Source organism: Lentibacillus cibarius, from assembly GCF_005887555.1.
GTDB classification, from domain to species: domain Bacteria; phylum Bacillota; class Bacilli; order Bacillales; family Amphibacillaceae; genus Lentibacillus; species Lentibacillus cibarius.
The window spans coordinates 1,095,754-1,153,424 of record NZ_VCIA01000001.1; the positions used below are offsets into that span (position 1 = coordinate 1,095,754).

A 57,671-nucleotide genomic window follows, 5' to 3' on the forward strand; every position below is an offset into this window, starting at 1 on the left:
TGTATATAGGGGAGTTCGCATACTAGTTTCATCTCCTCTTCTTGTTCAATTGCTTCCCGAATTTCATCTTCTAACCCGGGGTGACTCACACAACAAATGGTTCGCATCATGATTACCGCCTCTGTAACAATTTTTATTATGTTGCTATTTTCCTTTTCCACCAAGCACAATCTATAGCTATTGTTATGTCAGGCGGATAAAATCCTAGTCTCCTACGTTAGTATATGCCGTAAATATTGGACGGTTCCTTTCCGATTTTTGGTGTTCAATTTATGATAAATAGAACTTATGTAATTTTTTACCGTCCCCTCGCCAAGGTACAACTCTTGAGCGATTGTCTTATTCGTATCACCACTTAGTAGCATATTTGCGATGGTTAATTCCCGTTTTGTCAGACTAATTCCTCGATTTTCCAAGCGTTTCCTCAGAATTTGCTCCTTATCGAGCGTCAATTCCCGGACATATGTAACAAGAATCCTTGCTGCCTCGCCCGACAGCACGTACTGACCATTAGCAGCATCCCGTATCGATCGCGTCAGGTTGTCCGGATTCAAATCTTTTAACAAAAACCCATCCGCCCCGACATTGATTCCGCGGATAATCAGTTCGTCATCTGCAAAAGAAGTCAGCATTACTACACTGATTGATGGATAAAGTTCTTTTATGTGAACAGTTGTCTTGATCCCGTCCTTTCCGGGCATGTGAATATCCATCAGAACGACATCTGGTATTTCATTTTCAAGCATCGCAATGGAATCCTCTCCATTATCCGCCATCCCAATCACACGAATGTCATTTGTACCTCTAATTAAAGCTTCCAATCCTTCACGAAATAACCGCTGATCATCTACAAGCATCACCTTTATCAAAGAACCAGCCCCCATCAATCTAAGAAATTACGAGACGTGGGGACAGGTCCTTGTCCCGCTAACCGCTCATCTATGGTAACCATTTCCAAGTTGTGAACTATCCGAAATCCCGTTTACACGATCCTAATCGACTACTATTCATTTTGCACATTATATCAAATGAATTAATGACAATTATCTTAAAATTATCGTTTAAATATATGCCCAGACAAAAGCCCCTATTTTGTCATTATAGCAGGCATGGTCATGTACATGTAACCGCTCCAAAGTCATTAAATAGTCACAAAAAATACCAGAAAGTCATATATGGATCATTTTACAAAACTAGGGCGCTGGACCAGTGAACCTGTCCCCTTGGGCCGCTACATGCGGCCGGAGCGGATGATGGTGATGACCATGAGAATGAACATGAGTGTTGCGATGACGGCGCCGATTTCGATGATAGGAAGTTTCCATATGACCGTGCTTTGGTCGGTGATGGCGGATCCGATAATCAGGCCTGCCATCAGAATGCTGAACGCGAGCATGATAATACTAAACGACAATCGGTTGCTGATTTTATCAAATCGGTCAAGAAACCTTTCCGCTTGTTTCACATTAATATCAAGTCCGACTCTGCCTCGCTGGAGCGTCGACATAACGTCTTTTAAATCTTTAGGCAAACCGGAGAGGATTTCAACGTTTTCCACGATTTCATTCATCGATTTCCGTAAAATCCGACGAGGGCTATACCGTCGTTTCAGTAGCTTTCTCGCATAAGGTTCCGCCGCTTTCATGATGCTGAATTCGGGATCAAGCCTGCCAATCACCCCTTCCAGCGTCAAAATAGTTTTGCTCACCATCGCCATTTCGGATGGGATGTCAATAGCATGATGATACGCCACCTGGAAGATTTCGATAATAACTTTCCCGAGGCTCATGTCCTTAAGCATGAGATTGGCATAACGTTCATGCAGTGCACCTAAATCACGCTGAAACGCATTTATGTCCGTTTTTTCATCAATCAGATCCATTTTGGCAAACGTCCTGATCAGCGCTTGCGTATCACCATTATGTAAGTTATAAATGATGGATGAAATATGATAAGTCATCCCCTCACTTAACCGTCCCACTTCACCGAAATCCAGAAAGGCTATCGTGTTCTTTGGTAAAATATACACATTTCCCGAATGCGGATCAGCATGGAAAAATCCTTCGTCAAGAATCTGCGTCAGCATCGCATCTGACAGCCGTTTTGCCAGCAGCTTCCGATCATAGCCTTCCGCATCAAGTGTCTCAATATCAGAAATCTTAATTCCACTGATAGGTTCCATCGTCAGCACTTTTTGTGTTGTGAAATCCCAATAAATCGCCGGAACGCGAACACCTATCTTATTTTGAAACTGATTGGCGATTCGCTCGCCACTGTGTCCTTCTATCAAATAATCCAGTTCATTACGTAGAGAAAATGATAATTCCTGAATGATTGCCTGAATTCGATATCGTTTCGCCCATTCGGTGCGTTCCTCCAGCAAGTTCCCGATCCTGACCAGTATTTCCATATCTGTTTCCACAATCGGTTTCAAACCGGGGCGCTGAACTTTTATTACCACATCTTCTCCGGTAAAAAGCTTTGCAGCATGCACCTGACCAATCGACGCCGTGGCAAGCGGTTCTGGTTCCACATGAACAAAAAGATGCTCCAGTTCATCGTCCAGCTCCGATTCGATCGTCTGCCGCACATGATCAAAAGGCAGCACCGTCACATGGTCCTGCAGCTTCTCCAGCTCAGTAATGATTTCCCGCGGAAGGACGTCATGCCGTGTGCTGGCAACCTGCCCAAGCTTAATAAATGTTGGCCCAAGATCCTGCAGCGTATAGCGCAATCTCCTTCCAATATTTTGCAGATTTACATTTGCATCCGTGGACTCATCCTTTTTCGATAAATCCCGATCCGTAATACCAATTCGATAAAGAACATAACCAAACCCATAACGAATAAATGTATTAACAATCTCCTGATAACGCTTCGTATGCCTGAATTGCCTCTCAAACAGCACTCAATCAGCTCCCACGGGGACAGGTTCATTGTCCCAGTTATAAATTCGTACTAGTATCTTATTTTAGCATAGTAAATGTCACGCCACCATGCTACCATTTCCTTTTCTGTTGGCTCACACATTTTGCCCGGGCCGCGCGAGTTTCCTGCTTTTCGCGTGAGTTTCGGCCCGAGCCGCGCGAACACGAAAAAGGAGCTCTTATTACAAGCCCCTCTTCACTCCCGATTATTATCCATAACTAGCATCTCAATCAGGATACTTTGTTTTTAGCATTAATCGCATTGGATTCATGTACATGTTTGAATACGTTTACAATAAAGATAACAACAGCGATGGTGACCATGGTTCCGCCGCCAAATACGAGGGTTTTTGTAAGGGCGCCCCAGCCGGGAAACGGACCTGGACGAACTTGAATCATAAACATACTCAAGAGCAAAATCGGCAATCCGATGTTATACAGCCAGAAATGCCATATGCCGAGCTTACTGTTTGCTGCTTTGGGATAAAGTGTATAAACGACCCCTATAATTCCAATGGATGCCCAGCCGGCCAAGTTGATGTGCGCATGTGCTGCTGCCCACTGAAGTTGAATCGTCGATGACATGAACATACCAACAGCAATGCCGAGAATAAAATAAATCACGGCAATTTTAATCCACTTTGCTCCCATTTTTAGCCCCCTATGGTAATTATTACTGAAAATTCCAATACTTTTGATTTATGTAAAATGTACCATATTATGGAGCTTTGGTCAATGTGTTGACTTTAGAAGACGTGACAACCAATAAGAACAAAGCTATAATTGATAAAGAAATGTAAGGGGGGATCCCGTGCGACATAACGACGATGTTATGGCAGATATTGTACTGGACATTGTCCGATTAGCTAACCTACTTGAACGATTAGGCGGTCAATACGCAAAAAACGGAGGACTTTCTAGCGTGTATCAGTATATGCTGCTGGCTATGCTGTCATTCCACGAAAGTCTATCCATGCGGGAGCTTCGGGAAAATACGTTGGTAACGAAACAGGCGATTACGGGGTTAGTGGAGCGAATGAAAAAGACAGGTCACATTGACACATATACCGACCCTAATGACCGAAGAGTAACACGTGTTTATATTACTGCATTGGGGAAACAGACACTGGAAGATATACGTCCGTATCGCAAGGCAGGCAATCGGGAAGCATTTTCCGTTTTGAACGAAGAGGAAATGACACAGCTCGCCACCATCCTACCCAAATTGATTGACCATCTTAAATGAGGAGCAAGGCCTCCTTGATCATCTGACCTTAATTGAGTGTCTGGACGAGCGGGCCAACGTTTTCTATGATGGTCAAGAATGGCTTTCGACCTATTCCGTGGAGTTCATGCAGAAAAAAAGAATGTTGCCAATGCCGGTCTGATTACAACACGAAAAATACGGACTTCCAGTACCCGCTGAAAAATCCGCATCTTAACAAACCGCTATTAGACTAGCAATGATACTCGTGAAAAGCTATGTGTACTAGCACCGACAACGAAACACTAATCCAGCAACCCGACCATGCGCAACCCGTGCCAAAGACCGTCATCATTGACATGCTTGGTAACTGTGCCGGCTGCATTTTTCACAATATCAGGTGCATTGCCCATTGCGACGCTGTTTTTTACCGATTGAAGCATGGCCATGTCGTTCAACCCATCACCAAATGCATATACATCATCAGGCGACATCTGCAAATGCTGAACCAAATGATTAATCCCCGCTGCTTTAGACCCACCGGCAGGAATGACATCTACAGAATAATCATGCCAGCGAATAAACTCCAAATGCCCGAATGTACGCATGTAGTCCGCTTCACTTCCATCCTCGCAAAACAACAGCGCTTGATACACGTCACCAACCCGATAAAATGCAGGATCATACATTACCTTCTGCTCAACCTTCAGCGAACGAATTGCCTTCTGAATATATGGATGGTGCGATGTATTGGAGAACCAATTATCATGCCCGAGATAAATTAACGGATGATTTCCCGCCGTAGCATGATGTTCCAATTCGTCAAGTACAGCAGTGTGTAACGGATTTTTGTATACCACATCATCATGATGGACCACATACTGACCATTGAGGCTGACATACGAATCCACTTCCAGCTCCTGTTGCAGTTTTCTGAACGTGAACGGCGCACGGCCTGTCGCAAAAGCCACAGTATGACCCGCTTGTTGCAGATTTGCAACCGCTAGCTTCGCCGAATCCGGCACCTGCTTCTCTTCATTAAAAAGCGTCCCATCAATATCTAGGCAAATTAACTTTTTTGTCATAACCATCCTCACTTTTACAAAAGTACTGTTTCCTATTTTAGCATATTTGCCAGATTGCGGGGCAGGAAGTTGTTTCGCACGTGAGCTTTGGGAGCGGGGTTGATTCGGTTTAAGTTCGATCAAATCACCGCAAAATTCCGGCCAGGTTTAAGAGGCATGATGTTCATTCCTCATCCTCATCATAATCCTCATAAGATACTCGCCTAGTTGTTTCCGCTGATGGGCGCTTCTGCTGCGTGCTGTCTATACGGCCACTATAGGCATCATCCAGCGGCGTATAGCTATCCCCGCCGGAAACCTTTTTCCCGCGTATCATTTTGAAAAGTGTCAGGAAAACAACAAAAATGATTAAACCTATGAAAATATATGCCATAAACACACCTCCGTTCAAGAAAAAGGATAAAAGGGAATTAGAAATATCAACTAATAACGTCCTTTACTTTTTGCATGATTTCCCGGTCAAAGCCATTGGAAAATTGCCCCTCAATCCGAACAGCTTTCCCGAAATGATACTGCTCGGCAGCTACTTGTTGGTGGACATCTGCAATCGTCGCGGCGCGCAGTCCTCCTCCCGGCATGATGCTTGGTCCGTTCATGCTGCTTGCCAATTGCACTAGCTTCTGAAGTTCGGCAGCTCCTTCAAGACAGTCCTTTTTACCACCGGACGTAAGAATCCGTTTCACATTCGCCGAATAAGCTGTCAAAGTATGGTACCCATCTTTTAATGATGGTACTTCATCAAAAGCCTTATGGAAAGTTATATCAAGCTGTGGGTATCTTTCTGTAAGATCATTCAACAAGGTCTCCTGAACGGTTCCATCGCGATGTAATGCACCAAAAACAATCCGGTTCCCGCCTAATTCCAGTAACGCCTCAATGTCCCCTCGTATAACTTCCATATCATTCTCGGAATAATAAAAATGGAAGCTATGTGGACGAATCATCACTTGAACAGGAATGGATACACTTGCCATCACTTGCTTCATCGTACCATAGCTAGGTGTCAATCCCCCCTCCGCAATAGCGGAAACTAACTCCAGCCGATCGGCACCTAACTCCTCTGCTTGTTTAGCATCCTTAGCATTTTCAACAATCACTTCCAATGTCATATACATCACCAACCTCTTTTAATTAGCGAGACGTGAGGACAGGCTTGGCAGCACCTCAATTTTTCTGTCATAATCTGTTCGTCTCTGTAAGCTATAAGTTTAACATTAGTGAAGATTCCAGTTCAATTTGGATTGTTAAAGTGGCACTCATTCAGGGGCCGGCGCGCAGGAAAATTTACAGACACACAGACAGGAAACATCTCTATAAACGATGGGATAAAGAAAGCTGCGATAGCGATTCAAAAGCGATTTTCTTTTCCAAGAGCGTTGTTATCGGCTAGGTTGTTTATTTCACGTATTTGAATCATCCATGTTTAGAGGTGGGGGTACTGCAGCGCATTCATACGTGATAAACTTAATCTAATTCGTATTACGCGTTGGGAGGAGATCTTATGGAAAACCGCAACTGGTCTACACCCGAGGACTTGGAGAATCTACTTTGTGAGCTGGTAAGCTGGAACAGTGAAACCTTTTCAGAAGGGGAAAAAAGCTTTCCAGAAAAAGCATACCGCAAGTTGCGTACGCTTCATTATTTTCAGGAATACCCTGAGCTGATTAGTCTGCATCAAGCTGACCTGGATCGAGCCTATTTGACCGCACTATACAAAAGTGACGACACCGTGCAAACCGTCGTCTTAATTAGCCATTTTGATACTGTACAGACAGAAGAGTATGGAGAGCTGCAGCCGCTAGCCTTCTATCCGGAGAAATTAACCGAAGCACTGCAAGCATATAAAGGTATTCTTGATTCAGATGCCGTCTGTGATCTAGAATCCGGCGACTACCTGTTCGGGCGAGGTACAATGGATATGAAAATGGGTCTCGCCATGCATATGGCACTTTTGGAAAAAGCGAGCTCCGAACAATGGCCTATCAATCTGCTTTTGGTAACCGTACCTGATGAAGAAGTGAACTCTTCCGGCATGCGCAGCGCTGTCGGGACACTAGCGGATTTACAAAAAACGCATGCACTTGATTACCAATTATTTTTAAATAGCGAGCCATCCTTTACACAAACACCCGGCGATACGAATCACTATATTTACGCCGGGACAATGGGAAAAATCATGCCCGCCGCCCTATTTTATGGAAAGGAATCCCATGTTGGCGAGCCGCTAAAAGGTATGACCGCCAACTATATCGCGTCCTTCTTCACCCAACGGATGGAGTGGAACCCGCGCTTTCAGGAAGAACATCTTGGCGAACGGACACCATTGCCTGTATCTTTACAACAGCGTGATTTGAAACAATATTACTCAACACAAACCCCTGCGAGCGCCCAGGCATTATATAACGTCTTTCTGCTACAACGATCTGCCGGCGACATCATGGACTTGTTCGAACAAATAGCAAACGAGGCCGCCGAAGCCTGCAATACCGCGTATCAGCAAGTCTGCGAGCATGAGCAGGTAGAAGGCCTTGGTGAGGTGCGTGTGTGGCGGTACGAACAGTTGGAAACTTACGCGCGCCAGCATTACGGGGATGCCTATGTGGAAAATATCCGAGCCGAGGTTAGTGCGGATGCGACATTGGATGAGCGCGACAAATCGTTTCAAATTGCCGAGGAGCTCATGATTGGCTGCCAAGAACTCGCCCCGGCAATTGTTCTTTTGTTCGCACCACCTTTTTATCCGGCCGTTAATACATCGGAAGCAACCGTGACAAAGAAAGGAATCCAACTGCTGGAGGACATAGGTAAACAACACGGCATCGACTTAAAAGCAATCCATTATTTTAATGGCATCTGTGATCTCAGCTATGTCAGCTATCAGGGCACAGATGATGGCTGGGTCAGCTATGAAAACAATACACCCGTCTGGGGAACGGATTACCTCATTCCATTTGACAAAATGAAACAGCTGCAAGCCCCCGTGCTGAACGTTGGCCCATTTGGCAAAGACCCGCACCAACTGACTGAACGCCTGCACAAACAAAGTGCATTCCACCATACACCCGCCATGATCGAACAGCTGATTAAAGAGTTGTTTTGATTGGTGTAAAGGGGGCAGGCCGCGCGACTTTCGGCTTGGGTCGCGCGAGTTTCCTGATTTTCGCGCGACTTTCGGCTTGGGCCGCGCGACTGTATTAGAACTGTGGAGGGCTTCAACAAGATTTTTTAGCCACTTTAGCATATGGCACCGGAAGTGGTTAAAATGAATTGATTTTCGGCAGCGGCCGAAAATCGTCTACTAAACGTACTAATGAACTAAGGTGCATGGCGCTTGAGTTGCCTTGCTGTTCGATTTATCTGTCTCCATCCCCTGCCAACATCCTTTGTCACTATTTCCCGGGAAATGACAAATTAACGCTACTTTTATTTCCTTCCACAACCAATATCACGTCGAGTTTTTCCAACGTTCGCAAATACGTCACATATTTTCAATTAAAATTCGTGCACAAGACTATAACCTTTTCTGTATTAATGGTAAAATAGCAGGGAAAGATAATGTTGCCACGTAAACATGATACATATTTTACCTTAATCAGAAAAAGGTAAATTTATCACGATAAAGGAGTGGATTTTTCATGCAACAGAGTCAACTTGAAAAAATGAAAAATGGAAATGGATTTATTGCTGCACTGGATCAGAGTGGCGGGAGTACGCCAAAGGCTCTGGCCCTATACGGCGTTTCTGAGGATCAGTATACAACCAACGATGAAATGTTTGACTTGGTACACGAAATGCGGACGCGGATTATTACATCCCCAGCTTTCGATTCCGACCGTATCATCGGGGCCATTTTGTTTGAGCAGACAATGGACCGTGAAATTGAAGGCATGTATACGGGAGATTATTTGGCCGAGAAGAAAGGTGTCGTACCATTCCTAAAAGTCGATAAAGGGCTTGCTGATGAATCAAACGGCGTGCAGCTAATGAAGCCTATTGACGACCTGGACGACAAACTTAAACGGGCAAATGAGCGTCATATCTTTGGAACGAAAATGCGCTCCGTCATTAAAGAAGCGAACCCGGAAGGTATTAAAGCCGTGGTTGACCAGCAGTTTGAAATCGGCAAACAAATTATTGCTGCCGGTCTTGTTCCAATCATCGAACCGGAAGTTGACATTAATAGCCCGGAAAAAGAAAAATGCGAAGAGCTTTTGAAGGCAGAAATTCGCAGCCATCTTGATCAACTTGGACAAGATGATCAAGTAATGCTGAAGTTGTCTATTCCTACTGTTGCCAACTTGTACAAAGAATTGATTGAGCATCCAAATGTTGTACGTGTTGTCGCCCTATCCGGTGGGTATTCCAGGGATGAAGCGAACGAAAAATTGAAAGAAAATAACGGTCTAATCGCTAGCTTCTCCCGGGCACTGACACAGGATCTAAACGTCAACCAAACGGAAGAAGAATTTAACAAGGCACTCGGAGACGCTGTTGATTCCATTTATCAGGCTTCGATTAAGTAATCGACTTTTAGATAAAGTGTTACGGATACGCGAAACAAACTATTATGCTACATGAACAGTCTTTACTAAACAACCCCCAGGAGTGAAATAATTCTTCCGGGGGTTGTTTGTTTTATTCGTCAAGTAATCCCGAACAAAGGCGAAAGCGCCCTTGCAGGCTAAGAACGCGACGTCCTGTGCGGGCGCCGGCACTAGTACGTCCTGTACGTCGGAGCCGGACGTGACTTAACCTTGCAAGTAAAAGTTATATCGATAAATTTTATAGTTTCTTATCTTTCAAAAAAAGCAGCAACCAGGCTAAACAGTTGACAGTTATTTCGGTTTTGTTGTTTTCTAAATATAAGTATTAGTCAACGCTTCTCCGATAACTACTAGCAAGCACGCAAATCATTTTACTTAAAGTCATTTATAACGGAACTCAATTGGGGCTTTTAACTAAACTGTTATCTGAAATCTTCGCCTTTTGTTAAGAAGGCTGTCCCTCGCCCGGCACCGGCATATTTTGATTGGAGGATGATGAGGATGAGAAGAATCTTCATGAATGGACGGATTCACACGTTTGATCACGCTAAACCCTTTGTAGAATCTGTTGTTGTTGAAAATGGGCGGTTTATTGATATGGGCTCGAGCAAGGAGATGCTACTGCAATGGGAAAGTCCGGATAGTGAAACCATTAATCTAGAAGGGAAGGCAGTAACACCGGGATTGGTCGACAGCCACCTGCACCTTTCAGGAGTCGCACACAATTTTCTGCAATTAGACTTGACTGGCATAACAACAAAACAGGAAATGCTGAAGAAGATTTACGCACATGCCCAAACACTACATCGAGGCGAGTGGTTAGTTGGAGGAGGCTGGGATGAGAACCTTTTTACGGATGGAGGCATTCCAACGATTGAGGAATTAAATCGTACCTGTCCGCATCATCCTTTATTTCTTTCGCGAATATGCACACATGCTTCCCTCGTCAACAGCAAGGCATTGGAGAGATGCAATTACCACCCCTCCATGTCCGTTCCTGAAGGCGGGACGATTGTACATGATGAACAAACAAACCAACCAACTGGGCTATTGCTTGAATCCGCATCCGATCTGGTTAAAAAATATATCCCGGACCATACGTATGACGAACTGAAGCAGGCGTTGCATAAAACGATCAAATTGGCATTATCCAAGGGGCTGACCAGTGTACATACGAATGATCCACGTTTTTTAGGAGGTCTCCATCAGACATATCAGCTTTATGATGAATTACTTAATGGTGAACAGCTGGGACTTCGATGCAATCTATTAATTGATCATGATTTTTTGAATGACCTCCGGGAAAGTGGTATGTATGCCGGGTATGGAAACGACACATTACAAATCGGTGCCGTCAAACTTTTCGCTGATGGTGCATTGGGTAGAAGAACTGCCTTATTGTCAGCGCCATATAGCGATGCTCCAGATGAATATGGGGAAGCGATGTTTGATCAATCGACACTTTTGAAGATCGTTCAGGACGCACGAGCACTTTCTATGCCCATTGCTGTACATACTATTGGTGATCAGGCATTGGAAAACATGCTTGATATTCTCGATAACGTTCCCCTGTTGCTTACCGGGACCGCATGATTCATGTGCAAATTTTACGGAAGAACCTATTACAGCGATTGGGGCATCCTAATCGTATTGCTGATATCCAGCCACGATTTGTGCCCAGCGACTTCCCTTGGGTGAAAGAGAGATTAGGAGAAAAACGCTGCGAACTTGCATATGCTTGGAAAACGATGCAAGAGTCAAATGTTATCTGTGCCGGTGGATCTGATGCTCCGGTTGAACCAATCGATCCACTACTTGGGATTCATACTGCAGTTACCAGAAAATCGCCTGATGAAAAGCACGATGGCTGGAATAAACAAGAAAAGCTAACTATGCCCGAAGCCTTCCGATTGTTTACCGAAATGGGCGCCTATCCAACCAACGAAGAAAAAGTAAAAGGAACCATTTCTCGGGGAAAATTCGCTGATATGACCGTCTATTCTCGTGATCCATTCAACATGGAACATCCCGATGAATTACTGAACACGGAAATTGAAATGACTATCATTGCAGGTGAGATAAAGTGACCTTCAAGGACGTCGCACGATCTTAGCCTGCCCCCTCCCTTATTGATTGAGGTTTTACTGTATCTCTTTCCCGTCTACGTAAAGCGAGGGCAGCCACAACCCGGTGGCACGTCCACTGAACCAGGGAGCCTGCCCCTATAAAAAACCCCACTCCCGGCCTTTAACGCGCCGGGGGTGGGGTTTTTCAGTTTAGGATTTATCTTCTTGTTTGTTTTCGGCTTTTTCTTGCCCTTCTTCTTGCTGTTCTTCCACTTTTTCTTGATTTCCATCTTCATTTTCTAGTTTTTCTTTATCAGCGTTTGCATCTTCTTGTTTATCTTCGTTTTCCTCAAAGTTTTTTCCATACTGATAGTCGCTAGGGTCAACTGGTTCCCAATCCTCATAAGGTTCATAGAATCGCAGTAAGTCACCGTTTAGCACTTCATCATTCAGACTCAATTCATAGTGGACTTGATTCTTCAATTCCTTCATTTCTTCCGTCGGTTCTTCAATGACTTCACCCGTCTTGTTATCATAAAAGGTTCCCTTAACGTAGCTGTATTCCTTTGTCATAAAATCACCGTCTCGGAATGGCACAAAGTCCTCATGCTCATCAGAAAAAATATCTGTACCAAATTGGATATAGTCATTGGCATTAATTCCCAACAAGTGCAGCAATGTTGGCATAACGTCAACTTGACCGGTAAATTCGTGGTTTATACCTTGGCTCTCAACACCCGGTACACGAATCATAAATGGAACCCGTTGCAAGTTTGCATTTTTCAGTGGTGTTATTTTCTCACCCGTAATTTCACGCATTGCCCGGTTGTGATTTTGCGAGATACCATAGTGATCCCCATAAATCATAATAACCGAGTCTTTATATAATCCTTTTTCCTTTAGATCCTGGAAAAATTGCTCAAGCGATTCATCCAAATAGCGGGCTGTTTGGAAATAACGATCGACCGTTCCATCACCAGTATCTGCAGGTTCTATGGTTTCATCGCCTTCATCCAATAAAAATTTATAATGGTGTGTCAATGTCAACAAGTGCGCGTAAAATGGTTCATCTTGCTTTTGCAGCTCCTCCAGCATCGGCATGGATTGCTTGAAAAATGGTTTATCTTTCAACCCATAGTTAATGACTTTTTCCTCACTCATATCATAATAGCTGGAATCATAAAACTTATCCACACCAAGATACTTGTAAATCTGATTCCGATTCCAGAACGACCTATCATCACCGTGGAATACAGCACTTGTATAGTCTTGCTTCTGGTCCAAAATAGCAGGTAGTGCCTGATACGTATTCGTACCCTTTGTAACGAAAGCGGCACCCTGCGGCAATCCATACAGAGAATTATCCAATAAAAACTCCGCGTCAGCCGTTTTTCCTTGGCCTGTTTGATGGAAGAAGTTATCAAAATACGTAAAGTTCTTGCTCTTATCATGAACAAGTGAATTCAAAAACGGTGTAACCTCTTCCCCATGCAATTTATAATCAATCAAAAAGGACTGAAATGATTCCAAGTGTATTTTGATGATATTTTTACCTTCCGCTTTTCCGAAATATTCCGCGTTCGGTTCAGCATATTTCTTATTCGTGTAGTTTTCTACTTCATTAATATCATCACTTGAGGCCAGCGAACGTTTGGCACTAGCCTTCACCGTTTGCATCGTATTAAAGACAGCGAAGTTAGGCGCACCTAGGTATTTAACAATATAGTTATTGTCAAAGACCCGCTCCAAAAGCTGTGGTCGGTCCATTTCCGCCAATCCCAGGTTAACCGTGAACACAATTACGCCGGAAGCCAATACTGCGAAAGGCTTCTTTAAATTCAAACGTGCAGGAGACCAATCCGCTTTCCGTTTAACAAACAAGACAGCAAGGACAAGGAGATCCAGCACATAAAGAAGATCATGCCACTCGGCCAGTCCAAGAAAACTTTTACCGATAGTTCCGGCATTATCCGTCTGCATTAGCGTCTGAACAGTAATAAAGTTACCATAATCACGATAGAAGATGATGTTAGCGTACATAAAAAATGTTAACAGTGAATCTATAATCAGTAGCGTAATGCCAAATCGTTTTCCTTTAAAAAACAACGCAAAACCAAGCATAACTAATCCCGAACTCAATGGATTTATAAACAATAAAATGTGTTGCATCGTATTACTGATGCCCAAATTAAACTCTGAAATATATATGATATACGACTTCAACCAAAACAGGACTAACGCAAGCATAAAAAATCCCATCTTGGCAGACGTTAATTTATTAATCTGGCTCATTTTCTTCACCTCAGGTATATAATATGATTCATCTATTTATCATGCCTTTTTTTTACTCTTCATCGTTAGCTGTGTAAATCTTCTCGCTATCAAGCAATGAAACTATTTATGAAGTAACAAAGATCAAATCTTATTGTACACCTAATTTGTGAATCTGTTAAGACCTAATTTTTTAATACAGTGAGAACACTGCAACAAGCGCCTTGTCCCAGTTCAAACTCCACATAAATAAGACGACAGCACTACTTGAATCGTTGCAGATGATTACATGATCAAAAAGCCAGAATGGTATCATCTTGGATCACCGTTCTGGCTTTAAATTCATGAAGAAAGAAATATGTAAAACGAACCTTTATATTTATCCTGACGGCACGGAATAGCTGAACGCATGCAACAATAAAAAATTATCTATTCCAACCATGACGCTAGTAAGCTCATTGTGCCTTTCCTGCCGTTTAATTAAAAAATATTCGGCTTTTGCTCCTCTTTATTTTTGTTGATAACATACAACTTACCTTGGCTATCCATCTGTGCTAATAGAACGTCTTTTGCATCGCTAATGGAAAATGGCATCAGGCGTTCCATCAACCATTCTTTGTCTTTTTGCAGAAATGTAAGATTCTCATCACTGATTTCACCATCAATAATCAGCGGGAAACTTAAAGAAATGGGGGTTGGCTGGATGGCCATGTCATTTGGCTGCAATGGCCTTGCTTGAGGCGCCGGAACTACAGAAAGCTTTCCATTAGGCTCAATAATGGCGTACTTCACATCTGCAATATTTTGATATCCTTTCAACCTTAGTTCAGATAGTAATAATGGGATATTCATGTTGGACTGTTTTAATTCCTTTTCCTGAATATTACCATTTGAAACAACAATCGTCGGTCTTGAGTCCATATTATAAAATCGTGTTTTAAGCGATAAAGCACCAAGTAAGATTATAATGATAACAATAACGGCTGCTCCCACAGAAGCCTTAGATGGAATTTTATAGACTAATGGTTCAGCTGTCACCGTCGTCAGTAACATGATTCCCGCAAAGTCATAACTAGTCATATTGGCAATGGACTTTTTTCCAATGAGTCGTACCCCCGTCCAGGTTACAAACAGCATAATGATACAACGAACGATATAGGCGATAGCATCCATGGTAAACCTCCTTAAGGACCGGGAACAATTTTATTTAAGTTTTTCCAGAAACCTTTTGCAGTTTTTGCGTTGGTAAGAATGGTTGGTAAGTCTTTTGCTTCACTTCCTGCCACTAGGGATTCCACAGATTCGTCAAAAAGCGAATGCTCTGATTCCGCGTAATTGATATTGATCAACAGGTCATACTTTTTCCAATCCTTTTGAACCTCTTTGGCGACCAAATGTGCTTGCTCCCATTCACCTTTTTTCGCATAGTTCTCCACTCGATCAATTTTCTCATTAAGGTTCATGTCTTTCAGAGCCATTTCCTTGATCCCAAAGTAACCTACAAAAAACATAAGTACGATTGCTACTAACGTAATAGTGATGGCCCTATTTTTCATACCATTGACCCCCAAAAGCAAGATTTGCATCTAGTATGGTCAAAAATAGTGGGAGTTTATTCCTCATCACACCTGAGATGGAATTTTGTCGGGAAAGTTTGTCTACGGGGGTTCTTTTTAAAATGATTTTTTAACTTTGGTATGTCATTCATAGAATTAGACAGTATTTGTATAGTACACCTTTGATATCGTTTAATTACGTTATCAACATGCAAGATTCGGGCATATATTAAATAAAATCGCTTTCATTGGGTGTATAGCGGTTGTCATAAGGAGGGTCATGATGCATATTAATTCTTATTGGGCTCATTCCAGAAATGAACAGAAACAAAGAAACATTTTACATGGGGAAAAGCACACCGATGTTGCCATAGTTGGAGGCGGATTTACCGGTTTATCCACCGCCTATCATTTGCAAGAACTGGGATATCACACGACGGTACTCGAGCAGAATAATGTTGGATGGGGAGCAAGCGGGCGAAATGGTAGTTTAATGCTCGTCGGCTATAAAAAGAGTCTTGTAGACATCGCTAAAAAGTTCGGGATAGATACAGCACAGGAGATGCTCCAGTTGTCTTTAGATGGAATCGAAACGGTCAAAGCAATCACTCAAAAACACGATATATCCTGTGAATTAACAAACGCGGGAAGCTTTTGTGCAGCTTACAAACCATCCCATCTGGAAAACCTGAAACGGGAACAGGAATTTATGATGGAAAAGCTAAACTATGAAAACTATATCGTTGAGACGGATGATGTCAGATCAGAAATTAATTCACCCCTATACTGTGGTGGAATGGTGGATCCAAACAGCCATTATTTTCATCCATTAAATTATGCTATTGGGTTGGCTGATGCTGTAGAAGAAACGGGGGGAGTAATTTATGAACAAACCCCCGTTACCGCTATTAGCCATACAAATGATCGATCAGTCCTTAGCACTCCGGGTGGACGCATCACCGCCAAGCATGTCGTCGTTGCAACGAATGGATACAGCACCGATTTAACTAAACGACTATCAAAAACCATTATTCCCATGAGCAGCCATATGCTTGCAACTGAACCACTGAGAGAAGAGACTGCCAGTGAATTAATACCCAATCGGCGAGGCATATTTGACACGAAAAATATACTCTATTACTTTCGTATGTCGGCTGATCACCGGTTACTATTCGGTGGACGCATTCAGGGTGAAGAAAGTAGCACCCTCTATAGCAAATTAAGACAATGTATGCTGGAGGTATTCCCGCAATTGGAAAACGCCCGGATTGATTATACATGGGGTGGGTTGACAGCCGTAACGATGGACTTTTTCCCGCGAATCGGCCAAATGCAAGACGGCACTTATTTTGCAACAGGATACACCGGTCATGGCGTTTCTCTATCTACATTGATGGGAAAAATGATTGCGCACAATATTGATCAATCAAACTACGGAAAAAGTATTTTGGAAAGACTGCCACTGAAGCGAATTCCGCTGCACAGTCAACACGCACTCATTTTAAATGTCGCTACAAATTACTTCCGTTTCAAAGACCAGATTTCCTAACAAGTTCAGTCATGAGCGAATAAAAATTGCTGCGGATTATAATTGAAGTATGTAAAATAGCTCAATTACTCACAAAAACAAAGGGTATTTGAGCTGTTTTTGTGGAGTCGTTTTTGGAAAACAATCGAATGAAAAAATGCCATGCTCCCCATATGATTAGGCACATGACACTTTTTCTTTTTCAGAAACGATTACTGCAATGAAATGGATCATCGAAGTCAGGTCGAAGCTGTAAGAACTTCGACAATAACAAATGCTATCATTCCATTTCATCCTGAATATCTGTAATAGTATCCCTGCTCAAACCTGTAGAATCTGCAATAAACGCTATTTCCATTCCCTCTTTTAAAAGCTTTCGAGCGACGGCCATTTTTGCACTTTGTTCTGCTTTTTGTTCTATTTTTTGTTGTTTTTCTTCCATCTCTTGATGTTTTTCTTCCATCTCTTGATGTTTTTCTTCCATCTCTTGATGTTTTTCTTCCATCTCTTGTTGTTTTTCGATCATCTCTTGTTGTTTTTCTTTCATCTCTTGATGTTTTTCGATCATCTCTTGTTGTTTTTCTTTCATCTCTTGATGCTTTTCATTTACTTCTTGTTCCTTTACTTTCACTATCTGCTCCCTATCATCCATCTCTTGTTCTCTTTTATCTAATGCTTGCATCCGTAACTCATGTTCACGCTTTGCTGCTTCCTCATCCATAATCTGTTTTAATCGCGAATCATACTTCAGGCGCTGTTCCTGTGTCGAGCTCAGCTCTTCCCAATTTTGAAATGTTTCCCTCAGCGATTCGTCCGTCAACGCAATCTCCTCCAATTCATGATATATATCATCATAGACTTTTCCTTTACGGGATCGACCATGCCAAGCAGAAGCAGCCATCTGGCCAGAACACTATTCCATGGGTCCAATTGATCCCGTTTCCAATCGTTTATTAATTTACTCATCTCTATGAAGTGAAATTCCATCATATTGGTCAGTTTGGTTTGACGCTGATCGTCGTACAAATGATAGGAGGTGTGGAAGCGCTCCATCTCGTGAAAAAGGGTGAAGTTCAAAATATTAATGGCAATCACCGGCCGTAACTCCGAATAGGCCATTCCTTTTTCCAATGGACGGGTGTACGTTTTTGACCAATAATACAGCGATCGCTTCACCATATCATACTTATTGGTAAATTGTATTTCCACATTAATCCATTCATCTGCCTCCGTTACAACTAGCAAGTCTAATCTTGATTGCTTATCATCCATGTATTCTCCGGGTATTTCTGTGTTTTCAAAGGATATGTCTGTTATTCGATTCCGCCCTGTTTTTTGCAAAATTGCGTTCAGGAAAACAACGGTAATGTCTTTGTTTTTTTCATTTCCGAAGAGCTGCTTGAAAGCGTAATCGACTTTCAAATCCATCAACTGTTCCAGTGGGATACGCTTAAGAACTCTTGATCGTTCGCTTCTATCACGCTCGTGTCCGTTTCTATTGTAGTTACCCTGGTTTTCCTTTACTTGAACAATTCCATTCGGGTATGGGCGCCTTTTTTCATACAGGCCAGTTGATGTCACTGGATCACTTCCTTCAGATTATTATGAGGGCTGAACGAAGGTGACTATCTATACTAACTATAACATAAAGTATCAGTTAGTCAAACAGGTGTTCGTGAAAAGTGTTAAAAAAGAAGCGCCTTTCAAAAAGTGGGTACCCAACAACCAGCTACTAAAAGAATAAGCGCTTATGCGAATGCCCTCGCAACGTCATAATTGGCTACATCCAGGTCTATTGGCTGACCGAGTGCTAACTTGGCTAACTCCATTCCTAAATAAGGACCACTTGTTAAACCGGAGGCACCAAGACCATTTGCGACAAATAAGCCTTCCATATGGGGAACCAGTCCGATAACTGGTAAGTGTCCTGGCGTGAACGGTCTGAAGCCTACTCTTGTTTCCACATACGTGCTAGAAGATAAACCAGGCGCTACCTTTAATGCTTTATCGAAAATCTGGTGTACTGCCCCCATCGTTATCCGATTATCAAACCCGGTATTGTCTTCTTGCGTTGCACCGACAACAACTTTTCCATCACCAAATGTAAGCATATATTGGTTATAGGGAGGCATCAAAACAGGCCAGGAGCTCGTATCGGTATGAGGTATTTGTAAATGGACAATCTGGGCCTTTTGTGACGTCACTAAAAATTGTTTATCAAGTGGTTCCAATAATGCTTTAGCCCACGCTCCACCGGTTACCAGCACTTGATCTGCTTCATGATTTCGGCCATCCACGGTTGCCCCCGTCACCCTAGAACCTTCAAACATAAGTGACGCATTACCATGAATAACAGTAGCTCCGTTTTTCTGAGCACCGCGGATGAGAGCGTCACGGAGAGCGCTTCCGTTAACCCGAGCGGCACCACTTATGTGCACTGCCCGATATTCTTCTGACAATGGCGGAAATAATGCTTTCGTTTCAGCAGGAGATAGCGCTGTGACCTCCCCTATTTCCGGTGTGCTCTCTCTGCGCTGAAGGGCTAAATCCATTTTGTTATTTAGCTTTTCTTTTGTATCAAAAATGTTGATTGCACCGACTCTGGCATAGCCGGTTTCGCTTTCCCCGTCGTTTTCTAATTCCTGTATAAGCGCAGGATAATACTTGGCGCCTTCTGTCACTAAGCGATACCAGGCTTTGTTGCGGCGATTGGTCAGCCAGGGACAGACAATACCGGCCGCTGCAGCTGTCGCCTGACCGGGATCATTCCGGTCGATAAGCGTCACGTCTACTCCTTGCTTAGCTAAATGATAAGCCGTGGAAGCACCAAGGATCCCGGCTCCAATGACAATACATGTTGGCATGTTTAGCACCTTTTCTCTTTCGTGATTTCTTGCCTTGCCATTTTACAGGAAAAAGAGGGGTGGCTCAATTTTATCCGTTAAAGAAAAACACTAATACCTTTATAAGCATCCTTTTAACCGACGAAAGATGCTTCTGTCCTGTAGTTTAATCATTAACAATCCAGGTCTAACTCCTTATGAAGCGCAGTTGAAAAGGTTCGTGATATTTATTAGTAGATGACATAACTATGCTTATAGATTTTTCACCAATTACGAAAATAACAAAAAACTGCCGGCACTACACCGACAGCTCCAAAATACCTGTCAACCTATAAACCACTTTTTCGAAGCCTTATCCTACACCCATGACACAATAAATTCTGCTTCCCCGGAAAGCTCATAGTTACCTATCCCATTCGGCAAAATAAAGTTCATCCCTTTGCTAATGGAAATTTGCTCACCGTCGACGCATAAGTTAGCATTACCTTTAATCACACTAACCTGCAGAAAATCTGTCGTCAAAGTCTTTTCAACCGTACCATCAAGTGTCCAGTGGCTAACAGCAAAATAATCATTTTCAACTAGCTTCTTGATCGTCATGTCTCCGGAATGCTGTGTTTCTTGTGCCAATTCAGGATTCTGGTGCGGAACGTTCGTCACTTGTTTGGCTTTGTCTAGATGCAATTCCCGTTTTTCTCCATTTGCATCCATCCGGTCATAGTCATAGACACGGTACGTAATATCGGAACTCTGTTGTGTTTCCAGAATAACAACGCCTGCTCCGATTGCGTGAATCGTACCGCTTGGAACATACACAAAATCACCAGGTTGCACTTGAACACGCCGTAATAGCTTGTCCCAGTTACCATTATCCATCATGTCACTTAGCTCATTCTGTGTCGTCGCATGGTGGCCAATAATCAGTTCGGCATCTGGCTCGGCATCAAGTACATACCAGCATTCCGTTTTCCCATAAGGTTCATTTTCCACCTTACTGGCAAACGTATCATCGGGATGAACTTGTACAGATAAATCATCATTGGCATCTAATATTTTCACCAGCAGCGGATAAGCCACATCAGCATTCCCCGTTCGATTAAATAGTTCCCCATGTTCCTCCCAAGCTTCAAGAAGTGTACGGCCCTTTAATGGACCATTTTCAATCACATTTGCTCCATGGGGATGTGCTGATACCACCCACGCCTCACCTGTATGATCAGATGGAATATCGTAGTGAAATTCAGTTTTTAATTTCTGTCCTCCCCATATTTTTTCCCGAAATACAGGACGAAGAAAAATTGGTTCCTTATACATGGAAGCCCCTCCATTGTTTAAATTCGTTTTTGACTTTATCGTCATATATTTTAGCAGAAAAGCACCAATCAGCATTGACCATCTTGTGCTATAATAACTAGTAAACGAAACTCATGCCATACAAAAGCTTTATTAACAAGACATGCTGTGATACAAAAATGAAGCAGAATAATAGGCAGAAAATCAATGTCTAAATATAATATACGAGTGGTGACCAAGATGAACAACATCCGTTTATACATGGCGCATGATTTAACAAACATCCCAGTACAACCGCTGCCTGAGAATTATCAATTCAGTCGCTTGCAAAAGGAAGCAGACAAGAAACATTGGGCAGAAATAGTTGCAGCTGCAGATGAATTCGCTACGAAACAGGCAGCGTTGGAACGATTTGATCATGAATTCAAGCCTCATTTGTCTGAGACAAAACAGCGTATGATTTTCTTACAAACACATGACGGACATGATGCTGGTACCGCAACAGCATGGTTTGATACGTGGAATCGCCAAACGATTGGCCGGCTGCACTGGGTCGCGATACATCCGGAATATCAAGGCAAGAAACTGGGAAAACCGTTGATTGCCGAGGCGATGAACGTGCTGGCCAGTTTCCATCAACAAGCCTATTTAAGAACACAGCCAAGAAATTTAACCGCGATACGAATTTACCGGCAATTCGGGTTCGAACCAATCATTCGCAGTCAAAGAGACGAGCAAGCCTGGAATGCTGTATACAGCCAGCTTCAAAACAGGTGAATGTGCTATGTAAAGGAGTAGAGGGGGGCAGAAAGTGGCCCCTCTCTCTTTTTTTACTGGATGGTGTCCAGTAACTCATATGCTTTTTCTTTGGATTCAGCGTGTAGTAATTCTTCCCTAAACGATTCATCCATCAGTTTGCGTGAGAGCATCTGAAGAATTTTCAAATGATCATCGCCGGCCCGCTCTTCAGGAACCGCGATCATGAAAATTAGCTGTGCATCGGTTCCGTCCATGCTTTTCCAGTCAACACCATGCTGACTGATACCAAAGACGACGGCTGGCCGTTTAACCGCAGCAGATTTCGCATGAGGAATAGCGATATTCATCCCCATTCCGGTTGTGCTTTCCTGCTCACGAGCGAAAATAGCTTCTTTAAATGCTTCCTTGGATGAAATCAGACTTTGTCCATTCAGCAATTCAATGAATTCGTCGACGACTGCTTCTTGGGTGGTACCTTTGATGTCTGTTGTAATCAGATCTTTTGTAACGATATCCGTTAATTTATTGATAGTAACATCTTCGGCAACTTGTTCTTCTTGATCACACGATACATCCGTCGTCTTACTATCGTCTGAATCCGTTGTTGTCGCATTGTTCTTAGCACTCACCGACGCCCGCTCACTGGTCGTGTCGTTTGCTGCATGATCCGTGACTGTACCAGTTGGGGTTGCCACCGCCGGCATCACATCTTTTTTCAGCAGATTTACCAGTAAGGCCGTTACAATCGTACCAATAATCGCCGCAATGAAGAACATCAGCACGTTGTCGACAGCACCAAGGACGGCAACAATAGGTCCGCCGTGGGCTACACGGTCACCTACATTACCAAGCATGGCAATGGACGAGCCTACCATCGAACCGACCATGATACTTGGAATGACCCGGATTGGATCCTGTGCTGCAAACGGAATTGCACCCTCTGTAATACCAAATAGCCCCATGGTGAATGATGCTTTTCCGGTCTCTTTTTCCGCTGGCTGATACTTGCGTTTATTTAGGAATGTGGCAAGTCCCATGCTGAGCGGAGGTACACAGATAGCTACGGCAATCGGTCCCATGATTTCATAGTTTCCCTCAGCGATCATGGCTGAACCAAACAGAAACGCAACTTTATTAAATGGTCCGCCCATATCCACGGCAATCATCGCACCAAGGATTAAGGCGAGTACAATGGAGCTTGCTCCCTGCATTCCTTCAAGCCATGTTGTCAATGACTCAAACACACTGGCGACAGGTGCCCCGATGACAAAAATAAACAAAAAGCCGACGATAAGTGACGCAATAATAGGTATAAATATAATCGGCATAACAGGCTGTACGGCTTGTGGAACCTTGATTTTCTTAATTCCCAGAGCGACGTAACCTGCCAAGAAACCAGCAATAATACCACCGATAAATCCGGCACCGGCATCACTGCCATAAAAACTTCCCGTAACAGCTATATAACCACCAATCATACCAGGAACTAAACCAGGCCGATCAGCTATACTGACGGCAATAAAACCGGCCAGAATCGGTACCATAAAGCTAAATGATGCAGCTCCGATACTCTCAATTTGCTTCCAAATTGAATCATCCGGTATAACAAGTCCACCAGGTGTCTGTTCTCCGCCGAGAGCAAGTGAAATCGCAATCAGCAGTCCACCAACAACAATGAACGGAATCATATACGAAACACCATTCATCAAATGTCGGTAAATCGGATTTTCTTTTTCTTTCTTTTCCTGTTTCACCTCTTCGGCGGATTTTAAATTTTCTCCAGCCCCCTGGTAAACCGACACATCACCGTTCTGGATACGTTTAATTAATTCTTCAGGATTACGGATGCCCTCTTGAACACCAACCACGAGCAATTTCTTGCCGGCAAAACGGTCCTTATTCACTTCTTTATCACTGGCAATAATAATGCCATCAGCTTCTTCTATATCTTTAGAAGTAAGTTCATTCTCCGCACCAATGGAACCTTGTGTCTCTACTTTCATATCCACACCCATATCATCCGCTGCTTTTTGCAGATTTTCAGCGGCCATGTACGTGTGAGCAATCCCCACTGGACAAGCGGTCACAGCTAATATCCTCATTTTGATTGCCTCCTTTTATCTAATTCATAATATACCCATTTCAAGTGATACAAAACTTGGTGTTCAACTCATCTTATCGCGAATGCCGAGACTTTAAAGTCATCTATAATTATATACCTTCCACATTATAAAAAATAATTCATTTTTACCGAAGCAACGGAAAAAATGAATTATTTGTCGAGAGTACGTAATATATCGGATATATCAGCTGCTTCCTTTAATTGTTCAACCAGAGCGGGGTTCTGACTAATGGAAGCGATTGTCTGCATTAATGGTTGTATCATATGCTGATCTTGTTTGGCGATAGCCAGCAGGAAAACGACGGAGACCTGTTCGTTCCCCCAAGACAAAGGCTTCGGTAAAATAGCTACCGAGACAACCGACTTTTTAACAAGGTCCGGGTGAGCATGAGGAATAGCAATACTTCCACCGATAGAAGTCGCGGACGATCGTTCCCGTTGCACAGCACTGTGAACAAATGATTGATTGGTATAACCTTTTTCGGTGAGATTACCGGCCATCATTTCCACCACTTCATAACGGTGCGACAGCTGCATGTCAAAAAAGATGGTATCCTCATATAGCAACTGACGAAGCGCAGTAACGTCATGGTTATCCGAAGTCGTGCCATCCGATTTGCGCATCCATTGATTTAGCCGCTTTTTATCATCCGCTTCTAAAAGTGGTGAGACAACAATCACCGGCGCAGATGCATCCGGAATGGCTGTCGTCGAAATGATTATATCCACCGCATGTTTTTGCAGGAACGCCTCTAACTCTGCTTTACTGATGGAAGCAAGTATGTCCAGGTGTTCGTACATTTGCTCCAGCTTTACTTGCAACAAGTGCGACATACCAACACCAAGTTCACAAACAATAACAGCGCGCTTTCTATTCGTATGTTCTTTTTGCATTCGTTCCAAGGAAGCCTGAAAATGAAGGACCAAATAAGCTGCTTCATGTTCAGGAATGGCTAGGTCGTACGTCTCATTAACCTCTTCAACTGCAAAAATAACCATACTGAACATGTACGGATACTTCTTTTTTATTTCTTCAAGCATCGGATTGCGGATTGTAAACCCGTACTGCAGTCGATTAATCACCGACTCCAAATGAATGGTCAATCCGTCGAACAGTATCCGGTCGCCCTGAAAACGAAGCATGGTCATCTGCTCCAGTTGCTGCGTGATGGTTTGCACAACCTGCGTAAGTAGACTATTTTCCGTCAAATTTGTTATTCGCTGAGTCTGTTTACAACTCTCCAAATGCCACGTAAAATATATATGCTCATTTTCTGGAAATTTCAATCCTAGCATCTCTTTTAGTTGCTTTAATAACCAGGCCGTCATATGGTAGCTTTCCAATGTCACAGCCCTTCCCTTACCTTTATCGCCATTCACCGCAACAGGTGAGTGTTGTCTCGTTCGCTTAATCATAATTAATGCATGAATCAGCAAACTTTCAAATTCACCTGTATTCAAGGAAAAGGAAAACTGAGCCTGCAAATCACGCAACGCTTTTCTAACAGTATTTATTTCATGTTCCGGAAATAACTGCAGCACATAATCCCTTGCCTGTATTTCCGAAGTGACCAGCTCAGACAAATGTGCTAACGCATTACGTTTATTAAGTTCACTTCCCTGTACTACGCTACCGACGCGTTGCTTGGAAACAAGTTCCAAGTCATAGTATTTCAACCAATCCGCTATTTCTTGAAAGTACCGTTTGATGGTTAGCTTATTCGTATAATATTTTTCAGCAAGCAATGTTAAGGTAATAGGCTTGTTACTCACCAAAAGTTGGTACGTGATTTCAACGATTTGTTCATGTTCCCTCGTTCTATGTGATTGATAAAGCTGGCGAAACAATTGGGATTTTTCTTCGTTGCTCACCTTAAGTGCTACACCCATCCCTGGTTTTCGGACAAACTCCAGTGATGAATAGACAGCAAGTTCTTTCTCCAGCTGATTCAAATCATTCCGGACCGTCTTTTCTGAGCAGTCCAATTCTTCGGCCAACGTTTTCACGAGTACAAATTCATTTGACCGTGTCAGCAATAGATGCATCAGTTCTTTTTGTCTATTATTCATCCTAGGTGCCAGGCACTTAAACATTTCTGAATTGTTCATGTGCCTGGCACCTAAATCCCAAGTGCTTCTCTGGCTAATTTGTCTGCGAGTTCGTTGCCTTCCACGCCGGTATGGCCGGCGACTTTGTTAAACGATACAATATCGCGATAGTTTGCCATAAACGTTTTATATGCTTGGGTCATGTCATTTTTCGCTCGCCATGACCCGTCCACCCAGCTGGAAATTCCCTGGTAGTCGTGATGAATCACGATGGATTTCCGGTTAGCTCTCGCCCATTTAGCCGCACGCATCGCTGCTGCCAGTTCTCCGGCCACATTATTCATCGAGCCGGCCTCTTTGTTTGTTCCTACACCCGCATCACTATGAATCAGCTGATCATTATCATATACGGCAAGCGCCCAGCTGTAGCGTCCTTTTGAATAACTGCCATCGACATAAACATCGACACGATTTTTGGACGCAGATGATGTTTTAGGTTCAGTTTTTTCAGCTCCGCCACGTAAATAATCATCAGCAGCTTCTCGTGTCGGAAAACGTTTGTACTCAGCACCTTTAAATCCTTTCACCTGGGATTCGCATTCTGCCCACGTCGTAAACACACCCGTCTTTCTGCCTGCACGAACGGCGTAAAATTTTGCCATCGAATAACCTCCAACTAAGTAAACGTATTTTTATATGGCTCACGTAATGTATTCAATCATATCATGCCATATATATGAATGCCTGTCATTAAAATCACTTCTGTTAAGACTGCTGAATTCATGTGTAATCAGGCGCAAAGTTAGGATTTTGCGTAACTTTTCATTCGAATCGAGGACACTGGAAAGACATGCATAGCGGTCATGAGACGGGTGGCCTCTTCATTCCCTTCTCTAATAATATAGAATATTTGCACACCAATAACATCATTCACTTCTATATGACCGCGTAATCATGTATAATAAAGACAAGGGTAAGATTGATTAATGTTTTGAAAAACACTTTCGAACATAGCTGTATTGGATAATCGATTCCGTACACCTTCCCTGATCTGTATCCGATTCTTCGCCACCCTGGTTCATTGATGTTGGAGAAGAATCCTTATAAAACTATACAATAAGAGGAGGAAACAAATGGTTAAGCGGTTATTCCTTTTTTTACTGACTAACATTCTCGTTTTAACCACCATCGTGATCGTTTGGTCGCTCATTACAACATTCACAGGAATCAGTGGCACCTTTGAAAATGGGGCTGGGGGCCTCGGGGGCATTGATTACGGCTCGCTACTGGTATTCAGCCTGCTCGTTGGTTTCATTGGGTCCTTTTTCTCACTGGCTATCTCGCGTTGGATTGCCAAAAAAATGATGAACGTCAAAGTGCTGGATCCAAACGCACCCCTTTCCCAGCAAGAACGTGCCGTTGTCGACAAGGTGCATCGCTTATCCCGTGCTGCAGGGCTCATGCATATGCCGGAAGTCGGTATTTACCAGTCAGCGGAAGTGAATGCATTTGCGACCGGGCCGACCAAAAAACGGTCACTGGTTGCCGTTTCAAGTGGATTATTACAGGAGTTGGATGATGACGCAACGGAAGGGGTTATCGCCCATGAAATCACCCACGTGGCAAATGGGGATATGGTAACGATGACCCTTCTGCAAGGTATTGTCAACACATTCGTCGTTTTCCTATCACGTATTGCTGCCATTCTCGTATCACGACTGGTGCGCTCTGAGCTTGAGTTCGTTGTCCGCTTTGCCGCGGTCATTATTTTCCAAATTCTATTTTCCATACTGGGAAGCATCGTCGTCAGTGCATTCTCCCGATATCGGGAATACCGGGCTGACCATGGCGGTGCAGATTTGGCCGGCCGCGATAAAATGACCCACGCACTCCAGTCCTTAAAAGCTCGCACGGAGATGGCCCAACTAAACGACCGGAACGATGATGCAGCTGTCCAGACGATGAAAATAAATGGAAAAAGCGCCCTTATCACGCTCTTTTCTTCCCATCCAGACATCGATGACCGCATTAAACGCTTAGAACAGAAATAAGTGCCAGGCACATGAACAATTCTGAATCGTTCATGTGCCTGGCACGCAACAAAGGAGGTTAACATCGTGGCTATTTCACAACGTAACACACCTGGTATGCAAAAACAGCTACAAATAAGAAAACGATTAAAAAGAGCTTTTAATCATCGCACCCACACATTGGATAAACCGTTTGTCCAATTAAATCCATATCAGGTTGCACCTTTGACGGCTTTTATACAATTTACTACGCCTAAACCTGCATCGGTTACCATAACCATTCACGGAGATACACCGATAGAAAAAACACTTCCAGGCTACCATACGATACACCGAATCCCGGTTATTGGCTTGTACGCTAACAAGAAAAATCGGATTACTATTGAAGCTACCACCCATTCCGGGCAAACGAAGTCGAACACCATTAAGTTAAAAACGCAAGCATTACCAAAGGACTTTTTGCGAGTAAACGTGGGCAAAGCGGATACAGAAAGGATGGAAAAGGGGCTAACATTTATCGTGCCAAGTGCCCATTATCCATTCGCTATCGATGATAAGGGAAAGGTGCGCTGGTACAGTACGATTAATGTCAGACAGCTGTTCAAACCGCTGACGAATGGGAACTTTTTAATCTATAGCAAGTCTAATAAAGAGTCAAAGCATAATCGCATCATGGAGATTGATTTGCTTGGGCAGATTTACAACACCAACACCATTTATTCGAAATCAACAGTTCCGAAGACAGCGATTAATACGGATGCTGTGAAACTTTCTAACAATAACCTGCTTGTCACCACCCATGAAGAAACACCTGATTCAGTGGAAGACAACCTTACTGAAATCAATCAGGAATCAGGCAATGCTGTCAACAAGCTTCGTTATCAATCTCTCTTTCCGGAAGACTTTTCGCAAAATGAGGGCGACTGGCTGCATAATAACTCCATATGGGTTGATGAAAACGATCGTACAATTATTATGACCGCGAGACACCAAGATATGGTCATGAAACATAGCTTTCCTAACGGGGAGATTGACTGGATTCTTGCCTCCCCTGACAATTGGCCAGCCGCTATGGAGCAATATTTGCTTACCCCGATAGGTGAGCATTTTAAATACCCGGGTGGACCGCATGCGGTAACGGCGCTGCCTGATCAGGACGGAAATCCGGAAACAATCGATATTCTCCTGTTTGATAACAATCATGTTTTGAGACGGGGAAACCAGCAAATAAGCCAAAAATACAGCCGAGCTGTGCAATACCGAATCCATGAAACAAACAAAACCGTTGAAGAAATATGGACTTATGGAGAGGAGCGCGGTGAAGCATTCTTTTCGCCGATCGTGGGTGATGCAGATCTACTTCCGGAAACAAATAACCGTCTGATCACATCCGGTTATATTAAAACGGGAAAAGGTCGTTCTTCAAAAATTGTTGAAGTCACCAACTACCAGCCAGGAGAAGATGTGTTTGAAGTAACCATTTCCGGCTTTGCACCAGAAAGCAAACAACACGTATTCCGAGCAGCGAGATGGAAGGTGCCAGGCACTTAAACGATTCCGAATTGTTTAGGTGCCTGGCACTGCTGATATTTCTGTTGTCGCATGGATTAATGTCGAGATGTGTTTGTCGACCATTTCTTTGTTAAAGCGGAACGTTGGGCCTGAAATGGACACGGCGCCAACCACTCGCTGCTGCTGATCAAACACAGGTGCTGATAGCGCAGATACATTAGCATTGATTTCTTCTACGCTAATGGCATAGCCGTAATCCCTTGTCGCCTGCATTTTTTTGTCCAATAAACCCTGTTCCTCCGATGTCAGCCGTTGCAGCGTGCGTTGCTGGATTTCTTCTGATTGAAAAGCAAGAATGGCCCGTCCTGTCGCACCCACATGAATAGGATGCTGTGTGCCCACCCCTACTGAGCGCCGGATTTCCTGTTGGCTCTCACATTCCATTACACACAGGCGCATATGACCGTTTGGGATATAGAATCCGACTGTTTCTCCTGTTATATTCCGTAAATGAATCAGCCACGGTTCAACAATCGAGGCAAACGGCAGCTCTGTTAGTAGTTTGTTACTATATTCCAGAAATACTGCTCCTAGTGAATACTGTTTGGACTGAACATCCTGAAAAACAAATCCTTCCATTTTTAACGTGGTTAATAAACGATGGACAATCGTTGGGGATATATCTAATGCATTACTGATATAGCTAACACTTTGTGGCCCCGGGGTTTCTTTTAAATAATTTAATATCTTAATAGCTCGTAGTACTGTTGCAGAAACATCTGCTTTTGTTTTCATAATAACCTCCAATTTGAGTGGGTGCCAGGCACTCAAATATTAAGAACATTGTGAATTGTTAAAGTGCCTGGCACCTTCAAAATTAACCTTTGATATAACGCGTTTTGTATTGGCAATAAAAGTCCAGTGCTTCACTGCCTAATTCTTTAAATGTGCCTGTACTGGATTGCTTATAGCCGCCGAATGGTGCTTGGAAGAACGTCCCAGTCGTTGTCATGTTTACTTTGACAATCCCTGCCTCAATTTCAGCTAATGCTTTGTTCATATATTCCAGGTTTTTGGTACAAATGGCTGATGACAAGCCGTATTCTACATCATTGGCTACTTCAATTGCTTCATCAATATCGCTTACCTCGATGATACTGTTTACCGGACCGAATACTTCCTGCTGGGCAATCGTCATCGATGACTTCACGCCGCTAATCACCGTTGGCTCGACGAAATACCCGTGTTCGAAAGCCGGGCCTTCAGGAGCTTTGCCACCGGTCAGAACCGTTGCACCTTCATCTCTAGCACTTTGGATTAAGTCCAGTGTGGATTGTAATTCTGATTGGTTAACTTGCGGTCCCATGTTAATACCTTCTTCAATCCCATTACCTACTTTAAATTCTTTGGTTTTTTCCACAAGTTTTTCCGTGAATGCTTTAGCAACTTTTTCATGGACAATCACCCTGCCTGTTGCTGTACATGCTTGACCTGTTTGGCCATACGCACCAGCAACGGCCAGTTGTACTGCTTCATCAAGATCAGCATCATCCATAACGATTAATGGATTTTTACCACCCATTTCCAGCAAGCAGCGTTTCATATCTTTTGCCGCTTCAGCGTAAATTTTTTTCCCAACTGGATTGGAGCCAGTAAATGTGACAGCTTTTACGGATGGATGATGAATCATTTCTGGAACAAGCTTTCCTGGTGCGATCACCTGATTGACAACGCCAGCCGGTACGCCTGCTCGCTGAACAATATCCATAAATTTCATCACAGTTAACGGCGTTTCGGATGATGGTTTTAACACAACTGTATTCCCGCTGGCAATCGCCGGTGCTGTCTTCCATGCCGGGATGGACATTGGGAAGTTCCATGGTGTAACAACCAATACCACACCAAGCGGCTCTGGTTTTGTTTCAATCTGGATATTTGGCATGTCTGCTGCTTGCAATGTTCCTTTTAAACGACGACATTCGCCGGCGTAGAATTTAACGATACCTGCAGCGTAGCCTACTTCTTTTGCCGCATCATTGTAGGTTTTCCCTTCTTCCCGAACGATGGTTTTAGCCAGATCATCCTTTTCTTCTTCCATTAACGCCGCTATTTTATATAAATATTCACCGCGTTGTGGAGCAGGCGTGTTTTTCCATGTTTTAAACGTTTCCGCTGCTGAATCAATCGCCTGTTTGACGTCTTCAGAAGTTGATTGACGGAATGATGAAACAACCTCTCTTGTATCAGCCGGATTTAAGCCTTCTTTTAGCTCGCCGGATGGTGTTACCCATTCCCCGTTCACAAAATTTTTCAATGTTGTCGCTGTACTTGTAGTCATGATAAATCCTCCTTCAAATGATTCCTATCTAGTAATCTATATTTATGGGGCCATTTCACCTGCACCGCGCAGTCTGGACTCTTCAGTTGCTTCAACCAATGTCTGACTTCCTATTTGATCTAATTGCTCCCAAATATGGTCGTCGATTTCCAGACCGTTGTTATAATTTTTTTCAAATGTTGCTTTAAGCTTTGCGGATTCTGTTAGATAAAATCCCCCATACCTAGCTTCTTGTCTAAGATTTCGTATGCATGATGTGATTAAGTTAGTCTCGGTTGTGCAAACGAGCCAAAAATCATCGGATGACAAGTTAGCTGTTTCATACTGCCCAAGTTCGGCGGTAAGGTTATGCTGCATGATTTCCTCCGCCCTGGCTCCTTCTGCAAAAACTGGGTAAGCAATTTCCGGAGTGGACAAAATCCACATCGGACTGCCATGTTTTGTTTTGTAATTAATCAGACACCCTTTATTTCTTGATGCAACGTAATGAGCAGGTTGTGCCAGCAAATGAGAGCGTGTCGTGTTTTGCATGTGCACACGCACTGTTTCCCTCGTTTCAGCCATCGCCAATGCATAATCCGCCATAAGTTTCCCAAGTATAATGGCGCTTTGTTTGTATCCATCAAATCGGAACAGCCCATCATCTTCCAGGAGCAGGGCCACACTTTCCATTCCGGGCGGATGCATATTCGGAATTTCCTGCTGCAACACATGAAGACCCTCAAGTCCAACAAACTCACTCCATGTGACCACCCCTGCCCCATCATCAGCACAACCATAAGGAATACCGCATGCGCGGAATACTTTTTTACAATGGATAAACAATTCTACATAGGATACACGCATTGTTCCGCCTCCTTTTCAGCTTTGAAGCTATCTGTAAAGAAGCGTAACCAGTTTCCTCCCATCACTTTATCCACTTCCTCGTTAGTCAGTCCTTTTTCCGACAGTCCCCTTGCAATATTCGGGAAATCCGCCGGTGTCTTGAACCAGGACGGCCACTCCGGCCAGGATGGATTCTCTTTGGAACCAGCACCATAATCGATTTCATGTGTCCAGCGCCCCATACGCATCCAGTGTAAAAAGTCAATCGACATATTCAACGTCAAGTCAGTACCCAAACCGACCTGGTCAATTCCCATGAAGTCAGCAGTGCGAACAATCATATCACAGAATTCCTCCAGCGTTGTCTGTTCTCCATTAACTAAGTGCGGATAAGCACATAAACCAAGGACACCGCCGTTATCTCTTAGTGCTGTGAGCACCTCACTTGATTTGTTCCGTTTTGTCGGATAAATCCAGTTTGGGTTCGCATGGGTGATTGCAACTGGTCTAGTTGACGTGGCAATGGCATCAAGGGATGTCTGCTCTCCAACGTGGGATAGGTCAACAACCATTCCCACACGGTTCATTTCTTGGACAACTAGTTTTCCGAAACGGGAGAGTCCTACATCTCGCGCTTCATAACAACTGCTTCCGACAAGATTCTGATTGTTATAGGTTAATTGCATCACTTTGATTCCAAGCTGATTAAACACCGAAACAAGGGAAAGTTCATCTTCAAGCGCCGATGTATTTTGGGTACCAAGAACGACCCCAATTTTTCCTTGTTCCTTTGCTTTAAGAATATCCTCACCCTGATGCACCGGCATGACAAGGTCGGCATTTTCTTTAAAAAACTTATGCCACTCCCCTACTTTACTAAGGGTTTCCCGGGCATTTTCCCATAACCCGCAGCACGCATGAACACAAGTTACACCACCTTGTTGCAGCAAATGCAAGAAGTCGCGATCCCAGTTGCTTAATTCTAATGCGTCAATAACGATTCGATCCTGTTGATGACTCATGATCTATCTCCCTCCAAAGTTGGTAAGTGTGGGAAAACCCAGTTATCCGGAAATGGCTCCCCAATTTCTTCGACAAGTGGCGCCCCTTGAAACAAGGTAATACGCACCCAGCGGTTAGACTTCGGATTGAACCGCTCTGCTCCGAAAAATGATAGTTTGCACCGTAATAGATGAAGTGGCATCATGTGCTTACTTAATAGATTAGCTTGGATTTCCCCATATTCGTATCCTTCTAGTGATTGAATCCGTTGAATGATACCTTTATAGCGCGGGTGTCTTAAAATAAATGATGCAACCATTTCTGATGGTGGTGCGTGTTGCAATATTTCATATAAGCCCTGCACTTGTTCGGCGATATTCATGGGCATCTCCCAATCATCGCCCGGTTCTTCACCACGCACGCCTATGCGTGGTTCCTCTTTTTCTTCCGAGCGATACCAGAAATAGTATTTTTCATCCGGATCGGTAAAATCGTACTGGAATACCCATTGATACTGCCGATGAATCAAGTCTATCAATTCCTGGATGGACATACGCGGTACGATTTGGTACGTTTCCTCCACATTCATGCATTGCTCCAGGTCTATAACATGGTCTGCGTAGATTTCAAGTAATACGGTATGCAGTAATTCCTGCATCTCAATGGAAACCGTTTCAACAGCAGTTTCGGACAACCCTTCCCATACATCATTCGTAGGAATTCCTGCAAACGTTCCAACTTCTAAATATTCCAATACACGTTCTTTGAGAAATCGGCTTTGCTCAGCTAACTTTTCCGGTTTAACAAAAATTTGCCTATCAATTAAGCGAGACTCATCAAAATAGTTGGCAACGCGGTCAAGCCAATGAATCAGCAGCATCAAATCATCCTGCGACGGTTTGATATCTTTAACTCTGGCAATAGCCTTCTCTCGGACATATATCCACTGATGGATTAACCGAGGATGAGATATGAGAAATGGCGCCATTCCAAGGCCTGTTGCATTGCCGGTACCTATAAAACGCTTTATTTCGGGGTCCAGCGAAACTGCTTCCGGATTGCGCCGCTTGGCAATGTGCTCAACCAGATCAAAGCTGAAATGACGCAGCATATACACCGCGAACATTTGCGCTTGGAATGGACCATTGAATGGATGATTATCTTTCAACTTTTCATACGGGGCAATCCCAAATTTGCCGTTTCCATAAACGGCTGTTGTCCGCAACAAATACCCGACCTCATTCAGTATTTTTGGATCGGGTTGTTCCTTTGCCACAAGACAATCGATGACATAATCAAATATACGATTGCTTTTATTTGCTCGCGACCAAACGAGATCAGAGGCATCTCCACGTCCTGCTTCTTGTTTCGGCAGATTTTCCTTCATTCGGTTCAATTTTTCAGCAGTTATCGTGCCTTCACTTAGCGCAAAAGTTACATCCCATTTTTGCGAAATAACACGATCACTTCTTTCTTCATCACTGATTTTTGTAGAGATAGCCAGAAACGAAAAGTCGTGTTTTGGCGTTTGAACGCTGTAGATCGCATGCCCGTGTCCTTCGTCATCTAGTTCAAACGTGGTACAACTAATTGTCCAGTTTTCCCGCATCATATGTCGCATTAATATCCGCAAAAAGCTTAAGCTGGTCAACCGGAATGCACCAATCCGTTCAAGCTTCATCACTTCTGAAGCCGGACGTAATGGATGCCTTTTATTCTCTACCGTCATCATACTGTTCACCCCCAACAATATCCCTTATAAATAACCTCCATTAACTACCGAACTAATTCTTCATTGCCAGTTTTTCATTTTGATAGACTTTCGCAAACGAAAAGTGCAGCTCATCAAGTGATCAATAATAGCAACAAAACCGGTACAGCCGTTCCCACTAAAAGATTACCAGGCACTGATTCTGCCCCCACCTGCCGCCAATAAAGCCACGGCACTTATTAATCAGTAATTCATTACCAATGACGAATTAGTTTTATTTGACGTTCATCAATCATATGACAAAACTAAGCATTAAAGTAAACGTTTACAAAGAATACCAACAACTATAAAGCACATCCACCGGAACGGGACTTGTTTCGTCTATCGGAATTGTATACCGTTATTTAATTATATGATAAACAAAAATATAGCAATTGTCAATATTTTTAAAAGGTGCCAGGCACCCGCTTTCTCTTTCGAATCATATACTCCAATGCGCCGGTTCCGGTAAACACGCCACACAGTATTAAGATAAACCCGGCTACATGGTTCAGTGTAATTGTTTCATTTAAAAATATAGCTGATCCAATCACGCCAAACAACGTGTTCAGATTCATAAAAATAGCCGATTCAGCCGGTCCCACTTTTTTGACGGCGTGATTATACGTCATATGACCGAATGCTGTAGCCATGACCGCACTGAATAAAAAGACCAAACCAAGATGCCAGTCAAACAAATTGGTGATCTCCTGCATTTCCGATCCAAGTAACTGACTTGTCGCCAGAACGAATAACGAACCAATGACAAGCATATAACCAGTTGCCAGCCGTGCGTCGAACGTCGGTTTTAGCTTGCTAATCAGGACAAAGCTGAATCCCTGCACAAGCACAGCTAAAAACACCATCAGGTCTCCCAGCGAGATTCCCGTCAATTGACCAGTGCCCATTAGTGTCGTTATAACTACACCAATAAAACCCAAAATAAATCCAACGACGCGCACCCACGTCATCCGCTGACGCAAAATGATTAGTGCCAACATCGCCGTTATGAGTGGGTTCATCCCTAAAATCAGCGCCCCATTTATACCTGAGGTCATTTCCAGGCCAACTGCAAGAAACGAATGATGTAAAATGACATTAAAAATGGATATGCTAAAGATGATTAGCCACTCATGCTTGTATGGCATTCTGAATATCCCCATCACAGCGCAAATCACCAGCACCGCAACCCCTGCAGTCATAATCCGAAACGCTTGGAGCAAAATAGGATCAATCGCTGTGACCAACACTTTGATAGCTGACAGATTTATTCCCCACATAAGCATCACCAATAATAAAAGCGAATAAATTCGCACCATAAGAACCCATCCAATCTCATCATCTGCTAATTTAAAAGTTACTAAATGATTATATTAACAGCAAAGATACATTAAACCAATTGTTTTGTTTTAACTTTTCATAATACAGGCAATTGGTTGAACAAGTTTAGCGTGCGTGATTGAACAAAGACGCAAGCGCCCGATTAGCCTAAGAACACGACGTGCGTCTCGTATCGGATCCCGACGTGACTTGACTTTGCCACATACGCTTTTTAATTGTATAAAAAAAGTGAAACTTCAACCACTATTGATTGAAGTTTCACTATAAAAATGATTAGACATCCAATTAAAGAAAGTTTTTCGACAGCTGCCGTGATCTTCCTTTGGATATGAATGGGTGCTCACTCGAGTTGAGTCGCCCTCCACTCAAGTGATGCGGCCCCGCTTGAGTCGAACCCCGTTTTATAACGCCTCTTGCAAAACACTTACAGGATTGAATATTTCATAATGGCGTTTATCATTTGGAACATTCCATTCTTTCAATCCTTTATCGACAGCTTTCATGAATGGTGCAGGGCCACAGCAATAAAAGTCCGCTTGGTTACCGCAGGACAAAATGGATTGCAGCCATTGAAGATCAACAAAGCCTTCCTTATCATAATTTTGGCTGTTTTGATCAGCTTTGGTTGGACTGTCATAACAAACGAATGAAGAAATGTTTGGATGTTCAACAGCAAGCTGTTCCACATGTTCCTTCATTACATGGGTTGAGCTATTTTGCGTCGCATGGATAAAGGTTACCGGTCGCTGTGGCTCTTGTTCAGCTAGCGTTTCCAGCATGCCGACAACCGGGGTCAATCCTATGCCTCCGCTCAGTAGTACAATCGGTTCATCTTCGCTAGCAATCGTGAAATCGCCTGCAGGAGCGGAAAACTCCAGCGTATCTCCTTCTTTTACCTCATCATGTAAATAACTGGAGACCACGCCATCAGGTACGTTCCCATCTCCTGTTTCACGCTTAACGCTTATTTTATAAAAATCTTTACCCGACACGCCAGACAAACTATACTGACGCATATGGGTATATGGTTCCCCGGCAATATCAACTTTAATCGTTAAATATTGACCCGCTTTGTATGGGGCAAGTGGTTTCCCATCTTTCGCCTTCAGACAAAGCGAAATCACATCATCGGTTTCCTGAATTTTTTCGTCCACGACCAAAGCGCGGAACCCTGTCCAGCCACCTTCTTGCTCTTCTATTTCGTTATATTTTTTCTGTTCGAGCTCAATAAACAGGTTAGCGATATAATCGTAAGCTGCACGCCACGCATCAAGCACTTCTTCAGTGGCTGCATCACCAAGAATCTCCTGAACCGCCTGAATCAGTGCCTCGCCGACAACTGGATATTGTTCCGGTTTAACACCAAGGGAGACGTGCTTTTCCGCAATACGTTCAACAAGCTCATCGATGTTCTCCAAACTATCGATGTTTTCGCCGGCTGCATAAACGGAATAAACCAGCGCCTCCTGCTGTAGTCCCCGCTTCTGATTTGTCTGATTAAATATATTGCGCAGTTCCGGCACTTTTTCAAACAGCAATTCATAAAAACGCTTCCCAATATCCGTGCTGTTCTCCTTCAAAACAGGTGCCGTAGATTTAACTATTTCCAATTTATTTTCATCAAGCGCCAATGACATTCCCTCCAGATAAGTTAATCATGATTAGTTTTCCCTATATCCAACATGTTAACCTTGTGATATCACTCACAAAGTGATTTGAATCACACTTAGTGGTGACAGTTGTGTGAACAGTAATTTTGGCAGTGTGTGTTGCCTGAGCTTAACTAATGTTGAATAGCTTTTCATTATTGAGTGGGTTGGATAAGATAAATAAGGCGCTGTCGTCGTCGGTTGCGGCGCACATCACTCGGGTTAGGGGTGCAGTCGTTCGACCTGACGTGAATTACGACTTTTGGCCGGAACTGCGTGAGCGTTATTCGATTCAAAATGGGGGAAAGCTGATTTTGGAAGGATGCCGAAAATCATCTATTGAGCGTCAAATGGGATAATTGTGACAAAATCATGAAAAGATACTTACAACTAGCGAAAGCCAGCAAGCTTTGTTAGGCGACAGAAAGGAGGAGCAATACAATGATTAGTGCTGTATTATGGGTCATATTTATTTTACCAATAGCATCTTTATTTCTTTTAAACCAAGAAGTGATCAAAAGATATCTCCCCGCCGCGCTGTTTGTAACAGTCTTAAATTCGATTCTGTATGAAATTGCCTGGGAAGAGAACTGGTGGCGATACCAAATCACCCTCTTCAACTGGGACAAAATCGCTCCTGTCCATATCGTTTACAGTTCGTATTGGGTCGTTACCATTTGGATTCTTTATTTCACGTTCCAAAAATTTTGGCTGTACGCTGTCGTGAATATTATCGCAGACTTCCTGTTTGTCTTTACTATTTCGGCGTGGATGAAACATGTGGGGGTTTTCACAGGTGATATGCCGATGTTTATGACCGGGTTGCTGTTTATCTCGATGGCTATGCTCATTTATATCTTCCAGCGTTGGTATGAAAATAAAAATTAGACGTGCCCGTTATGGCAGGCCGCGCGACTTTCCTGATTTTCGCGTGAGTTTCACCCGGGCCGCGCGACTTTTCCCATTTTCGCGCGACTTTCGGGCCGGGGCGACGAGTTTAAACCAGGAGCTCGTCTATTGTTTGTCTACTCACATCGATATTAGCCCCGTATTCATATTCGCCTTCTATTGCTTTCATGACGACTTGGGCAAATTCCTGCGGGGTTAATAACGTTTGCTGGTCTTCGTCTGGATATAATCTGTTTCGCATTTTCGTTTTGGTTCTGCCGGGCGATAAGCAGACCGTCTTTATTCCTTCATCTGCCCAACACTTTGTTGCCATAATCACTCCGGCTTTCGTGGCACAGTAGGAACTCCAATTGCCACGCGGCTTCGTTCCTGCAGAAGATCCTAAATTAATAATAAGTGCTTGTTCATTTTGTTCCAGCACTGCACCTGTACAATTAAACACCCCGAGCAAATTGACGTCGATCGAATGTTTTTCACTTTGGATACTATTCTCAGCAATAGGTACTGGCTCAATATATCCAGCATTGTTGATGAGAATGTCTGGTTTTACTTTTTCAACATACTGATGAACAGAAGTGGGATCCGTTACATCCAATGCTTCTTTTCCAGGCGTATATATATTAAATTCCTCGTTCTTTTGGAGTTCGGCCACGATTGCTTTTGCTATATCCCCATTGCCACCGGTGATTAAAACGTTTTTCATTTCAGCATCCCTTCTTTCGTTCGTCTTCTAAGTGTTCATTTTACTAAAAGTCATCTACTCTTCAAAGGAAACCTTTGCCAACTGGAAGTTTTAACGTCAATTCTGTGAAAAGCTGCCAGATTCATGTTCGGCATGAATCTGACAGCATCAATCCTTTTGCCCTGTTTATTTTACTCAGTCATTATTGCTTGATCTGGTTCACGTCCTTTTTCTCACTTCCCCGGTTTCATGTTGTCAGCCTAATAAATTCTGCTGCATCTTCGGCCATCAGTTGAATGCCAGCTTCCCAGAAATCCTGTTTCGTGATATCGACGCCTAGGTGTTTTGCGGCGAGGTCTTCCACCTTCATCGCTCCTGTGTCCTGCAACAGCGCGATATATTTTTCCTCAAAGCCTTCCGGATGCTTCAAGTATTCCGCGTAAATTCCCAGGCTAAACAAAAAGCCGAATGTATAAGGGAAATTGTAGAACGGTATATCATCGATAAAGAAATGCAATTTGCTGCACCAGAAATGTGGATGATAGTTGGCTAAGCTGTCACCATAAGCTTGTTTTTGCGCCTCCACCATCAGTTCATTCAACCGTTTTTCCGATACAATCCCTTTGGCACGCTCGGTGTAAAAGGCATCTTCAAATAGGAACCGGGCGTGGATATTTAGAAACATCGCTGTGGCATTTTCCAGTTTCGTATTCAACAGCGTGACTTTTTCAGCCTCGGATGCTGCGCCCGCCAAGGTTGCATTGGTGATAATCGTTTCGGCAAATGTACTTGCTGTCTCGGCAACATTCATGGCATATTCCCGGTTCAAATCCGGCAAGTCCTTCATCACGTGGCTATGAAAGGCGTGACCTAATTCGTGGGCTAAGGTGCTCGCATCACTCGGCGAACCGGTGAATGTCATGAAAATCCGTGACTCTTCCCATTCCGGTAGCAACGTGCAATAGCCGCCAGGGCGTTTATTCGACCGGTCCTCCGCTTCCACCCAGCGATTTTCCAATGCGTGCTTGGCAAATGCCGACATTTTTGGGCCAAAGGTTGCAAAATTGTCAATGACAAAATCGCATGCTTCATCATAAGTGAACGTCTTCGGTTGAACACCATTCATCGCAACTGGTGCCTCCACGTCCTGCCAGCCTAATTTTTCCATGCCGAGTACGTTCGCCTTCTGATGTAAAAAGTCGATGAACGGCTGCTTATTATTAGCGACAGCTGTCCACATCGCATCCAACGTTGCTTCGGTCATCCGGTTGTATTCCAGCGGTTCTTCCAAATGACTTTTGCGTTGGTGCGCCCTTTGCAATGTCAGTCGGTAACCGTCCAAATGATTAATGGTATCGGCAAAAATCGGTGCATACTTGCTCCAGGCCGCTTCCCAGTTTTCAAACAGCTGTTTACGTATGGTAGGATCGGGATCAGCATACATCCGGTTCATCGCCTGGCCGACAGACAACTGCCTTGTTTCCCCATCCTTATCTGTCAATGGGATGGTCATCAGTGAAACAACTGTATCATACAAGTTGCTCCATGCGGCCAGTCCGTCCTGATTCAGCTCGGCGATGAGCTTTTCCTCTTCCTCCGACAACAGTCGCTTACCCTTATCTCGCAGTTCGTTTAGGGTAAAAGCTATTTCCTTCAACGATTCATTTTCCAGTAGTTGCTGCCAGTCCGCATCTGCCACAGCGACCAATTGTTTTGTAAACGTGTTGGATAGCTTTTGCATGTCACTGTATAAATCCATGACTTGCCCCATGACCACGTCGGCGTATTCATCGTCCATGAACGCATCATGATACATTTGAACGAACGTTGCAGCCTGTCCGATCCCCTTACCAATCGTCTCTTGCTGCTGCAAAAGCGCCTGCAATTTTTCAGCCGATGGGTCCTTGCTGAGATCCTCGTTGTTCAACGTCTCCTGATACGTCTGGATATCTTCTTTTAAGGACGCCAGCTTCGATTGCAGTTCTTTAGATTTCGTTCCCCCTGGAAAAATACTATCTAAATCCCATGTGTTTGGATAATTCATTGCCTGTCACTCCCCTTTTTGATTACAATCGCGCAAATATTGGACGCCGGTTTCAGCCTTGCCGGAAAATAGCCTGCATTGCCCCCCCGTATTAATCGGCTTTTGCCAGTTCATAAATCGCTTGTGCATAAATGGCGGTTGCCTTCAGTAAATCGTCCACCACAGCATATTCATCTTTTTGATGCATGACATCCGCACGTCCCGGGAACATCGCGCCAAACGCTACCCCGTGATCCAAGGCGCGCGCATAGGTACCACCGCCAATGGCCAGCAGTTCCCCCTTCTCACCGGTTTGGTCCTCATAGACACGCTGCAAGGTCTGAATAAGCGGATCGTCTTTTTCCACATGCGTTGGTTTGGAATCCGTCAAGTTCTCCACCGTTAGCCCCTTGGCCTCAGCCGCTTTTGTTAGTGTATCTTTACCTTTTTCCATATCAAACGTAACCGGATAGCGCATGTTGACCCCGATGCGTCCTTCCGATCCTTTGCTGTAATGCATAACACCAACATTCATCGTCAAATCACCGGAGATATCGTCGGAAAAGGCCATGTCGAAAACTTCTCCACGTGTTTGTTCATAGAATTCGGCAATCTCAGCGATAAACTTATGGCCTGACGCATCCAGTGGCAGATCCTGCAAAAACTTCGCCAGCCATATACCGGCGTTCACCCCGTTTCGCGGTTCGGCTCCGTGTGCGCTCATCCCGTTTAAGCTGAAAATGATTTGCCCATTTTCCGTGGTTGCTTGGCCGTCTAAACTAGCATCCGCCAGAAAGCGCTGATATTGCTGAATCATCTCACTCTCTTCCTGTGGGAGGGACACACGAGCTTCGGCATAGTCGGGCACCATATTATATCGCCGACCGGATTGAAACGCCTGCAGCACTAGTTCATCATCCGAAGTCGCTGCATCCGCTGACATCACCAAATCAAAATCAGAAATGCCTTTTTCCGCAAAAATAATCGGAAAATCCGCGTCCGGTACAAATCCCATATCCGGCATTTCCTCGTGTTGGAAATAATGCGCCACACCGCGCCAATCACTTTCTTCATCCGTGCCAATAATCAGGCGGACGCGCTTGTTCAGTGGGATGCCGAGCTCTTTCACAATTTTCATCCCATAATAAGCGGCAATGGTCGGTCCCTTATCATCACTTGAGCCACGGGCATAAATCTTCCCGTCTTTAATCGTTGCACTGTAGGGGTCCACGCTCCATCCATCCCCCTCAGGCACCACATCAGCATGTCCCAATATGCCAAGCAGCTCGTCTCCCGCTTCACCCATTTCCAAGTGACCTGCAAGATTGCCGACATTCTTCACCGCGAATCCGTCCTGTTCACCTAAATCCAGCATATACTGCAAGGCATCTTTCACACCTTGCCCGAGCGGTGCCTCGTCTGTAGCATTTGCTTCATCGAGGACACTTTTTATTTGCAAAAATCCTTCTAAATCACTAAGAAATTTATCTTTACGTTTAGAAACTTCCTCCATCCAATTGATCTTATCCATAACTTGTTCACTCCTTCGTTCGGCCTAACCTGTTCTCATTCAGAACGATTGGTAGGCTAGCTTGTTATGTAGGTTACCCATTATTGTACCGCAGACCCACCTTCATTCAAAATATTTCCTTTTCCTGAAACAAAGGTAGCATTCAGGAGGTTACAGGCACACAATCAGTCGCTAAGTCATATTTGTTCCGGAAAAGACATATGATTCATCGGGTGTTCAGACGTATCCATGATGGTTTTGTTTCACCGTATGCTGTTCGTTTAACTAGCGAGAAAGCAGGGAAACGACATTTAATAAGAATTAATCTTAACAAAATCATCAAACAAATATATAATAGATTGTAATCAAATCGGAACCATCCTCCAGACGATTCATCATTGCTTAATAATAAAAGATGGTTTTAGTAAAAAAGTCGGTTTATTCGTTAAGTGATTGAAAACGGGGGGTGACGAAACATGGATAAACTGAAGAGCTTAAAATCGGCCAAAATGGGGTTTTTCATACTCGCTTTGCTTTTATTTTGGCTAAAGACGTATATTATATATCTGTCAGAGTTTAATTTAGGCGTCAACAATTTACTGCAACATTTTTTACTATTTATTAATCCGTTGAGCTCGGGACTAGTGTTGCTTGGTCTCGCGTTATTTTTTAAGGGAAATCGATTTGGTATCACGTTGCTGATTATTGATACACTGCTGACGTTGTTTATGTATGCTAATATCATGTTTTACCGTGATTATGATACCTTTATTACCATTCAAACGCTGATGCAAACGGAAAATGCCAGCAGTATTGGTAAAAGTGTTCTTAATTTATTTGAGTGGCATGATTTTTTGTATACACTGGATCTTATCGTTCTGGGAGTACTGTTTCGTAAATGGAAAACTGACTGGCCCGAGGTACATGTGAACTTGAAAAAACCTTTTGCTGTCCTGGCTTCAGGAGTTATTGTGTTCACAGTTAATTTAGGTTTAGCAGAGATTGACCGCCCGCAACTATTGCAGCGTGTTTTTGACAATAATTATATTGTTAAGTATTTAGGCGCGCCTAACTTTGCCGTGTTAAACACGGTTCAGACGGTGAAGGCCAGCGCGAAACGATCGATGGCTTCAAGTGACGATATAAAGGAAGTGGAAAACTATACGAACAAGAAATATGCTGAACCGAACGCCGAATACTTCGGGAAAGCAACGGGCAAAAACATTATCAAAATTCACTTGGAGTCGTTTCAGTCATTTCTGATTGATTATAAGCTGCACGGGGAAGAGGTAACACCGTTTTTGAATTCGCTTGTTCATGATAAAAGCAAGAATTTCACGTACTTTGATAACTTCTTTCACCAAACAGGGCAAGGTAAAACGGCCGACGCGGAATTACTGATGGATAATTCCCTGTACGGATTGCCACAGGGTGCTGCATTTGTTACCAAAGACACAAATACGTATCAGTCGTTGCCAGCTATTCTGGATCAAAAGCAGAACTATACAAGCGCCGTATTTCATGGGGATGAGAAATCATTCTGGAACCGAAACCAGATTTACAAACACTTAGGTGTGGACGAATTTTATGGTTCTAGCTACTATGACATGAGTGAAGAAAAGGTGGTCAATTATGGCCTGAAGGATAAACCTTTCTTTAAGCAATCCATGCCAGCACTTGAGAAGCTTGAAGAACAAGATGATCCTTTTTACGCGCACATGCTGACACTGACCCACCATTATCCGTTTTTATTGGATGAAGGCGATGAATCAATAGCACCTGCTGAAACCGGCGATGGTACGGTTGACCGCTATTTCCAGACAGCCCGTTATCTGGATGAGTCGCTGGAACAGTTTTTTAAAGACCTGAAGAAAAAAGGGTTATATGAGCATTCAGTCATCATGATTTATGGTGACCATTACGGCATTTCGGAAAATCATAATCGAGCCATGAGTGAAATCCTAGGTGAAGAAATCACGCCATTGAAAAATGCGAACTTGCAGCGGGTCCCCTTTATGATCCGTGTTCCGGGTGTTGACAGCCAAGGGATCAATCATGAATATACCGGTCAGGCGGATGTCATGCCGACGATGCTGCATCTGCTGGGAATCAATGCCGACAATTACATTCAGTTTGGTACGGATATGTTTTCTGACGAGCATAGAGACTTTGTACCGTTCCGCAATGGCAACTTTATGACCGAGGATTACAGCTATGTGAAGAATGTCTTTTACGATAATGAAACTGGAAAAGCGATAGAAGAACCGACCGCAGAAATGAAAGAATTACGGGATCAGGTCCATTATGAATTAAGCTTAAATGATGAAGTACTAAATGGTGACCTGCTTCGATTCTATGAACCTAGTAACGATTGGGAGCCGATTGATCCTAGTAAATACCAGTATGGAGAGTCTAATGAAGAAGAGAACCGATAGGATAAAAGAGCAAAAATAGCAAGAACCCGCTTCCCAATTAATGGGGAGCGGGTTCTTTGTAAGTAAGGGGCTTTGCGTAACTACAGCCGTATTCGTACTAAGATTATTCCTTTCCAAATGCGCTTACACTAGCTTCTTGCTAAATTAGCTACTTTTCCCCTAATCTGCTGCTTTTCTTCTTCCGGCCGGAAAAAGCGGATGGTAGCGATATAAAAGAACAAGATTGCCGCAAACATAAACAAACCAAACAAACCGTTTCGATAAAGCGGAGAAAAATAAATTATATTGACAAAACAACACACACCCCCTCCTATTAATCCAATATAAGCCAAGCAATCTGTTTTTTGCATAAACCAGTTTGCCTGACCGTCCATCAAGGTAACCACGATAATACTAACGATATTAATCGAACTCCCAATCCAGACGGGGTGAATTTGCAAGAAAAAGGCACTTGGATGCCAATCACCAAGGTAATACCATACTAAACCACTTGCAAAACCCGTGAATAGCGAAACGGCAACTGCACGCTTCGTAACGACAGGCCAGAATAGTGCTGCAATAACCGGTGCGAACGTTGCACTATTTCGTATCGTCCAAGCCAATACATTCCACCACGCAGATTGTTCCGTGCGCAGTAAGCCAAACACAATCATCAACACCGTTAAAAATAGCAATGAAATTTTGGTATAGGCGATCTGCTGATTTTCGGTTACAGCAGGTTTTATTGAACGGCTCACATCACGGCCAAGGCTGGTTGCCCCAGAGAACTGACAAGGACCTCCCCATCCCAGTGCACACGCCCATACACCTAGAAAAAATAAGCCAACAAGCGGTGCGGGGAGCACTTCCATTAAATACTGAGGAATGGCAATCAATCCCGTTTGTGCCCGGGGAACGATGACACTAGCCGAAATACCGAATAACACACCCCCAACGATGAAGGGGACAGCCATAAACCCAGCAATAATCAGTCCTTTTTGCCCTTCTTCCGGTGTCCGAGATGAAAGTGCCATCTGGAATGCAGCCTGAGCAAGGATAACGTTGACCAAGAAGGTGCCAAACCAGGCAACAATCACCTGCAATCCAACGTTGTCAAAGGTAAACATGGCCGGTTGTTCGTCAGCAAACGCAATTAAACCGTCTATCCCCGGATGAATGAAAAAAGCAATCACCCCAATGACGACCATCATTACAAATAAAATCATATTCATGGACTGCGTAAAAGCAAGCGACCACATTCCTCCCGCTTGCAGATAGATGAACAGCAAAATTGCAGTAAACGCAATCGATAGAGAAAGTGAAATACCTGTGAACACGTGCAGGGCCGAAGCAAACGCAATTGCCGTGGCAACTGACCACATCGGAAATGCAAACGCCGTAATTGACCCTGCAACTCCTTTAACCAGTCGCCCGTATGTATCACCAATAAGTCCGGAAACGGTAACTAACATTTTTTTCCGAAATGGACGAATGATCAAAAACGCAATGATAAAAATCTGCATCATTTCAGCAACCCCATACCATACAGCCGATATACCGCTTAAATACGATAACTCTAAAATAGAAATATAGGTGGAACCGGAAAATAATCCCGTTATGCAAAAAGCTACAATCCATTTATTGAAATTCCGACTACCAACAAAATAGCTATCCTGATTGGTCAAACGCCGCTTAGCGATTTGGCCGGCAATAATCAAAGCAACGGTATAACCAACCGTTAAGATAATAATCCATACACCATAGGATGTCATTGCAATCATCTCCTTTTAAACAAATCAATTTTCTAGATTAGTTAAAGCATTCCAGATTAAAAATTAAAAAACGAAATAAAAAAGCCCCCTTCCGATTATAAGAAGAGGACAGTACAGTTCCGGTGCCTCAACTTATCTTTCAGACCTTTGTCTGCTGGATTTGGCACAGTACTCAAAAGAGCCCGCTGCCGAGGTTTCAAAGGGCCAGTCCCTCCACCTCTCTGGATAAGAAGTTCACTTATTTAAATGTAGTAACACATAATTTACACGGTCTTGATGAATTGGTCAATAGTTAAATGAGTTTTTATTATAAATTTTTTAATAAATTAAATCACTAAGCAAGTTGTGATTGATATTTTAAAGCCAATGATTGAGTGCACTACCTATGGATCTATGTGCGGTTAGAGTGGTTTTTGCACTGGTACGTTTCATTTTCTTAAACAGAAAAAGTGTCATAAAAACACATATGACACTTTTTCCTATTGAGATTCGATTGTTATAGGGTAACATCTATAGAAGTTGAATAATACCGCAACCATGTTTCCCTTTTTCACATCTGTTATTGGTAATTACGCGGAATCGTTTCTTCCCATGTTTTACGGAAAATTTCCTCGCCATTGAGCAACGCAATCATGGTATTAGTCAAATAAAACGATGTAGCATCACTAGACATAGTACTGTCGGTGAGCAGCTTGGTATCCCAATCCTCACGGCCAACAGTCAATTCCCATTCACATCGAACATTAGCCGATAATGGATCACCGGACTTAATCGTGAACGTATTTTTATTTTTGCTGCCATGCCTGATGCCGTTCATCAGCAATCGGCGTTCCCCTTCATCCGAGTAGTCCTGCAATTGCCATGTATCCGTAACCGTGTCGTGAACAACATTACGTGTTCGTTGTTCGGCTCGTAAAATTTCCTTGTCGATTACTTGGGCCGTTTCCGGATTTTCAAATGAAATGCTAGCATCTGCCTCCGGTCGCGGCGTACGTATCGGTAAGGCTAATGTGGTTTCTTCACCGGTTAGCACATGCAATGTTACCGGTTCAGGCGACGGCCATGCTTGTGGCCAATACGTTGGTGCGAGAGAAAGTTCCAAGCTGTGTCCAGCCGGAATGTTCTGGCCTAGGGCATCCAACTTAACCGTTGCCTCATAAACTTTTCCGGGCTCGAGTGCTTCTGGGTGCTCATGGGACTGCAGATGATTTAAATTGAGCATGCCCCAGCTAATTAACGTCAACTCGCCGGTCGGAGCTTTATCACAAAGTTTGACAGCAACAAGTGCATTTGGCTGATCAGACGTGAATTTCATATGGAAGGTCGGTTCACCAAGTAAATCCACACCTTCTTCCAATGGATCCGTTGTAAATACAACCGTTTTACCATTTTCTAGACGTTGATCTGCAGGTAAATCCCCAGGCTCCCCAAACGGACAATAAACGCCTGCATACATCCCATGTTCCTGGACACTTGGCACAACAACTGTTTGCTCATCTGACGGGTTCTGTTGCAGTTTACCTTCTGCGTTCAGCCAATAATGACTTCTTGCTACTTGTGCGGATGGCCAGCTCTCATCGACAACCCATTTCCCTGGCCGTTCATCGTAAGTCACTTGCGGCAATTCACTATTTTGAATCCATGATATTAATTTTGGATCATCTTTCACGCCTGTATCGATGCCCTTAAGCCATTGATCCCACCAGCGCAGACATTCCTGTAAAAATCCAATAGTTGGCTCAGGAATGGCTACCTCAGGAAACTCATGTGCCCATGGTCCAATCAGCCCTTTAGAATAAGGTAGATTTTCCAATAGACGGAACACCCTATCTGTATACCCGTCTTGCCAGCCACTCACGGTAAAGACTGGTATATCCACCTTGGAATAGTCCTCATTAATAGACCCATGCTTCCAATAGTCATCTCTCGTCTGGTGACGCATCCATTCATGAACATATGGCGTTGTGTTTAAACGCTCCAGCCAATTATCCTTCCAACTATCGCCGACAACTTCCGGATCTTGCGGTCTTGCACTGTAAGCGAACATCGTAGACGCCCACCACAGCATATCTGATGCCAGTATATTGCCACCGCGGTAATGCACATCATCCGCATAACGGTCGTCAGTGGAACAAAGGGAGATGATTGCTTTTAACGCCGGATGCTGACGAGCGGCAATCTGCAAGCCGTTAAACCCGCCCCAAGATTTACCAATCATGCCGACATCTCCAGTGGCCCATGATTGCTGGCCGATCCAGTCGAATACCTCCAGGGCATCGTCATGTTCTTGTTTTAAATATTCATCCGGTAAATAACCATCCGAATTGCCGGTCCCCCGGATATCCACCCGAATGCTGGCATAGCCATGGCCGGCGAAATAAGGATGCCGGGCGGAATCGCGTATCGCGGTAAAATCATCTTTGCGGTAAGGCAAATATTCCAAAATAGCCGGAACCGGATGAGTCTCCGCATCAACGGGCAGCCAAATCGTTGCAGCAAGGCGGCTGCCGTCGGATAATGGAATCCATACATGATCCAATTTTTTAATTTCTCGTGGAAATTCTGTCTTCGTTGTTCGGTGGTCAGAATCTGCTATATTAAATACCATTGTTGTTTCAGCTCCTCCTAATGTACTGCAAATGCTTCCATCGGTTATCAGTAGAAAGATGGGAATTGTTCAACTATTTCTGGTCTGAGCGTTGTTTAACCACGTCCGTATTCGTACGTAATTAAATGTTGTTTTTCCGGAACGACAATATCGATAATACTTTTCCTAATAAAATACATCGTTCTCTTGGCTGCTTCTTCTTTGTGAAATTTTTCCTGAGATTAAGCAAATTCATCATCATGCCTGTCCAAATAAGCATCGTTAAGTCAGCGATGTATTCAAGATCTGGCTCTTTAATAAATTCCTCGTCAATTGTTTTATGAATAAATAACGAGCTTCTTTTTGCAATATCGTGATGCGCAATAATGGATTGTACCTCGTCGGATAAGTCAATCAGCTCATTTTCATAAACCTCATAATACATCTGCATCATTTCTTCCGGAATTACTCCAAGATTTTCAATGTATAAAAGATAATAGACTTCTGGAAAATGAAACGAATGACGACAAAAACATTCCCAAGCGTACAACCATTTTTCTACGGTGTTATTGCCTTTTTCCATATAATTTGGCAAATCATGTACATAAGAAGTGGTATAACGCATCGCTGCAAAAAATTTTAAATGGGACAGATCCCGAAAATAATTATAAGCAGTTGAACTTGTATATCCAGCTCGATCAGCAATTTCTCTTATCCTAATATTGTTCAGGCCCTTTTCTTCAATTAATTCTGATGCCGCATCCAAGAAATATCGCCACATTCGGGCAGTCTGAATCCTCTTTCTTTCATTGGCCATCATCAACTTTCCCTCCCATCCTCGCTTTTACATAACACAGACTTTGTGGCAACATACAAACTAGTCATACTTAAGCCAGACGCTTTTTCGTCTTGCGTTCAACTGTACCTAGTGCTAAATCAGCAATAATTGCTATGAGTGTAGCCGGTATTGCCCCAGCATAAATTTTGACGTCGGATTGCAAACTAATCCCCGAAACAATCTCCTTTCCAAGTCCACCGGCTCCAATATAAGGACCAATGGTTGCTACAGAAATCGCGATCACTGCTGCCAGACGCAATCCTGCCATCAAGTAAGGAATGGATAAAGGGAATTGAATCTTAGCCAGTAGCTGCAACGGCGTCATGCCAATACCTACACCGGATTCAATAATGCTATCATCCACTTCCCTAATGCCAACATACGTATTTTTAACGATTGGTAAAAGAGAATAGAGAAATAGACCAATGACGATGGTTTTGAACCCAAATCCGAGATAAAGCATCAGAATCGCCAGCATGGCAAGACTTGGTATCAACTGCAAAACATTCGTAATCGATATGATAATTGGAGCCAATTTTTCAAACCGAGCTGCCAGTATGCCGAGTGGAACACCGACAACGAGGGAAAGTCCAATACCATAAACGACCATCAGAATGTGTTCAATTGTTAGTGCCAATAATTCATTGTAATTCTCAGTCATATACGTGACCAAGTCAGTAATAAAAGTCATCAGCATCACCTTCCCCTTTTAATCAAGCATACCTTTCTCCTGTAGAAATTCTTTAGCAACTTCCTTTATTTCACGTTTTTCAATATCCACTTGATAAATTAGATTCGTCATTTCTTCTGTGCTAACCACATCAACAAGTGACTGAAGACATCACCGATTTCATCATACTCATTGATAACGTCATTCGCTGCTACAAGAGATGCTTCATAAGGAGGGAAGAAATTCTTGGTATCTTCCAATACCTTCAGATCATATTCTTTTAATTGCGGATCAACGGTATAAACGGTAACAACATCCAATTCCCCGTTGTCGATTCCTTCGTACATAAGTGCAACATCCATTCCGCGTGCATCGTCAAACTCATAGCCGTATGTTTTTTTGAAGCCTTTGTAGCCATCGTTGTCACGTTCGATCCAAGCGTTGTCTGTTCCAAGCGTCAAGGAATCGGCGTATTCGCCTAGTTCGACTAACGTATTCACATCATTTTTCTGTAAAAATTTACGTTTCGCTGCAATGCTGTAATTATTAACATAACCTAATGGGTCATACCATTTGATGTCATATTCCTCACCAAAGAACTTCTGAGCTTGCTTCAGTGTTTTATCTGGATCAGTCGAATATTCCACATCATCAAAGTAGTTATTGTACACTTCACCTGAAAACAAGCTGGCAAAGTCAAACTCGTCACGTTCAAATCCGGCAAAGATCTGCGGACTCGCCGGTAAATCTTCAACAATGTCAACTTCATGATCCGTTCTATCTTCAACTAGAAGCTTCAAAAGTCGTACATTAATTTTCGAATCAGTATTTTTGGCAGAACCTGCTGTGAACACTTGGCCACCATCAGCCGAAGTTTTATCACCACAGCCGGCTACAATGGTCAGCAACAATACAAATCCAACGAGAAATAGTTTTCTGAATGTCATCATCATTCTCCCCTTTACATATTTTTAAGAATAAGCAAATACCTTTTCAATCTTACCTAGTACAATATCAAGTAAAACCGCTATTATAATCGCTAAAAATGTCCCCGTAAAAATCATAAATGTATCATTATAGCCGATACCCGCCAAAACGAGGTCGCCCAAACCACCAGCGCCGATTAATGCCGCCAGGGTTGTCCAGCTGATAATGTACACCGATGTAACCCGGATACCAGACATAACATAAGGCAGTGCAACCGGTAATTCAACTTTAAATAAACGCTGAAATGTCCCAAATCCCATTCCTTTGGCAGCCTCGATTATTTCCGGGTCAACCGAGTTCATACCAGCATAAGTGTTTCGAAGCAGCGGCAATAACGAATACAAGAACAAAGCAACAACTGCCGGAACAAAACCGATACCAAGTAGTGGAATTACAATTGCCAATAAAGCAATCGTCGGTATTGTTTGGAAAACATTTGCAATGTTAAAAATAACCGTTTTGACTGGTTCGTTTTTCACTTTCGTCATAAAAACAGCTAGCGGCACCGTAAATAAGACGGATAGTGCAATAACCGTAAATGCAATAATCATATGCTCATACATATACGACAGAATGGACGAATAATCTTCGCTCCAATAAGTAATATATTCCTGAAAAAGTGTCACTTATTGATCACCACGTTCAGTCTCAGACATAACATGCCATTCATGGAGCAACTTATACGGGTCAAGCATTCCCACTAGCTGACCGTCCGTGGCAATAACCGGTGTTGTCGTATAGACACCATTTAATTGTTTGACAACTTGCTCAGTTTCCATCCCGTTTTCGACTGTATAGGTGTCCGAATCGATTAGATCAGACAATTGTTTATCCTTATTAGCTAAAGCATGATATAGATTGATAGAACCGTAATAAATACCTTCTTTTGTTTCAACAGGGATATCAGTAACTTTGTGGGCAGTCATTTGTTCAATTGCTTCAGCAGTCGAACTATCTTTCTGAATGGAAACAAATGATTCCGATATAAACGTATCTAAAGAAGGCAATTTTTGTTCCGCGGCCAACCGCTTTTCGCCGATAAAATCTTTCACAAAGTCGTCTGCTGGATTAGCGATAATCTCCTTTGGCGAACCTTTTTGAACGATTTGGCCATCTTTCATCAAGATAATTTGATCGGCTATTTTAAGCGCCTCATCCATATCATGGGTAACAAATATAATGGTTTTATTAATTTCAGTTTGGAGGCGGAGCAATTCATCCTGCAATTGTTCTCGACTGATTGGGTCCAATGCACTGAATGGCTCGTCCATCAAAATAATGGATGGCTCTGCAGCAAGGGCACGAATAACGCCTATACGCTGCTGCTGACCGCCACTGAGTTCGGATGGGTAGCGATTCATGTAAGTCTGGGGATCAAGGTTAACGAGTTCCAGCAATTCGATGACTCGATCCTTAATTGTTTCTTTCGGCCATTTAAGTAATTTTGGTACTGCAGCCACATTATTGTAAATCGTCATATGCGGGAAAAGTCCTATGTTTTGAATGACGAAGCCCATATGCCGACGTAATTCAATCGGATTAACATCCTTTATATTCGTACCGTCGAGCAATATCTCTCCACCTGTATAATCCACAAGTCTATTAAGAAGTTTCATTGTTGTTGTCTTCCCGCACCCACTCGGGCCTATCAATACGTTGATTTTTCCATCTTCAAAGGCTAAATCAATGTTCTTTAATGCTTGAAAACCATCTTCATAAACCTTCTCAATATTTTTAAGTTCAATCAAATGAATCCCCCTTTAGCGAATATGAGATATAACAATATGACACTCGTTTAGACGACATAAATCAAAATATGACAATGTTAATGTAGCATCTGTTAAACAGTAACTTGAACATCAATTTCAAAATTGAATGAAGTCAGTTTCCTCCTTACAGTCCCATGTCTCCTATGAACCAAATCTCAGATTCATATGATGAACATGTTTTTTTAGAGAACGTGTTCATATAAATTACAATAATAAAGACAAAAAAGTCTGTCAAGGTGACATCTGTAATGAAACAACCTCAATCCCTTGCACAGCAGGCGTTTCGACAAATTTAAAAAATTTCATCTGTCTAAAATGTGCAAAAATGGAGAGTTTGGCTAAGGAACGGAAGATTTTCGGCGGCTGCCGAAAATCCTCTTTTGGGTATGGACGGTAATTCGGGTACGGGGCGGTCTGTCGCTCGAGTTGGTGCGTGTCGCTCAAGTTTGGGTGCGTGTCGCTCGAGTTGGGGTATGCGTCACACAAAAAAAGACGAAAGGCGTTTTATCTCTACACCCCTTGGTATATTATACTATTCCGATTCTTGAGATTGCTGTTATAATCTTTTTCAGATACTAGAGGTACTGTTTACCCAACTTTTTTCTACCTCTCTTTTCCCGTCCACTTGCTGCACAAGTCTAAAGTTAACTAGACTTACCACTTATTCAATCTATTTTCGTGAACATATATAAGATGTTACATTATTACTATACTATGACTATCGAAATATCGAATAAGCTGTGCATGGCGTTCAAACAAGTTATGTGCATAAATCAGTATTCGGAGGACTAGCATGAAAACTATTACAATCTTGATACCAACCTGTAATGAAGAAGATGTGTTACATCATTTATATGGTCGCCTCATTCCCGTGATTAACCAAAATCCCGGATATCTATTTGAACTATTTTTTATTAATGACGGTAGCACTGATCAATCAATAAAAATTATTAAGGAACTTCGAGAATCGGATAACCGGATCTCTTACTTGGAGTTATCAAGAAATTTTGGTAAGGAAACTGCCATGATAGCTGGTTTGGACTATGCAAGAGGGGATGCGGTTATTATTATTGACGCAGACCTTCAGGATCCACCAGAGTTAATTTCCGAAATGATTAGATATTGGGAAGAAGGTTATGATGATATTTTTGCCAAAAGGAAATCACGTGAAGGTGAGTCTTGGTTGAAGATTTGTACCTCTTCAGCTTATTATAAACTACTGAAAAAGTTGAGTAGAATACCTATTCAAGAAGATACCGGGGACTTTCGTCTACTGGATAGAAGATGTGTTGAAGCACTTAAGCAAATGCGCGAGGCCCAAAGATATACAAAAGGTATGTTTAGCTGGATTGGTTATAACAAGAAAGAAATTCCCTTTGACAGAGATCCGAGGATGGCAGGTAAGACAAAATGGAACTACAGGAGACTTTTTGACTTGGCCATTGAAGGGATTACTTCCTTCACAACTACTCCACTGCGAATCTCCTCATTATTTGGTTTGCTAGTCTCTGGTTTTGCATTTATTTATATGATATGGATTATCGGAAAGACACTTATTTTTGGTGAATCAGTAATGGGATACCCGTCCTTGATGACAGTCATTCTTTTTATGGGTGGAATTCAATTACTTTCGATGGGAATCATTGGTGAATATCTTGGAAGGGTTTTTAATGAAACAAAAAAGCGCCCACTTTATTTTATTGATGAATATAACGGGGAAAAAGAGAGAAACCGTTAGCAAATTGAATAAGGTTATTTTAAATTGTCCCCGTTATTTTACGCCATCATATAATTAGGGATTTGAATCAATATCACAAAATACTGAAGTGCTTAATAATGGAAAAAGAAAATAAGGAGTATATCAATGCCGGAAGAAATATTTAGTAAAATCAAAGCAGGAATAAAAAGAGAATGGAAAATAGCCTTTTTTAGTACGGTTATTATAGGTTTCCTAACACACATGTTTGTACTTACCAATATGCTTCCCAACCATGATGGTTTGGTTAATATTTACAGTTCTCAGAAAAAGTATGCTTTAGGAAGATTTTTTCTCGGGCCATTCAGTGGAATAAGTTCATTCTTTGACTTGCCTTGGGTTAATGGCACATTGTCGATTTTCTACCTTGCACTTACATCGATTCTGCTTACTGAGTTTTTTAAGTTAAGAAAAACCCCTGCAATTATACTAACTGCGGGGCTTGTGGTAACTTTTCCAACGATTGCTTCCACCTTTTCATATATGTTTACAGCAGACGGTTATATGTTCGGATTTCTGTTGTCTGTGTTTGCAGTTTTCCTTACAAAGAAATATAGGTATGGCCTTTTCCCAGCTGCGTTTATCCTTTATCTTAGTGTCGGGATATACCAAGCGAATGTCACTATAGTGCTTACCGTTGTAACCGTTTGGTTTATTCAAGAGCTCATTTCCAATCATAAGCAACTTAAGTCTATACTGTATTCACTCATGCTGCAAATCGGAATGACTGTACTTGGAATGAGTATGTATGCCATTACATTTAAAGGCTATCAGACATGGATGGGCGGTGAAATTACAAAATACCAAGGGCTTGACCAGATTGGTAATCAGAAAAAGAATATTATTGAACAAATCCTTTTAATCAAAGATAAAACAATGGAGTTTTTCTTTAGAGGATTCGTTACGGACTTTCCAATAAATTTCTTTGAGGTTCTGAATTTACTTCTTATCTTACTTATTCTAGCTGGTGTTGCCATAACGGTTGTCCTTAACAAAGTGTACCTATCACCCGTTAGGATGCTTTTCATTGTTTTGAGCATCGTTTTACTACCAATATTTT

46 protein-coding genes, 1 pseudogene and 1 riboswitch (2 of these 48 only partly in view) are annotated in these 57,671 nt (G+C 42.9%); of the genes and pseudogenes, 13 read left to right on the plus strand and 34 right to left on the minus strand.

Annotation, left to right across the window (positions count from 1 at the left end; genetic code table 11):
- From FFL34_RS05340 to FFL34_RS05355, 4 genes are all read right to left on the minus strand, one after another.
- Positions 1–110, minus strand: the 5' portion of a protein-coding gene (locus tag FFL34_RS05340; protein ID WP_138602158.1) for a response regulator transcription factor. Its footprint begins 310 nt before the window's first position; only the first 110 of its 420 coding nucleotides appear in the window; the start codon lies at positions 108–110; its stop codon lies off the left edge, out of view.
- A 102-nt stretch (positions 111–212) separates the two neighbouring features.
- Positions 213–860 carry a response regulator gene (locus FFL34_RS05345; RefSeq protein WP_234031551.1) on the minus strand — a complete coding sequence of 216 codons (648 nt, stop codon included), beginning with the start codon at positions 858–860 and terminating at the stop codon, positions 213–215.
- Between the two features lie 371 nt (positions 861–1,231).
- A complete protein-coding gene (locus FFL34_RS05350) occupies positions 1,232–2,908 on the minus strand; it encodes an ABC1 kinase family protein (protein ID WP_234031430.1) in 1,677 nt (558 codons plus the stop codon).
- Positions 2,909–3,158: 250 nt separating this feature from the next.
- Complete coding sequence (locus FFL34_RS05355) at positions 3,159–3,578, minus strand: cbb3-type cytochrome c oxidase subunit I (protein WP_138602162.1); 420 nt, start codon at positions 3,576–3,578, stop codon at positions 3,159–3,161.
- Between the two features lie 160 nt (positions 3,579–3,738).
- Between FFL34_RS05355 and FFL34_RS05360 the strand changes: the two genes are divergently transcribed.
- Positions 3,739–4,173 (plus strand): MarR family winged helix-turn-helix transcriptional regulator, encoded by a 435-nt coding sequence (locus FFL34_RS05360; RefSeq protein ID WP_138602163.1) that lies wholly within the window; start codon positions 3,739–3,741, stop codon positions 4,171–4,173.
- 263 nt (positions 4,174–4,436) lie between these two features.
- On the opposite strand, the gene FFL34_RS05365 is transcribed toward FFL34_RS05360, so the two are convergent.
- The 3 genes from FFL34_RS05365 to FFL34_RS05375 all read right to left on the minus strand — a co-directional run bounded on the left by FFL34_RS05365 (position 4,437) and on the right by FFL34_RS05375 (position 6,331).
- A complete protein-coding gene (locus FFL34_RS05365) occupies positions 4,437–5,216 on the minus strand; it encodes a Cof-type HAD-IIB family hydrolase (protein ID WP_138602165.1) in 780 nt (259 codons plus the stop codon).
- A gap of 163 nt (positions 5,217–5,379) precedes the next feature.
- On the minus strand, positions 5,380–5,589 hold the full coding sequence (locus FFL34_RS05370) for a hypothetical protein (protein ID WP_138602167.1): 210 nt from the start codon (positions 5,587–5,589) through the stop codon (positions 5,380–5,382).
- A gap of 46 nt (positions 5,590–5,635) precedes the next feature.
- Positions 5,636–6,331, minus strand: a complete 696-nt coding sequence (locus FFL34_RS05375; protein ID WP_234031431.1) for a copper homeostasis protein CutC — start codon at positions 6,329–6,331, stop codon at positions 5,636–5,638.
- A gap of 386 nt (positions 6,332–6,717) precedes the next feature.
- Between FFL34_RS05375 and FFL34_RS05380 the strand changes: the two genes are divergently transcribed.
- The 3 genes and pseudogenes from FFL34_RS05380 (at position 6,718) to FFL34_RS05390 (ending at position 11,847) form a co-directional block, all read left to right on the plus strand.
- Entirely contained in the window at positions 6,718–8,316 is a 1,599-nt protein-coding gene (locus tag FFL34_RS05380) for a M20/M25/M40 family metallo-hydrolase (protein ID WP_138602169.1), read from the plus strand.
- Positions 8,317–8,851: 535 nt separating this feature from the next.
- Positions 8,852–9,739: a fructose bisphosphate aldolase gene (locus tag FFL34_RS05385; protein ID WP_138602171.1), complete on the plus strand. Its 888-nt coding sequence runs from the start codon at positions 8,852–8,854 to the stop codon at positions 9,737–9,739.
- Positions 9,740–10,261: 522 nt separating this feature from the next.
- Positions 10,262–11,847 (plus strand): annotated as a pseudogene (locus FFL34_RS05390) (amidohydrolase).
- A gap of 189 nt (positions 11,848–12,036) precedes the next feature.
- Here FFL34_RS05390 and FFL34_RS05395 read toward each other — a convergent pair.
- The 3 genes from FFL34_RS05395 to FFL34_RS05405 all read right to left on the minus strand — a co-directional run bounded on the left by FFL34_RS05395 (position 12,037) and on the right by FFL34_RS05405 (position 15,653).
- On the minus strand, positions 12,037–14,109 hold the full coding sequence (locus FFL34_RS05395) for an LTA synthase family protein (RefSeq protein ID WP_318279576.1): 2,073 nt from the start codon (positions 14,107–14,109) through the stop codon (positions 12,037–12,039).
- Between the two features lie 468 nt (positions 14,110–14,577).
- Entirely contained in the window at positions 14,578–15,270 is a 693-nt protein-coding gene (locus tag FFL34_RS05400; protein ID WP_138602175.1) for a DUF421 domain-containing protein, read from the minus strand.
- Between the two features lie 11 nt (positions 15,271–15,281).
- Positions 15,282–15,653: a DUF4363 family protein gene (locus FFL34_RS05405; protein ID WP_171046280.1), complete on the minus strand. Its 372-nt coding sequence runs from the start codon at positions 15,651–15,653 to the stop codon at positions 15,282–15,284.
- A gap of 283 nt (positions 15,654–15,936) precedes the next feature.
- Between FFL34_RS05405 and FFL34_RS05410 the strand changes: the two genes are divergently transcribed.
- Positions 15,937–17,202: an NAD(P)/FAD-dependent oxidoreductase gene (locus tag FFL34_RS05410; protein WP_171046281.1), complete on the plus strand. Its 1,266-nt coding sequence runs from the start codon at positions 15,937–15,939 to the stop codon at positions 17,200–17,202.
- Between the two features lie 259 nt (positions 17,203–17,461).
- Here the strand turns inward: FFL34_RS05410 and FFL34_RS18560 are convergent, their stop codons facing one another.
- From FFL34_RS18560 to manA, 4 genes are all read right to left on the minus strand, one after another.
- Entirely contained in the window at positions 17,462–18,001 is a 540-nt protein-coding gene (locus tag FFL34_RS18560) for a hypothetical protein (protein WP_234031432.1), read from the minus strand.
- A complete protein-coding gene (locus FFL34_RS18565) occupies positions 17,998–18,762 on the minus strand; it encodes an Rpn family recombination-promoting nuclease/putative transposase (protein WP_234031433.1) in 765 nt (254 codons plus the stop codon). Before FFL34_RS18565 ends, FFL34_RS18560 begins: the two co-directional genes overlap by 4 nt.
- 167 nt (positions 18,763–18,929) lie before the next feature.
- On the minus strand, positions 18,930–20,045 hold the full coding sequence (locus FFL34_RS05420) for an NAD(P)/FAD-dependent oxidoreductase (RefSeq protein ID WP_138602181.1): 1,116 nt from the start codon (positions 20,043–20,045) through the stop codon (positions 18,930–18,932).
- 336 nt (positions 20,046–20,381) lie between these two features.
- On the minus strand, positions 20,382–21,338 hold the full coding sequence (gene manA, locus FFL34_RS05425) for a mannose-6-phosphate isomerase, class I (protein WP_138602183.1): 957 nt from the start codon (positions 21,336–21,338) through the stop codon (positions 20,382–20,384).
- A gap of 219 nt (positions 21,339–21,557) precedes the next feature.
- On the opposite strand from manA, the gene FFL34_RS05430 reads away from it, so the two are divergent.
- The gene (locus tag FFL34_RS05430; protein WP_171046282.1) at positions 21,558–22,094 is read left to right on the plus strand and encodes a GNAT family N-acetyltransferase; all 537 of its coding nucleotides are present in this window, start codon (positions 21,558–21,560) and stop codon (positions 22,092–22,094) included.
- 53 nt (positions 22,095–22,147) lie between these two features.
- Here FFL34_RS05430 and FFL34_RS05435 read toward each other — a convergent pair whose 3' ends face one another.
- The 3 genes from FFL34_RS05435 to FFL34_RS05445 all read right to left on the minus strand — a co-directional run bounded on the left by FFL34_RS05435 (position 22,148) and on the right by FFL34_RS05445 (position 26,909).
- Complete coding sequence (locus FFL34_RS05435; RefSeq protein WP_138602187.1) at positions 22,148–24,178, minus strand: PTS fructose transporter subunit IIABC; 2,031 nt, start codon at positions 24,176–24,178, stop codon at positions 22,148–22,150.
- A gap of 170 nt (positions 24,179–24,348) precedes the next feature.
- On the minus strand, positions 24,349–26,307 hold the full coding sequence (locus FFL34_RS05440; protein ID WP_138602189.1) for a BglG family transcription antiterminator: 1,959 nt from the start codon (positions 26,305–26,307) through the stop codon (positions 24,349–24,351).
- Between the two features lie 11 nt (positions 26,308–26,318).
- Complete coding sequence (locus FFL34_RS05445; RefSeq protein ID WP_138602191.1) at positions 26,319–26,909, minus strand: ribonuclease H1 domain-containing protein; 591 nt, start codon at positions 26,907–26,909, stop codon at positions 26,319–26,321.
- 471 nt (positions 26,910–27,380) lie between these two features.
- Here FFL34_RS05445 and htpX point away from each other — a divergent pair, with 471 nt between their 5' ends.
- Positions 27,381–28,298: a protease HtpX gene (gene htpX / locus FFL34_RS05450; protein ID WP_138602193.1), complete on the plus strand. Its 918-nt coding sequence runs from the start codon at positions 27,381–27,383 to the stop codon at positions 28,296–28,298.
- 66 nt (positions 28,299–28,364) lie between these two features.
- On the plus strand, positions 28,365–29,828 hold the full coding sequence (locus FFL34_RS05455) for an aryl-sulfate sulfotransferase (RefSeq protein ID WP_138602195.1): 1,464 nt from the start codon (positions 28,365–28,367) through the stop codon (positions 29,826–29,828).
- 15 nt (positions 29,829–29,843) lie between these two features.
- On the opposite strand, the gene FFL34_RS05460 is transcribed toward FFL34_RS05455, so the two are convergent.
- The 7 genes from FFL34_RS05460 to hmpA all read right to left on the minus strand — a co-directional run bounded on the left by FFL34_RS05460 (position 29,844) and on the right by hmpA (position 38,682).
- Complete coding sequence (locus FFL34_RS05460; protein WP_138602197.1) at positions 29,844–30,584, minus strand: IclR family transcriptional regulator; 741 nt, start codon at positions 30,582–30,584, stop codon at positions 29,844–29,846.
- Positions 30,585–30,666: 82 nt separating this feature from the next.
- Positions 30,667–32,127 carry an aldehyde dehydrogenase family protein gene (locus tag FFL34_RS05465; protein ID WP_138602199.1) on the minus strand — a complete coding sequence of 487 codons (1,461 nt, stop codon included), beginning with the start codon at positions 32,125–32,127 and terminating at the stop codon, positions 30,667–30,669.
- Between the two features lie 42 nt (positions 32,128–32,169).
- On the minus strand, positions 32,170–32,973 hold the full coding sequence (locus FFL34_RS05470; protein ID WP_138602201.1) for a DUF3726 domain-containing protein: 804 nt from the start codon (positions 32,971–32,973) through the stop codon (positions 32,170–32,172).
- Positions 32,955–33,974, minus strand: coding sequence for a membrane dipeptidase (locus FFL34_RS05475; RefSeq protein ID WP_138602203.1), 1,020 nt, complete (start codon positions 33,972–33,974; stop codon positions 32,955–32,957). Before FFL34_RS05475 ends, FFL34_RS05470 begins: the two co-directional genes overlap by 19 nt.
- Complete coding sequence (locus FFL34_RS05480; RefSeq protein WP_138602205.1) at positions 33,971–35,686, minus strand: hypothetical protein; 1,716 nt, start codon at positions 35,684–35,686, stop codon at positions 33,971–33,973. Before FFL34_RS05480 ends, FFL34_RS05475 begins: the two co-directional genes overlap by 4 nt.
- Positions 35,687–36,111: 425 nt before the next feature.
- A complete protein-coding gene (locus tag FFL34_RS05485) occupies positions 36,112–37,023 on the minus strand; it encodes a DMT family transporter (protein WP_138602207.1) in 912 nt (303 codons plus the stop codon).
- Between the two features lie 423 nt (positions 37,024–37,446).
- On the minus strand, positions 37,447–38,682 hold the full coding sequence (gene hmpA / locus FFL34_RS05490) for an NO-inducible flavohemoprotein (RefSeq protein ID WP_171046283.1): 1,236 nt from the start codon (positions 38,680–38,682) through the stop codon (positions 37,447–37,449).
- A 149-nt stretch (positions 38,683–38,831) separates the two neighbouring features.
- Here hmpA and FFL34_RS05495 point away from each other — a divergent pair, with 149 nt between their 5' ends.
- On the plus strand, positions 38,832–39,053 hold the full coding sequence (locus FFL34_RS05495) for a hypothetical protein (protein WP_138602211.1): 222 nt from the start codon (positions 38,832–38,834) through the stop codon (positions 39,051–39,053).
- 82 nt (positions 39,054–39,135) lie between these two features.
- Complete coding sequence (locus tag FFL34_RS05500) at positions 39,136–39,582, plus strand: hypothetical protein (protein ID WP_138602213.1); 447 nt, start codon at positions 39,136–39,138, stop codon at positions 39,580–39,582.
- A 109-nt stretch (positions 39,583–39,691) separates the two neighbouring features.
- Here the strand turns inward: FFL34_RS05500 and FFL34_RS05505 are convergent, their stop codons facing one another.
- From FFL34_RS05505 to pepV, 3 genes are all read right to left on the minus strand, one after another.
- Entirely contained in the window at positions 39,692–40,306 is a 615-nt protein-coding gene (locus tag FFL34_RS05505; protein WP_138602215.1) for an SDR family oxidoreductase, read from the minus strand.
- A 226-nt stretch (positions 40,307–40,532) separates the two neighbouring features.
- Positions 40,533–42,329, minus strand: coding sequence for a M3 family oligoendopeptidase (locus FFL34_RS05510; RefSeq protein WP_138602217.1), 1,797 nt, complete (start codon positions 42,327–42,329; stop codon positions 40,533–40,535).
- Between the two features lie 91 nt (positions 42,330–42,420).
- On the minus strand, positions 42,421–43,839 hold the full coding sequence (pepV, locus tag FFL34_RS05515) for a dipeptidase PepV (RefSeq protein ID WP_138602219.1): 1,419 nt from the start codon (positions 43,837–43,839) through the stop codon (positions 42,421–42,423).
- A gap of 464 nt (positions 43,840–44,303) precedes the next feature.
- Between pepV and FFL34_RS05520 the strand changes: the two genes are divergently transcribed.
- A complete protein-coding gene (locus FFL34_RS05520) occupies positions 44,304–46,253 on the plus strand; it encodes an LTA synthase family protein (RefSeq protein ID WP_199799058.1) in 1,950 nt (649 codons plus the stop codon).
- 128 nt (positions 46,254–46,381) lie between these two features.
- Here FFL34_RS05520 and FFL34_RS05525 read toward each other — a convergent pair whose 3' ends face one another.
- From FFL34_RS05525 to FFL34_RS05555, 7 genes are all read right to left on the minus strand, one after another.
- On the minus strand, positions 46,382–48,004 hold the full coding sequence (locus FFL34_RS05525) for a sodium:solute symporter family protein (RefSeq protein WP_138602223.1): 1,623 nt from the start codon (positions 48,002–48,004) through the stop codon (positions 46,382–46,384).
- 129 nt (positions 48,005–48,133) lie between these two features.
- Positions 48,134–48,236, minus strand: a riboswitch (SAM riboswitch).
- Between the two features lie 327 nt (positions 48,237–48,563).
- The gene (locus tag FFL34_RS05530) at positions 48,564–50,612 is read right to left on the minus strand and encodes a CocE/NonD family hydrolase (RefSeq protein ID WP_138602225.1); all 2,049 of its coding nucleotides are present in this window, start codon (positions 50,610–50,612) and stop codon (positions 48,564–48,566) included.
- Positions 50,613–50,733: 121 nt separating this feature from the next.
- Entirely contained in the window at positions 50,734–51,411 is a 678-nt protein-coding gene (locus FFL34_RS05535; RefSeq protein WP_234031434.1) for a TetR/AcrR family transcriptional regulator, read from the minus strand.
- A gap of 67 nt (positions 51,412–51,478) precedes the next feature.
- The gene (locus FFL34_RS05540; protein ID WP_138602227.1) at positions 51,479–52,120 is read right to left on the minus strand and encodes an ABC transporter permease; all 642 of its coding nucleotides are present in this window, start codon (positions 52,118–52,120) and stop codon (positions 51,479–51,481) included.
- Between the two features lie 107 nt (positions 52,121–52,227).
- The gene (locus FFL34_RS05545) at positions 52,228–53,049 is read right to left on the minus strand and encodes a glycine betaine ABC transporter substrate-binding protein (protein ID WP_234031435.1); all 822 of its coding nucleotides are present in this window, start codon (positions 53,047–53,049) and stop codon (positions 52,228–52,230) included.
- Between the two features lie 21 nt (positions 53,050–53,070).
- Entirely contained in the window at positions 53,071–53,712 is a 642-nt protein-coding gene (locus tag FFL34_RS05550; protein ID WP_138602229.1) for an ABC transporter permease, read from the minus strand.
- A complete protein-coding gene (locus FFL34_RS05555; protein ID WP_138602231.1) occupies positions 53,713–54,834 on the minus strand; it encodes a betaine/proline/choline family ABC transporter ATP-binding protein in 1,122 nt (373 codons plus the stop codon).
- A gap of 814 nt (positions 54,835–55,648) precedes the next feature.
- Between FFL34_RS05555 and FFL34_RS05560 the strand changes: the two genes are divergently transcribed.
- Positions 55,649–56,593, plus strand: a complete 945-nt coding sequence (locus FFL34_RS05560) for a glycosyltransferase family 2 protein (protein WP_138602232.1) — start codon at positions 55,649–55,651, stop codon at positions 56,591–56,593.
- 126 nt (positions 56,594–56,719) lie between these two features.
- Positions 56,720–57,671, plus strand: partial view of a glucosyltransferase domain-containing protein gene (locus FFL34_RS05565; protein WP_138602234.1) — the 5' portion only. 584 nt of this gene lie beyond the right edge of the window; 952 of the gene's 1,536 nt are visible here — the first part of the coding sequence; the start codon lies at positions 56,720–56,722; its stop codon lies off the right edge, out of view.

Coding starts and splice junctions, on each gene's coding strand:
- FFL34_RS05355 (WP_138602162.1), bottom strand. CDS start 3,578: ATGGGAGCAAAGTGGATTAAAATTGCCGTGATTTATTTTATTCTCGGC.
- FFL34_RS05365 (WP_138602165.1), bottom strand. CDS start 5,216: ATGACAAAAAAGTTAATTTGCCTAGATATTGATGGGACGCTTTTTAAT.
- FFL34_RS05370 (WP_138602167.1), bottom strand. CDS start 5,589: ATGGCATATATTTTCATAGGTTTAATCATTTTTGTTGTTTTCCTGACA.
- FFL34_RS05375 (WP_234031431.1), bottom strand. CDS start 6,331: ATGTATATGACATTGGAAGTGATTGTTGAAAATGCTAAGGATGCTAAA.
- FFL34_RS05380 (WP_138602169.1), top strand. CDS start 6,718: ATGGAAAACCGCAACTGGTCTACACCCGAGGACTTGGAGAATCTACTT.
- FFL34_RS05385 (WP_138602171.1), top strand. CDS start 8,852: ATGCAACAGAGTCAACTTGAAAAAATGAAAAATGGAAATGGATTTATT.
- FFL34_RS05400 (WP_138602175.1), bottom strand. CDS start 15,270: ATGGATGCTATCGCCTATATCGTTCGTTGTATCATTATGCTGTTTGTA.
- FFL34_RS05405 (WP_171046280.1), bottom strand. CDS start 15,653: ATGAAAAATAGGGCCATCACTATTACGTTAGTAGCAATCGTACTTATG.
- FFL34_RS05410 (WP_171046281.1), top strand. CDS start 15,937: ATGCATATTAATTCTTATTGGGCTCATTCCAGAAATGAACAGAAACAA.
- FFL34_RS05420 (WP_138602181.1), bottom strand. CDS start 20,045: ATGCCAACATGTATTGTCATTGGAGCCGGGATCCTTGGTGCTTCCACG.
- manA (WP_138602183.1), bottom strand. CDS start 21,338: ATGTATAAGGAACCAATTTTTCTTCGTCCTGTATTTCGGGAAAAAATA.
- FFL34_RS05430 (WP_171046282.1), top strand. CDS start 21,558: ATGAACAACATCCGTTTATACATGGCGCATGATTTAACAAACATCCCA.
- FFL34_RS05435 (WP_138602187.1), bottom strand. CDS start 24,178: ATGAGGATATTAGCTGTGACCGCTTGTCCAGTGGGGATTGCTCACACG.
- FFL34_RS05440 (WP_138602189.1), bottom strand. CDS start 26,307: ATGAACAATTCAGAAATGTTTAAGTGCCTGGCACCTAGGATGAATAAT.
- FFL34_RS05445 (WP_138602191.1), bottom strand. CDS start 26,909: ATGGCAAAATTTTACGCCGTTCGTGCAGGCAGAAAGACGGGTGTGTTT.
- htpX (WP_138602193.1), top strand. CDS start 27,381: ATGGTTAAGCGGTTATTCCTTTTTTTACTGACTAACATTCTCGTTTTA.
- FFL34_RS05460 (WP_138602197.1), bottom strand. CDS start 30,584: ATGAAAACAAAAGCAGATGTTTCTGCAACAGTACTACGAGCTATTAAG.
- FFL34_RS05465 (WP_138602199.1), bottom strand. CDS start 32,127: ATGACTACAAGTACAGCGACAACATTGAAAAATTTTGTGAACGGGGAA.
- FFL34_RS05470 (WP_138602201.1), bottom strand. CDS start 32,973: ATGCGTGTATCCTATGTAGAATTGTTTATCCATTGTAAAAAAGTATTC.
- FFL34_RS05475 (WP_138602203.1), bottom strand. CDS start 33,974: ATGAGTCATCAACAGGATCGAATCGTTATTGACGCATTAGAATTAAGC.
- FFL34_RS05480 (WP_138602205.1), bottom strand. CDS start 35,686: ATGATGACGGTAGAGAATAAAAGGCATCCATTACGTCCGGCTTCAGAA.
- FFL34_RS05485 (WP_138602207.1), bottom strand. CDS start 37,023: ATGGTGCGAATTTATTCGCTTTTATTATTGGTGATGCTTATGTGGGGA.
- hmpA (WP_171046283.1), bottom strand. CDS start 38,682: ATGTCATTGGCGCTTGATGAAAATAAATTGGAAATAGTTAAATCTACG.
- FFL34_RS05495 (WP_138602211.1), top strand. CDS start 38,832: ATGTTGAATAGCTTTTCATTATTGAGTGGGTTGGATAAGATAAATAAG.
- FFL34_RS05500 (WP_138602213.1), top strand. CDS start 39,136: ATGATTAGTGCTGTATTATGGGTCATATTTATTTTACCAATAGCATCT.
- FFL34_RS05505 (WP_138602215.1), bottom strand. CDS start 40,306: ATGAAAAACGTTTTAATCACCGGTGGCAATGGGGATATAGCAAAAGCA.
- FFL34_RS05510 (WP_138602217.1), bottom strand. CDS start 42,329: ATGAATTATCCAAACACATGGGATTTAGATAGTATTTTTCCAGGGGGA.
- pepV (WP_138602219.1), bottom strand. CDS start 43,839: ATGGATAAGATCAATTGGATGGAGGAAGTTTCTAAACGTAAAGATAAA.
- FFL34_RS05525 (WP_138602223.1), bottom strand. CDS start 48,004: ATGACATCCTATGGTGTATGGATTATTATCTTAACGGTTGGTTATACC.
- FFL34_RS05530 (WP_138602225.1), bottom strand. CDS start 50,612: ATGGTATTTAATATAGCAGATTCTGACCACCGAACAACGAAGACAGAA.
- FFL34_RS05535 (WP_234031434.1), bottom strand. CDS start 51,411: ATGATGGCCAATGAAAGAAAGAGGATTCAGACTGCCCGAATGTGGCGA.
- FFL34_RS05540 (WP_138602227.1), bottom strand. CDS start 52,120: ATGACTTTTATTACTGACTTGGTCACGTATATGACTGAGAATTACAAT.
- FFL34_RS05545 (WP_234031435.1), bottom strand. CDS start 53,049: ATGATGACATTCAGAAAACTATTTCTCGTTGGATTTGTATTGTTGCTG.
- FFL34_RS05560 (WP_138602232.1), top strand. CDS start 55,649: ATGAAAACTATTACAATCTTGATACCAACCTGTAATGAAGAAGATGTG.